Source organism: Blautia sp. An46, assembly GCF_002161645.1.
Classification (GTDB): domain Bacteria; phylum Bacillota; class Clostridia; order Lachnospirales; family Lachnospiraceae; genus Blautia; species Blautia ornithocaccae.
Genome location: NZ_NFIF01000007.1, coordinates 115,344 through 170,206, shown reverse-complemented (window position 1 = coordinate 170,206; position 54,863 = coordinate 115,344). Strand labels below are relative to the sequence as shown.

Annotated in this window: 47 protein-coding genes, 1 rRNA gene and 2 pseudogenes (1 of these 50 only partly in view); 10 read left to right on the top strand and 40 right to left on the bottom strand. The window is 45.7% G+C overall.

The window, feature by feature from the left end; translation table 11 throughout:
* From B5G00_RS07760 to B5G00_RS07750, 3 genes are all read right to left on the bottom strand, one after another.
* Nucleotides 1–335 (bottom strand): 16S ribosomal RNA (locus B5G00_RS07760); the annotation flags it as partial.
* Nucleotides 336–809: 474 nt separating this feature from the next.
* Nucleotides 810–2,525: an adenine deaminase C-terminal domain-containing protein gene (locus tag B5G00_RS07755; protein WP_087271017.1), complete on the bottom strand. Its 1,716-nt coding sequence runs from the start codon at nt 2,523–2,525 to the stop codon at nt 810–812.
* Nucleotides 2,526–2,543: 18 nt separating this feature from the next.
* On the bottom strand, nt 2,544–3,518 hold the full coding sequence (locus B5G00_RS07750; protein WP_087270990.1) for an NCS2 family permease: 975 nt from the start codon (nt 3,516–3,518) through the stop codon (nt 2,544–2,546).
* A 157-nt stretch (nt 3,519–3,675) separates the two neighbouring features.
* On the opposite strand from B5G00_RS07750, the gene B5G00_RS07745 reads away from it, so the two are divergent.
* Nucleotides 3,676–4,584 carry a LysR family transcriptional regulator gene (locus B5G00_RS07745; protein ID WP_087270986.1) on the top strand — a complete coding sequence of 303 codons (909 nt, stop codon included), beginning with the start codon at nt 3,676–3,678 and terminating at the stop codon, nt 4,582–4,584.
* Between the two features lie 18 nt (nt 4,585–4,602).
* Here B5G00_RS07745 and B5G00_RS07740 read toward each other — a convergent pair whose 3' ends face one another.
* Together B5G00_RS07740 and B5G00_RS07735 are read right to left on the bottom strand one after the other, a co-directional pair.
* Nucleotides 4,603–6,732 carry a CocE/NonD family hydrolase gene (locus B5G00_RS07740; protein ID WP_087270983.1) on the bottom strand — a complete coding sequence of 710 codons (2,130 nt, stop codon included), beginning with the start codon at nt 6,730–6,732 and terminating at the stop codon, nt 4,603–4,605.
* 3 nt (nt 6,733–6,735) lie between these two features.
* Nucleotides 6,736–7,293: a DUF819 family protein gene (locus tag B5G00_RS07735; protein ID WP_087270980.1), complete on the bottom strand. Its 558-nt coding sequence runs from the start codon at nt 7,291–7,293 to the stop codon at nt 6,736–6,738.
* A 152-nt stretch (nt 7,294–7,445) separates the two neighbouring features.
* Here B5G00_RS07735 and B5G00_RS07730 point away from each other — a divergent pair, with 152 nt between their 5' ends.
* On the top strand, nt 7,446–8,012 hold the full coding sequence (locus B5G00_RS07730) for a helix-turn-helix domain-containing protein (protein ID WP_087270977.1): 567 nt from the start codon (nt 7,446–7,448) through the stop codon (nt 8,010–8,012).
* Between the two features lie 108 nt (nt 8,013–8,120).
* On the opposite strand, the gene rplA is transcribed toward B5G00_RS07730, so the two are convergent.
* The 10 genes from rplA to arfA all read right to left on the bottom strand — a co-directional run bounded on the left by rplA (nt 8,121) and on the right by arfA (nt 15,936).
* Nucleotides 8,121–8,816 (bottom strand): 50S ribosomal protein L1, encoded by a 696-nt coding sequence (gene rplA / locus B5G00_RS07725; RefSeq protein WP_087270974.1) that lies wholly within the window; start codon nt 8,814–8,816, stop codon nt 8,121–8,123.
* Between the two features lie 57 nt (nt 8,817–8,873).
* Nucleotides 8,874–9,299 (bottom strand): 50S ribosomal protein L11, encoded by a 426-nt coding sequence (rplK, locus tag B5G00_RS07720; RefSeq protein WP_087270972.1) that lies wholly within the window; start codon nt 9,297–9,299, stop codon nt 8,874–8,876.
* Between the two features lie 92 nt (nt 9,300–9,391).
* Nucleotides 9,392–9,913 (bottom strand): transcription termination/antitermination protein NusG, encoded by a 522-nt coding sequence (nusG, locus tag B5G00_RS07715; protein WP_087270969.1) that lies wholly within the window; start codon nt 9,911–9,913, stop codon nt 9,392–9,394.
* Between the two features lie 16 nt (nt 9,914–9,929).
* Entirely contained in the window at nt 9,930–10,136 is a 207-nt protein-coding gene (gene secE, locus B5G00_RS07710) for a preprotein translocase subunit SecE (RefSeq protein ID WP_087270966.1), read from the bottom strand.
* A 23-nt stretch (nt 10,137–10,159) separates the two neighbouring features.
* The gene (gene rpmG / locus B5G00_RS07705; RefSeq protein WP_044925727.1) at nt 10,160–10,309 is read right to left on the bottom strand and encodes a 50S ribosomal protein L33; all 150 of its coding nucleotides are present in this window, start codon (nt 10,307–10,309) and stop codon (nt 10,160–10,162) included.
* A gap of 265 nt (nt 10,310–10,574) precedes the next feature.
* Complete coding sequence (locus B5G00_RS07700) at nt 10,575–11,006, bottom strand: hypothetical protein (RefSeq protein ID WP_140403127.1); 432 nt, start codon at nt 11,004–11,006, stop codon at nt 10,575–10,577.
* 9 nt (nt 11,007–11,015) lie between these two features.
* The gene (locus B5G00_RS07695; RefSeq protein ID WP_087270961.1) at nt 11,016–11,276 is read right to left on the bottom strand and encodes a DUF6171 family protein; all 261 of its coding nucleotides are present in this window, start codon (nt 11,274–11,276) and stop codon (nt 11,016–11,018) included.
* Nucleotides 11,277–11,279: 3 nt separating this feature from the next.
* The gene (locus tag B5G00_RS07690; RefSeq protein WP_087270958.1) at nt 11,280–12,821 is read right to left on the bottom strand and encodes a glycoside hydrolase family 43 protein; all 1,542 of its coding nucleotides are present in this window, start codon (nt 12,819–12,821) and stop codon (nt 11,280–11,282) included.
* 24 nt (nt 12,822–12,845) lie between these two features.
* Nucleotides 12,846–14,348: an alpha-N-arabinofuranosidase gene (locus B5G00_RS07685; RefSeq protein ID WP_087270955.1), complete on the bottom strand. Its 1,503-nt coding sequence runs from the start codon at nt 14,346–14,348 to the stop codon at nt 12,846–12,848.
* A 73-nt stretch (nt 14,349–14,421) separates the two neighbouring features.
* Nucleotides 14,422–15,936: an arabinosylfuranosidase ArfA gene (gene arfA / locus B5G00_RS07680; protein ID WP_087270952.1), complete on the bottom strand. Its 1,515-nt coding sequence runs from the start codon at nt 15,934–15,936 to the stop codon at nt 14,422–14,424.
* A gap of 225 nt (nt 15,937–16,161) precedes the next feature.
* Here arfA and B5G00_RS07675 point away from each other — a divergent pair, with 225 nt between their 5' ends.
* Nucleotides 16,162–17,082, top strand: a complete 921-nt coding sequence (locus B5G00_RS07675; protein WP_087270949.1) for an ArsR/SmtB family transcription factor — start codon at nt 16,162–16,164, stop codon at nt 17,080–17,082.
* 112 nt (nt 17,083–17,194) lie between these two features.
* On the opposite strand, the gene B5G00_RS07670 is transcribed toward B5G00_RS07675, so the two are convergent.
* The gene (locus tag B5G00_RS07670) at nt 17,195–18,217 is read right to left on the bottom strand and encodes an ABC transporter permease (RefSeq protein ID WP_275532367.1); all 1,023 of its coding nucleotides are present in this window, start codon (nt 18,215–18,217) and stop codon (nt 17,195–17,197) included.
* Between the two features lie 61 nt (nt 18,218–18,278).
* On the opposite strand from B5G00_RS07670, the gene B5G00_RS07665 reads away from it, so the two are divergent.
* Complete coding sequence (locus B5G00_RS07665; protein ID WP_087270944.1) at nt 18,279–19,739, top strand: family 43 glycosylhydrolase; 1,461 nt, start codon at nt 18,279–18,281, stop codon at nt 19,737–19,739.
* Between the two features lie 76 nt (nt 19,740–19,815).
* On the opposite strand, the gene B5G00_RS07660 is transcribed toward B5G00_RS07665, so the two are convergent.
* The 7 genes from B5G00_RS07660 to B5G00_RS07630 form a co-directional block, all read right to left on the bottom strand.
* Nucleotides 19,816–20,802, bottom strand: a complete 987-nt coding sequence (locus B5G00_RS07660; RefSeq protein WP_087270941.1) for an alpha/beta hydrolase — start codon at nt 20,800–20,802, stop codon at nt 19,816–19,818.
* 21 nt (nt 20,803–20,823) lie between these two features.
* On the bottom strand, nt 20,824–22,191 hold the full coding sequence (locus B5G00_RS07655; protein WP_087270938.1) for an ATP-binding protein: 1,368 nt from the start codon (nt 22,189–22,191) through the stop codon (nt 20,824–20,826).
* A gap of 301 nt (nt 22,192–22,492) precedes the next feature.
* Nucleotides 22,493–24,757, bottom strand: coding sequence for a glycogen/starch/alpha-glucan phosphorylase (locus B5G00_RS07650; RefSeq protein WP_087270935.1), 2,265 nt, complete (start codon nt 24,755–24,757; stop codon nt 22,493–22,495).
* Nucleotides 24,758–24,934: 177 nt separating this feature from the next.
* Nucleotides 24,935–25,972, bottom strand: a complete 1,038-nt coding sequence (locus B5G00_RS07645) for a LacI family DNA-binding transcriptional regulator (protein WP_087270932.1) — start codon at nt 25,970–25,972, stop codon at nt 24,935–24,937.
* A gap of 29 nt (nt 25,973–26,001) precedes the next feature.
* On the bottom strand, nt 26,002–27,477 hold the full coding sequence (gene malQ / locus B5G00_RS07640; RefSeq protein ID WP_087270929.1) for a 4-alpha-glucanotransferase: 1,476 nt from the start codon (nt 27,475–27,477) through the stop codon (nt 26,002–26,004).
* A gap of 206 nt (nt 27,478–27,683) precedes the next feature.
* Complete coding sequence (locus B5G00_RS07635) at nt 27,684–28,442, bottom strand: zinc metallopeptidase (RefSeq protein ID WP_242971314.1); 759 nt, start codon at nt 28,440–28,442, stop codon at nt 27,684–27,686.
* A 359-nt stretch (nt 28,443–28,801) separates the two neighbouring features.
* Entirely contained in the window at nt 28,802–30,265 is a 1,464-nt protein-coding gene (locus B5G00_RS07630) for an alpha-glucosidase/alpha-galactosidase (protein ID WP_087270926.1), read from the bottom strand.
* Between the two features lie 196 nt (nt 30,266–30,461).
* Here B5G00_RS07630 and B5G00_RS07625 point away from each other — a divergent pair, with 196 nt between their 5' ends.
* On the top strand, nt 30,462–31,367 hold the full coding sequence (locus B5G00_RS07625; RefSeq protein WP_087270923.1) for an AraC family transcriptional regulator: 906 nt from the start codon (nt 30,462–30,464) through the stop codon (nt 31,365–31,367).
* Nucleotides 31,368–31,527: 160 nt separating this feature from the next.
* On the top strand, nt 31,528–32,118 hold the full coding sequence (locus tag B5G00_RS07620) for a 50S ribosomal protein L25 (protein WP_087270920.1): 591 nt from the start codon (nt 31,528–31,530) through the stop codon (nt 32,116–32,118).
* A gap of 15 nt (nt 32,119–32,133) precedes the next feature.
* On the opposite strand, the gene B5G00_RS07615 is transcribed toward B5G00_RS07620, so the two are convergent.
* Nucleotides 32,134–32,742 (bottom strand): AAA family ATPase, encoded by a 609-nt coding sequence (locus B5G00_RS07615; protein WP_087271011.1) that lies wholly within the window; start codon nt 32,740–32,742, stop codon nt 32,134–32,136.
* Between the two features lie 238 nt (nt 32,743–32,980).
* Here B5G00_RS07615 and B5G00_RS07610 point away from each other — a divergent pair, with 238 nt between their 5' ends.
* The gene (locus tag B5G00_RS07610; RefSeq protein WP_087270917.1) at nt 32,981–33,724 is read left to right on the top strand and encodes a YoaK family protein; all 744 of its coding nucleotides are present in this window, start codon (nt 32,981–32,983) and stop codon (nt 33,722–33,724) included.
* On the opposite strand, the gene B5G00_RS07605 is transcribed toward B5G00_RS07610, so the two are convergent.
* The 6 genes and pseudogenes from B5G00_RS07605 to B5G00_RS07580 form a co-directional block, all read right to left on the bottom strand.
* Nucleotides 33,725–35,095, bottom strand: coding sequence for an MATE family efflux transporter (locus tag B5G00_RS07605; RefSeq protein WP_087270914.1), 1,371 nt, complete (start codon nt 35,093–35,095; stop codon nt 33,725–33,727). It abuts the gene before it with no gap.
* A gap of 24 nt (nt 35,096–35,119) precedes the next feature.
* The gene (locus B5G00_RS07600; protein ID WP_087270911.1) at nt 35,120–37,594 is read right to left on the bottom strand and encodes a transglycosylase domain-containing protein; all 2,475 of its coding nucleotides are present in this window, start codon (nt 37,592–37,594) and stop codon (nt 35,120–35,122) included.
* Between the two features lie 82 nt (nt 37,595–37,676).
* Complete coding sequence (locus B5G00_RS07595; RefSeq protein ID WP_087271008.1) at nt 37,677–39,017, bottom strand: MATE family efflux transporter; 1,341 nt, start codon at nt 39,015–39,017, stop codon at nt 37,677–37,679.
* Nucleotides 39,018–39,351: 334 nt separating this feature from the next.
* Nucleotides 39,352–39,468 (bottom strand): annotated as a pseudogene (locus B5G00_RS19790) (P-II family nitrogen regulator); the annotation flags it as partial.
* On the bottom strand, nt 39,469–40,449 hold the full coding sequence (locus tag B5G00_RS07585; protein ID WP_087270907.1) for a biotin--[acetyl-CoA-carboxylase] ligase: 981 nt from the start codon (nt 40,447–40,449) through the stop codon (nt 39,469–39,471).
* Nucleotides 40,450–40,494: 45 nt separating this feature from the next.
* Nucleotides 40,495–41,562, bottom strand: coding sequence for a DnaJ C-terminal domain-containing protein (locus B5G00_RS07580; RefSeq protein WP_087270904.1), 1,068 nt, complete (start codon nt 41,560–41,562; stop codon nt 40,495–40,497).
* Between the two features lie 245 nt (nt 41,563–41,807).
* On the opposite strand from B5G00_RS07580, the gene B5G00_RS07575 reads away from it, so the two are divergent.
* The 3 genes and pseudogenes from B5G00_RS07575 to B5G00_RS19940 all read left to right on the top strand — a co-directional run.
* Nucleotides 41,808–42,242: an AlbA family DNA-binding domain-containing protein gene (locus tag B5G00_RS07575; protein ID WP_087270901.1), complete on the top strand. Its 435-nt coding sequence runs from the start codon at nt 41,808–41,810 to the stop codon at nt 42,240–42,242.
* Nucleotides 42,243–42,277: 35 nt separating this feature from the next.
* Complete coding sequence (locus tag B5G00_RS19310; protein ID WP_242971313.1) at nt 42,278–42,760, top strand: ATP-binding protein; 483 nt, start codon at nt 42,278–42,280, stop codon at nt 42,758–42,760.
* Nucleotides 42,761–42,787: 27 nt separating this feature from the next.
* Nucleotides 42,788–42,958 (top strand): annotated as a pseudogene (locus B5G00_RS19940) (ATP-binding protein); the annotation flags it as partial.
* Between the two features lie 121 nt (nt 42,959–43,079).
* Here the strand turns inward: B5G00_RS19940 and B5G00_RS07565 are convergent.
* The 10 genes from B5G00_RS07565 to B5G00_RS07520 all read right to left on the bottom strand — a co-directional run.
* The gene (locus tag B5G00_RS07565; RefSeq protein ID WP_087270898.1) at nt 43,080–43,511 is read right to left on the bottom strand and encodes a MarR family winged helix-turn-helix transcriptional regulator; all 432 of its coding nucleotides are present in this window, start codon (nt 43,509–43,511) and stop codon (nt 43,080–43,082) included.
* 5 nt (nt 43,512–43,516) lie between these two features.
* Nucleotides 43,517–45,364, bottom strand: coding sequence for an ABC transporter ATP-binding protein (locus tag B5G00_RS07560; protein ID WP_087270895.1), 1,848 nt, complete (start codon nt 45,362–45,364; stop codon nt 43,517–43,519).
* Nucleotides 45,364–47,091 carry an ABC transporter ATP-binding protein gene (locus B5G00_RS07555; protein ID WP_087270892.1) on the bottom strand — a complete coding sequence of 576 codons (1,728 nt, stop codon included), beginning with the start codon at nt 47,089–47,091 and terminating at the stop codon, nt 45,364–45,366. Before B5G00_RS07555 ends, B5G00_RS07560 begins: the two co-directional genes overlap by 1 nt.
* Before the next feature lie 260 nt (nt 47,092–47,351).
* A complete protein-coding gene (locus tag B5G00_RS07550; protein WP_087271005.1) occupies nt 47,352–48,605 on the bottom strand; it encodes an AGE family epimerase/isomerase in 1,254 nt (417 codons plus the stop codon).
* A gap of 191 nt (nt 48,606–48,796) precedes the next feature.
* Nucleotides 48,797–49,606 (bottom strand): HAD-IIA family hydrolase, encoded by an 810-nt coding sequence (locus B5G00_RS07545; protein ID WP_087270889.1) that lies wholly within the window; start codon nt 49,604–49,606, stop codon nt 48,797–48,799.
* Complete coding sequence (locus tag B5G00_RS07540; protein WP_087271003.1) at nt 49,593–50,333, bottom strand: glycerophosphodiester phosphodiesterase; 741 nt, start codon at nt 50,331–50,333, stop codon at nt 49,593–49,595. Before B5G00_RS07540 ends, B5G00_RS07545 begins: the two co-directional genes overlap by 14 nt.
* A 192-nt stretch (nt 50,334–50,525) precedes the next feature.
* A complete protein-coding gene (locus B5G00_RS07535; protein WP_087270886.1) occupies nt 50,526–51,932 on the bottom strand; it encodes an ABC transporter substrate-binding protein in 1,407 nt (468 codons plus the stop codon).
* A gap of 20 nt (nt 51,933–51,952) precedes the next feature.
* On the bottom strand, nt 51,953–52,792 hold the full coding sequence (locus B5G00_RS07530) for a carbohydrate ABC transporter permease (RefSeq protein WP_442856321.1): 840 nt from the start codon (nt 52,790–52,792) through the stop codon (nt 51,953–51,955).
* Between the two features lie 80 nt (nt 52,793–52,872).
* Entirely contained in the window at nt 52,873–53,742 is an 870-nt protein-coding gene (locus tag B5G00_RS07525; RefSeq protein ID WP_087270881.1) for a carbohydrate ABC transporter permease, read from the bottom strand.
* Nucleotides 53,742–54,863 carry the 3' portion of an ABC transporter ATP-binding protein gene (locus B5G00_RS07520; protein WP_087270878.1) on the bottom strand. 24 nt of this gene lie beyond the right edge of the window, so 1,122 of the gene's 1,146 nt are visible here — the last part of the coding sequence; the start codon falls outside the window, past its right edge — the gene reads right to left on this strand; it ends in the stop codon at nt 53,742–53,744. Before B5G00_RS07520 ends, B5G00_RS07525 begins: the two co-directional genes overlap by 1 nt.

Below are 54,863 nucleotides of genomic sequence, written 5' to 3'. Positions count from 1 at the left end.
TCCCAATGTGGCCGTCCACCCTCTCAGGCCGGCTACTGATCGTCGCTTTGGTGGGCCGTTACCCCGCCAACTGGCTAATCAGACGCAGGTCCATCTCACACCGCCGGAGCTTTTCACACTGGGCCATGCAGCCCTGTGCGCTTATGCGGTATTAGCAGTCATTTCTAACTGTTATCCCCCTGTGTGAGGCAGGTTACCTACGTGTTACTCACCCGTCCGCCGCTCAGTCACAAAACTCTTCATCCGAAGAATCTAAGTTAAGTGCTTCGCTCGACTTGCATGTGTTAGGCACGCCGCCAGCGTTCATCCTGAGCCAGGATCAAACTCTCTGATAAAGTGTTTGTTCCAGGTCATGATAAACTCTCGCTTATCCAAACCTTTTACTGTTTTGGTTCGTTGAACCGTTTTTAAAAATGAATGTAAAAGAATTTTCAGTTCATGTGTTTCACTGTTCAGTTATCAAGGTCCCTGTCTTGCGACAGCCATATCAGATTATCACATCTTTTCTGGCTTGTCAAGAACTTTTTTCATTTTCTTGAAAATTTCTTTTTTCAAGATTTTCAGAAGTTCCTGAGAGCACCGCTCTCGCCGACAGCTATGTTAGAATACCACAGTGTTTTCCCTTTGTCAATAAGTTTTTTGAATTTGTTAAAAATTATATGTTTTATATTTAATTTAGAATATTCTGATAATTATAATTGCTTAACTGCAGACTTTTTATCAACTTAAAAGCTGTTTCTCTGGCTGCTTTAATGAGAAGGCTGTCCTTCTCATGGCATATAAGCCTCCTGAGTTCGGACAGCCTGTCTTTATAATAGGATAAGAGGAACTATTTTCCCTCTTTTTACATCTATCAAGCCCTTATCTGTCAGCTTTAAAGCCGGACTTACCGGAAGTCCCAGGGTTGCGAAAGACATGATTGGATTATAATGGGCATACCCCAGATTCTCCATACTCTGCCGTACAGCCTTCAAGCTCTGTGCAGTCTCTTTTAATGGTTTTTCTGAAAGCAGACCTGCCACAGGGAGGGCCAGCTCTGCAAGGATTTTCCCCTTATCTGCTGTAAGGAAACCACCCTGGAGTTCCTGAAGCCTGCAGACCGCCAGAAGCATATCCTCCGGAGAATCCCCTGCAACAAGAAGATTGTGGTGATCATGACAGTAGGTAGTTGCCACTGTCCCATGTTTCATACAGTTCCCGGTCACAAAGCCATAGCCGATATTTCCGTTTTTTCCATGACGTTCTATCGCCATAGCCAGCAGACAGCCGCTGCCCTGCCAGTCAAGTTTCCCGTTTTTTACCGCCATAGGTATCAGCTTCTCCCTGGTCTGGGTCCGGTCTCCTGATACTTCCATGGCACGGACCATAACAGAAGTGGCCCCAGCCGGCGCCGGAATCTCAAAATTTCTCTCTGACAAAGGCGGCAGAATCACACTATTATAAAAATCCTCAGGGAATCTATGGGCTGTCCGTGAGACAGATCCTTTCCTTCCGGAAAAAATCAATGCTCCGTTCTTAAAAACGTACTCCGGCTGAAAATGGGCCGGATCCCGAAGCAGTTGAAAATCTGCTACAAGCCCCGGAGCAATAGCGCCCCGGTCATATAAATGCATACGGCGGCTGGGCGTATAGGTAGCACAATAAATTGCCTGCTCCAGAGGAAAGCCTTTTTTCACTGCATTCTCCGCTACCGCATTAAGGTGGCCGGTCTCATAAAGCGTATCTGCCATTGTATCGTCTGTAACAAAACTTACATATTCAAAGAGATTATTCTCTCGAATATAGGCAATGATTTCCTCACGGAGCATTTTCTCCTGAAGTTCAAAGAACATACCGTTTTCAATCCGCTGACGTACCTCTTCCAAGGTGTGCTCTGTATGATCCCCATTAATCCCCAGATAAAGAAACTTCGCCAGATCCAGCCCTGTTAGAGAGGGACAGTGTCCCTCGATCACATAGCCTGGCTTTTCTGTGCGCAGGTAGTCCAGAAAACGGGTAATTTCCAGCTCATTTTCTTTTATAATCTGCCGGTAATTCATAATCTCGCCTACACATACCACATCCTTTTCCTCCAGCAGATGCTTCATGGCCTGGAAGTCGATCACTCCGCCGGTAGTCTCCAGCTCCCGGCTGGTAGATGGAACACTGCTGGGTATCCCGTAATAAATATCAATGGGAGTATCTTCGGCAGCTGCAATCATCTCCAGTATTCCCCGCATGCCCTTTACATTAGCAATCTCATGGGGTTCTGAAACTATCGTAGTCACGCCGCATCCTGCCAGGAAGTTACCAAATGGTCCCGGAGTCATCATCGAGCTTTCAATATGCATATGTATGTCAATAAATCCAGGTATCATATACATGCCCCGGGCGTCCAGGACTTCCTCTGCCTGAAAGTCCTGGGATTTTTCCCGGTCGATGTAATAAAATTTTCCCTGCAGGACAGATACATCTGCCGGGACAAATTTTTTCAGGTATGTATTAAACACCTGAGCATTCTTAATGAGAAGAGAAACCTTTTCCATTTTCATAAGGATCCTTTCCTAAATAAGTGTGTAAAAATACAGAAGACAGACTGCTACCATGATATACATCACTGGAGACAGTTCTTTGACCTTTCCGGCAGCGATCTTCATAATAAAGTAGGCCGGAATTGCGGCACAGATACCATTTGCAATATTATTGGCAAAAATTGTAAATGCAATGCAGATAAAGGCCGGAACTGCTTCTGTCAGATCTTCATAATGGATCTTGCTCATGCTGCTCAGCATGTTAATCCCGATAAAGATAAGGATGGGGCCTGTAGCTGCAGAGGGAATGATCAGCGCAAGAGGAGAAAGAAAAAGAGACAGTGCAAAAAAGATACTGGTAAAGATAACTGTAAGTCCCGTTTTTCCTCCCGCTTCCACACCTGCAGAGGATTCCAGATAGGTAGTCATACTGGGCATGCCAAAAAGCGCCCCGAAACTGGTAGCAATGGCATCTACTTTAAAGCACTTATCAATCCCCGGAAGATTGCCGTCTTCATCCAGATATCCGGCTTTGGCTCCTACGCCAAGCACTGTACCGAAAGTAGAAAAAAAGTCTGGTATAAATAAGGCAATAAGGAACGGAATATAGGCAAAATCCAATGCCCCGATAAAATCAATATTCATAAATTGGCTGCCAATGCCTGCCGGAAGGGAAAATGGCGAAGAAGGCAGTTCTGTAACTCCGAAAGGAATTCCGATCACTGTGGTAATTAAAATAGCAAAGATCATGCCTCCAGGAACAAGTCCCGGAGCAAGGGCGAAAGGACGGTTGGTATAAAAAGCCATAGCACAGGTAGTAAGAATGATCAGAAGGATCATAGCCGTGAACATTACGTTCCGATCCAATCCTGCATTTCCCAGGAGACTGGGAACCGTTGCCAGTACATAAGCCATAGTTACAAAAGTAGTAAGTCCTGCCAGCAGCTCTGTTTTTACATTTGTGCCGTAGGAAGACAGCTGAAATTGTTTTTCAAGCCATTTTTTCATTAGTAGTACACTCCTTCTTCTTTATATTGTCAGGACAAAGCAGGAAAACCCCTTTGACCCTAAACTTCTTCTATTGTAAAATAGGAGAAAGAAATGTGTCCAATTCATATTTTTCAGAAAAATTATGCCGAAATGGAATAAAAGAGGGGAAGGCTAAATGAATTTTCAGGAATTGAATTATGCGTTGAGTATTGCCAGATACCAGAATCTTACAAAAGCCGCAGAAGAGTTGTATATCTCTCAGCCCACTCTGAGCAAATGTCTGCAGAAGCTGGAACGGGAAATGGGCGGCAAGCTTTTTAGCCGCAGCGGAAATACCTACGTCCCGACTTATCTGGGACGCAGATATCTGGAATACGCCAGAAAGGTGCTGGCGCTGAATCAGGATTGGGAGCGGGAGCTCAAAGATATGAATGCCTGTATGGATGGAGAATTGAATATCGCTTTTCCTCTGATGCGCAGTTCCTGTATGGTACCTTCTATTATGAAGGTGTTTCATAAAAAATATCCCGGTGTCCGGGTAAATTTTATGGAGGAGGCCCATGCCATTCAGGAGAAGCTTCTTTTAAATGATGAACTGGATTTTGGAATCTTCAACGAGACAAGGCCTCACCCCAAACTTTCTTATGAAACACTGCTTAGGGAAGAGATACTCCTGGTAATGCCTCCGGATCACCCTATGGCGGGCCGGGGTATGAAAAGATCTGAAATGAAGCATCTCTGGATGGACCTGAGACTTCTGGAAAAAGAAGAATTTATCCTTCATTTTCCTGATCAGACCACTGGTCAGCTTGCTCTGGAGCTTTTTGAAACCTGGGGTATAAAACCTCAAGTCTCTGTCCGCACCAGAAATACAGAGACCAGCGTCCGGCTTTGCATGGAAGGTATGGGATTATGTTTTGTGCCGGAAACTTATATTAAAAATATGCACTTTGACACCCCTCCCGCCTGTTTTTCCGTGGGAGAGAAGGGCGTTTTCAGCACCCTCACCATTGCCAGCAGAAAAGGCGCCTATCTTCCCTCCTACGCCCAGGATTTTATCAAAATTGCCCAGGAACAGCTATAAAACCTGATTTCCGCACTGTCACTCCCTGAAAAATTCTATTCTGGAAAGAGTATCCCCTCCCCAGTGAATTTTGATTTTGGCTTTCTGAACTTTATCACTGTCAAACCCTTCTTCGGTATTGCTGTTAGGGAAGATAAAATTCTCTCCGCTGGATGTTATGGTAAGTCGAATCCTATGGCCTTCCTGGAAGGTGTTGGAAATCTTAGTCGTACGGATTCTTATAGGATAAACTTTCCCCTCTTCCATATACTGAGGATGTTCAAATCCATTTCTGTATTTGGCTCCCAGGACTCCATCCGCCAGTTTCACAGATTTTCCCTGCTCGTCCACATCGGTGATCCTCACGAAGAAATCTGTGTCCGGACAGTCGCAGGATGCATAAAGCAGCACGGACAGTTCTCCGGTTATGGTCACAGGGCTGGACAGTTTCTCTGTAGTAAAGGAAAGGATATCCTCCCGCTTTTCCTCCTTGGTATAATCCTCCGGTACTTCCAGTTCATTTTCCGACATATCCACCAGATGTACTGCAGGATTTTCCGGATCGTAGGTGTATTCCTCTGCGCCCTTTTTCTCACCAAAGGCAGCCGTCAGCCTTCCCTTGCCGCAGCTCTCTCTGTCTCCTTTTGCAGGAGCTTGTCCCCCTGCCAGATACAGCTTCTCTGATACCGTATTTTCGGGTGGCCAGTTCTCAGCACTTTTCCAGCAGTCTTCTCCCAGAGTGTAATATTCCACAGCCGGAGTCTTCTCAATACCATTTTCCGCACCTTTTAAGAAGTGTTCCAGCCACATCATGCAAAGCATATCCACATCATATCGAAGGGCGTCTTCACCCATATAGATATTGTGAATATCGTAATCTGCATTGCCGCTGTGCTTCCACGGCCCCAGAACTGCCTTCCAGGTTCCCTTTGGCCAGGTTTTCACAAGCTCCAGAGCCTCTGTGGTTCCCATGCCGTTGTCATCAAACCAGCCGGAAAGGATCAGGGCCGGCACCGGATTGCCCTGATACCGGGCCTTCCAGTTATTCTTCTTCCAGAATTGGTCCATATCCCTGTGCTCCAGCCATTTTGTGAGGAAGTCCACCTCATGGCCTAAAGCGATTTTGGGAATGTCCTTCAGAGGACGGGTTTTCAGGATCTCGTCCCAGTTCTCCTGAGCCATAAGCTCTGGCCGCATCTGACGCTCTGACATGGCAAATCCCCAGGCCAGCATGCCCGAATTAAAGCAGCCGCCTCTCCTGGGAATGTCCACAAAAGCACTGCCGGCGCAGACACTGCTCAGCATAGCCTTCAGATGAGGATTTCCGCTGGCTGCTGCCGCCCACTGCACATAGCCCAGGTAGGAGCCTCCTGTCATGCTCACCTGTCCGTCGCTCCAGAGCTGAGCAGCAATCCAGTTCAAAGTGTCATCTCCATCCTCCACTTCAAAATGCTGGGGCAGCCATTCTCCTGTACTGTCCTCCCGTCCTCTGGTGTCCTGGATCACCAAAGCATAGCCTCTTTGGACAAAGCGCCAGTAGACCTCTGTGCCCTTGGACTTTCCATAGGGAGTCCTTACCAGGACAGCAGGGCATTTTTCCTGGATTCCCAGGGGCAGGTACACATCTGTAGCCAGCCTTTCCCCGTCTCTGGTAGTCACATAAAAGGTTTTGGGCTGTGACACCGGCCATACCGGGCCAGGCTGGAATTCATCACATTCCGGATTCTGCCGGGGATATACCTTTTTCCACTCCCTCAGCACCGTCTTTTCCTCCCAGCCTTTTTTCACCAGCACTCCTACTGTATCTCTGGCGCTCATAAGCACTGCATAGATTCCTTCCCTGTCAAAGAAAAGGTCCTTGGGGAACTTCCGGTGCCGCTGGAAATAGCTCTCCCCCCTGCGGAAGGTAAACGCTTCCCCTTTACCCGTCACAAAACCCGCCGGAGCTTTTCTTATATTTTCTTCATACTCACTTTTTTCCTCAAAGAACTCCCGCAGATCCCTGCTGCACAGCTTCTGGAAAAAGAGACTTTCTTCCTGAGTAAAGGGCTTCTCCTGCCCCCATTTTCCTGTATATACGTCTAAAAGAGAAACGGTCTTTGTTTCTTGTTCTTCATAAATCTTTCCATATAAAATACCGGAAAGATAAAAATTCCACTGTGTTTTCATATTTTATGCCCCCGTGATCATACGGATCAGATACGCAACTGCGATTCCCACATAGTTTCCACAGACGCCGCCGATAACGCCCATGAGCATCCCCACGCTTACCAGGCTTTTCCACCTTGCTCCTGACGCTACCAGGGAGGAAGTGGTGCCGTCAGCGATAGCTCCCACGATTCCCAGAAGCACATACTCATATCGGATCTTTAAAAGTCTGGTAATGAGTACATGCAGGAGCAGACTTCCTGCAATAACGCAGAGGCAGAACAGGGTAATCGTAGCTGCTGAGGTCAGGAATCCCTTAATATTTACAGAGAATCCCACAATAACAAGATACATCATTCCAAAGAACAATCCAAGGTTCATCGCTCCCCGGAGCTGCCGTACAGCCGGCACCTGGGCCACAATAATGGAAATAGTAGAGATCAAAAGGATCCTTCCTGCACTGGCAAAATCTGCACTCATAAAGCTGGAAAGCTTTGTGGAAACTACTTCTGCGAAAGCCACCTTAAAAGGCTCTGTCAGCTCAATGGAAAACTTCTCCATCTTCACATCTGTAATTTTCATGTTTCCTCCTTATAATTTTATAAATACTGTATTTTATCGCATATATTGCATAAGATTTTACTATTTATAAAACTCTTTGTCAATCTAAAGCAATGAAATTTCATTGTTTTTTCTTTTTTGATGATTTATAATACCTGTACGGAGGTTTTATTATGTTAAAGATAAGAGAATACCGAAAACAACAGAATCTGACTATGAAGGAACTGGCCCAGGAGGCAGGTATGTCCATCAGTTATATTTCTCAGGTAGAACGAGGGGAAATCGACCCTTCTCTGTCAAGTCTGAGAAAAATTGCTTCCGTGCTTCAGGTTCCTTTATATCTGCTTTTAGATGATATGGAAATCCGGGGAAACCTCACCCTGCGAAAGGAGCAGCAGCTTATCCGCTGCTCAGAGGACGGCAAGGTACTATACCGTTTCCTAAGTCCTCTTCCCTCTCCGGAATTTTCTCCCCAAACTCTTCTCATACACTTTGAGGTAGCTCCCCATGCCCAGGACGTGGCTGTGCCTATCCGGCACCACTCGGAAGAATCCATCTATGTCACGGAAGGAACCCTCACTGTGCAGATAGGGGAGACAGAAGTAGTTTTGAATCCCGGAGACAGCACAGTGATTGAAAAGGATTTTCCCCATATCTGCAAAAATACCGGAGACGTCCCCGTAAAAGGGATTTCTGCTATTTCGCCGCCGGTGTGGGGACGGATGGATTTAGTAAGGTAATTGTCAAAAAAGGCCCTTATGCAAAGCAAGATTAAATGCTCCGTATAAGGGTCTCCATTCATGACAACAGGCGGCCCGCAAAGCGAGCCGCCTGTTATTTTTCATCTATTACTGAGCTAACTTAACCGGGTTGACCTTTACGCTTGGTCCCATAGTGGAAGCCAGGGATACGCTCTTTAAGAACACACCCTTTAATGCGCTTGGTCTAGCCTTGATGATAGCTCCCATAAGCGTCTGGAAGTTGTCCGCTAACTGCTCCTCTGTGAAAGAAGCTTTTCCGATTGGCACGTGAATGATGTTTGTTTTGTCAAGACGATACTCAATCTTACCAGCTTTGATATCCTGAACGGCTTTTGCCACGTCCATGGTTACTGTACCGGCTTTTGGGTTTGGCATTAAGCCTTTAGGTCCGAGAACACGTCCCAGACGACCAACAACACCCATCATATCCGGAGTTGCAACTACTACGTCAAAATCCAGCCATCCTTCGTTCTGGATCTTCGGGATCAGTTCTTCTGCTCCTACGTAGTCAGCGCCTGCTGCCTGTGCCTCATCTGCCTTAGCATTCTTAGCGAATACCAGTACACGTACAGTCTTACCTGTTCCGTGAGGAAGTACAACGGCACCACGGATCTGCTGCTCTGCGTGACGTCCGTCACAGCCTGTTCTGATATGAGCTTCGATGGTCTCGTCGAATTTTGCTACAGCTGTTTTCTTTACTAAAGAAATGGCCTCTTCCGGGTCATATAAATTTCCACGATTTACTGCTTTCGCAGCTTCTGTGTATTTCTTTCCGCGTTTCATATAAAATAACCTCCTAGTGGTAATTGCGGGAATGTCCCTCCCACGTTTGTTGATAAATTACTCTTCTACAGTAATACCCATACTTCTTGCAGTACCAGCGATCATGCTCATAGCTGCCTCTAAGGATGCTGCATTTAAGTCTGGCATCTTCATCTCTGCGATTTCCTGGATCTTAGCTTTGGAAATTGTAGCGACTTTGTTTTTATTTGGAACGCCTGAACCTGATTTAATGTTGCAAGCTTTCTTTAATAAAACTGCAGCCGGCGGAGTTTTTGTGATGAAGCTGAAGCTTCTGTCCGCATATACTGTAATAACAACCGGGATGATCAGGTCACCCTTGTCTGCTGTTCTTGCGTTGAATTCCTTTGTAAACTGTACGATGTTTACACCGTGCTGTCCTAATGCAGGACCAACTGGTGGAGCTGGTGTAGCCTTTCCAGCAGGAATCTGTAATTTAATATAACCTGTAACTTTCTTTGCCATTTTCGGCACCTCCTATAATGTGGTAATTGCGGGGATGTCCCTCCCACGAGCCATGTGACATTATGGCCCTTTCTCACTGTTGCTTTTTTGTCTTATGAAAGACTCTTAACTTCTGCGAAACTTATCTCTACCGGCGTTTCGCGGCCGAACAGCTCAACATTGATCGTCACGATCTGCTTTGCTTCATTGATACTCTGAACAACGCCCACAGTATCCTTCCACACGCCTCCTGTGACAACAACACTGTCGCCCACTCCAAAGTCTACTTCCACATCTCTTACAGTAGCGATGCCCAATGCATCGATCTCCTGCTCGGTAAGGGGAACCGCCTTGGAACCCGGACCAACAAAGCCTGTAACACCTCTGGTATTTCTTACAACATACCAGGTGTCGTCATTCATCACCATATGGATCAGAACGTATCCCGGGAACATCTTTCTCTGAACCTGCTTTTTCTCGCCGTTCTTCAGTTCCACTACGTCTTCCATGGGTACACGAACTTCTAAGATCTGGTCCTCCAGGTGTCTGTTTTCAATTGTCTTGTCAATGTTGGCTTTTACCTTGTTCTCATACCCGGAATAGGTGTGAACAACATACCAATTTGCTTCTGACATTTTACTCACCTTGTCCTTACTTAATGATCAGGTTCAGCAGCTGCAGTACTCCGCTGTCGATAACAGCAATGATGACACCTAAAACTGCAGTGATACATACAACTGCAATGGTCTGCTTAACCAGTGTCGGCTTATCAGGCCAGACGATCTTCTTAAATTCAGCCTGAAGTCCCTGTATCCATTGGCTGGCTTTTGAAGATTTCTGCTTCTTTTCTGCCTTCATATATTTCACCCTCTTAAACCTGATTACTTGGTTTCTTTGTGCAATGTATGAGTTCTGCAGAATTTACAGTACTTCTTTGTCTCCAAACGTTCTGGATGATTCTTTTTTTCCTTTGTCATGTTGTAGTTACGCTGTTTGCATTCCGTACATGCCAATGTGATCTTTACGCGCACGACTTCTCCACCTCCATGTGTCTTTTATCGCCGGCAGCTCACGTTACTGCCGTCTACGCAACATCTTGCTACTGCGACAAAGATCTTTTCCTTATTATAAACTTCAGTTTTCACTGTAAATTTAGGCACAAAAAAAAGACCTACTTCCAGTGTCGCTACACAAGCGTATCATAGAAGCAGGTCTTTGTCAAGTTTTTTCTACAACGAGGTTATTCTTTGCTCATTCTTTTCATCTTCGCGCAGTTCTTTTCCAGATGAAATAAATTTATTCGTTATAGTATAAAGCCCATCCTATCCCGAATTTATCAACTACAAGTCCCAGTATTGCTGCCCAAGGATATGGACCTTCCGTATGATAACTTTGGGCTTCTTTGCCTATTTCATTATAAGCTTCCCAAAAATCTTCTTTTTTATCATAACGGACCTCACAGCATAGAACTCCCTGAAATCCAGTACCCATACTTTTTCCTGGGCCGATCAAAATCTCTTGTCCATAAATTTCCATCATAATATGAATATCATCGTTATCCGGCGGTGTACTTTCCAATATTTTTTTTGCTTTAAAAGCTCTTTGATACAATTCAAAAGCCTCAATCCGCTCTTTATTCGATGAGCCAATACTAAAGGACATGGTAAATTTAGGATATGCTTCCATATCTGTTTCTCCTGTATACAATAAATTTTCTGGTTTATACATATTTATACTTCACCACTTTTTTTCTGTTCCCGGACAGTGATTTTTCTCCACCGCCGCCCGGTACTCCACAAAACAGCCACATATACGGCACATCCCATTTATAAGATTATCGCATTCTTTGCAGAAAGCCAGGCGTCTTTGATACTCCTGGCTTTCTGTTTTTATCTCCTCATCCAAGCCCTGGATATACTGTCTCATGTTCCTCAGAAAATCTTCTTCTGCGATGTCTTCCAGAAGACATTTTTTACAAAATCTTTTGGGCTGATCCATGGTCTATTTCACACCTGAAGCGCTGTCGGAAAGCGCCCCCTTCCCGGATATCTTATTTTGAAAAATAAAATTTCTGAAATCTGCGTATCCTCCCGTCTTATTCCCATAGCAAAAGATACCGATTCTGTAGCCGATAAATAAATCCAGAGTATATTTCATCTGAAGCTGTGTTCCGATCGTCTCCCAGTTTTCTCCATCATACGACCAGTAGAAAGCTGCCCTATCCTTAAGTTCGCAATAATCGAAATCAATTCTAAGAAAACACTGACCGGACTTTATAGGAACAGAAATTTCTACCGTTTCTCCCTGCCCCAGTTTTCCCTTGACTACTTCTACCGCAAAAGCGCCTTTCTCCTGTGCTCTTATTCCCACAGACCCATAAGTTCCCTGAAACGCCGTAAGGCCGGCAAATTCCTGAGGCTTCATACCTGAAGCGTCTATTTCTATCGTAAAAGAAGAATATGGACTCTCTGTTTTTTGAGTCAGTGTTCCACGAGCTTCCATAAGATTTGCTGCCGGAACTTTGGAAAACAGTCTCAGGTATCCGGTTCTTTTCGTGAGGGACCAGCCGCCGGGTACAGGATTATGGTTCCATTCCCACTGAGGCTTTAAACAATCTTTCTCATAGGAAAAGCTATCGCTGATAATAAGGGGTTCTGCCTTATACTCTTCAAAAGACGTTTCAAAACTTCGGGGGATCTTTCCTCCCGGCGCCAGCACCGGCCAGTTCTCCTCCCATGTAACAGGCATCAGATATGGAATCCTTCCTACTGCTCCATGATCCTGGAACAGCATGGCATACCACTCTCCCTCTTTTGTATCAATAAGAGTTCCCTGAGCGATTCCATTGTTGAAGAATCCCATATCATCATCAACCAGCACTTTACACTCATAATCCCCTAAAAGCTGGGCAGAACGATAACAGATCACCCGTCTCCTCTTCCTGCCGACAGTCGGCCAGTCAATAAAGAAAAAATAATGGAAATTATCCTTTGCAATCCAGCGGCAGCCTTCACATCTCAATCCTATCCCCTCTTTTGGGGTAGAAAACAAAAGACGCTGTACTCCTCCGCGCTTTATTCCCGACAGATCACTCTCCAGTTCCACAATTCTTATTTCCCCATTGCCGTAAACCAGATAAATATGTCCGTCCTCAAAGACAAAGGACATATCATGATAAATACCATCTAGGGTTATACGTTCCCAGCCTGTTTTTTCTATATCATCTGTGCTGTATATATATGTTTTCTGCAGATCATTACATGCAAAGCAGGCGTAGAATTTACCTTCATAGTATTTCAGACTGGTGGCCCACTGTCCCTGCCCATAGGCATTTTTTCCCTCTTCCAGCCTATAACCGGGATTATCTTCGATGACGTTAAAGATATAAGAAGTAATTTCCCAGTGTACCAAATCCCCGGATCTTAAAACAGGCGCTCCTGGCGTCACAAACATAGTTGTAGACACCATATAGTACATATCATTTACACGTATAATATCAATATCCGGCATATCGATCTCCATGATCGGATTTGTTACTCTCATCTTATACTTCCTTTCTTATCTTTTTTACTTTACAGACAAATGCAGGACACTGCAGGCCGGAATGGTAAAGGCCAGGCCTTTATCTGTGATCTTCACGTCTGTAAATTCTTTTGTGCAGACAGTTTCCGGTTCCTCAAAAGTATTCATGGCATGCATTTCTTCTGTAAGGATCTCACCCTTTACTTCAGAAATATTCTTTTCCAGAATCGTAGTATCAATCTCATAGTCCTCTGTAAGAGAAAGGTTGGTAACTGTAATATGCAGAACGCCATTTTCGTCTACAGAAACAGACTCGGTAAGATTCGGTACCTGATATTCTTCTTCCACGCCTATGGTTTCTGTATCTATATAGCTGTCCACCAGCATAGCGTCCTGATGGTATTTGTACATATTAAATACATGATAGGTAGGAGTCTTAATCATCTTTTCTCCTTCTGTAAGGATTACAGACTGAAGTACATTGACGATCTGAGCGATATTGGCCATCCGTACACGGTCGCTGTGTTTGTTAAAGATGTTCAGGTTAATACCAGCCACCAGAGCGTCTCTCATAGTGTTCTGCTGATAAAGGAATCCTGGATTGGTTCCCGGCTCTACGGTGAACCATGTTCCCCACTCGTCAACGATCAGGCCGATTTCTTTTTTAGGATCATACTTGTCCATGATAGCTCCATGACGGCGGATCAGCTCATCCATATAGAGAGTCTTGCTCAGGGTCTTATACCATACCTTATCATCAAAGTCAGTGGCGCTTCCCTTGATCTCCCAGCCTTCTGGATGGGTGTAATAATGAAGAGAAAGGCCATCCATAAATCCGTGCTGGAAAGGCTGGCTGTGGCGGAAGCAGGTCGACATAACTCCTTCTGTCCACTCATAGTCATCTACGTTTGGACCGCAGGCGATCTTGTAAATTTTCTTATCTGCTTTATAGTCTCTCACATAGGTCTGATATCTCCGGTACTCGTTGGCATAAAATTCCGGCGTCATATTTCCGCCGCATCCCCAGTTCTCATTGCCTACACCAAAGAAAGCCACATCCCAGGAATTTTCCTGACCGTTTTCTTTTCTCCAGTCTGCCATGGGGGATACTCCGTCAAAGGTCATATATTCTACCCACTCTGACATTTCCTGTACAGTTCCGCTGCCTACGTTTCCATTTACATATGCCTCGCAGCCTAACTGACGGCACAGTTCAAAGAACTCATGGGTACCAAAGCTGTTGTCTTCTACAACGCCGCCCCAGTGGGTATTGATGATCTTCTTTCTGTTTTCTTTTGGGCCTACTCCGTCTTTCCAGTGGTACTCATCAGCGAAGCAGCCGCCCGGCCAGCGAAGTACAGGGATCTTCATTTCCTTTAAAGCTTCCACTACGTCGATACGCATACCGTTTACATTAGGGATCGGAGAGTCTTCCCCTACATACATTCCCTCATAGATACATCTTCCCAGGTGTTCGGAAAAATGTCCGTAGATTTCCTTGTGGATCTTGCTTTTCTTTACATTTGGATTGATCACAAATTTTGTCATATATTTTCTCCTCTTTCATAAGACAATCCAAAAATGACTGCCCATATAATATTCCGTATTTCTGTCTATCTTTTTATTTCCCCAGACGGATCACGTTCCAGGAAGCTTTCTTCAGAACGCTTGTGGCAATACCGCCGTCCAGTTTTGTTCTGTCGTCTGCATTAACCGGATAAACTTTTTCCTCTGTCAGGCTGTTTACTGCCTTCAGATCTTCATTCTCCATAACAATGTGCTCTAATACTCTGTATCCTTCAAAGCTTCTCACATCTGTTGTCAGTTCTACGTCTTCCTCCAGATTACGGTTTACAGCAAAGATGGTCACTTCATCTTTTTCTTCGTTGTATACAGCGATAGACTCTACGTCTGTGATCTCATCATGTTTTGCTGTAGCATGCTTTGTTCCGGAAACTACCGGCTGAAGAGCAATACCTCTTCCATATTTGGAAGCATGCATAAACGGATAGAAGATGGTCTGCTTCCATGCGCCGCCTGCAGCGTCTGTCATAATAGGAGCAATAACATTTACCAGCTGTGCCAGGCAGGCCATCTTTACACGGTCTGCATGTTTCAGCAGAGTGATCAGCATAAGTCCTACCAGAAGCGCATCCTCAAAGTTATAGATATCTTCCAGCATGGGCGGAGCCACCTGCCATGGATGATTCTCTGTAATGTCATCATCTGCCGCGTTGGAATGGAACCATACATTCCACTCGTCAAAGCTTAAGTTCATGGTCTTTTTGCTGCGTTTTTTCGCTTTTACATAATCGCAGGTAGCGATAATGGTGCGGATAAAGTCGTCCATATCATCAGACTGAGCCAGATAATCGTTGCTGTCGTTATCTCTGTTTCCATAGTACTGATGCATGGAAATGTAATCTACATAATCATAGGTATGGGACAATGTAACTGCTTCCCAATCCGGGAAAGTAGGCATATCTCTGTTGGAGCTTCCGCAGGAAACCAGTTCGATCGTAGGATCGATGAGACGCATAGCCTTTGCAGTTTCTTCTGCCAGACGTCCATACTCTTCCATGGTCTTATGACCGATCTGCCATGGACCGTCCATCTCATTTCCCAGGCACCATACTTTGATGTTATGAGGGTCTTTTACACCGTGTTTAATACGCAGGTCACTGTATTTAGTTCCTGATGGATGATTGCAGTATTCCAGCAGGTTGCAGGCATCTGAGATTCCTCTGGTTCCCAGGTTTACCGCCATCATCACCTGAGAATTTACCTGTTTTGCCCATTTAGAAAATTCATTTAAACCGATCTCATTTTTCTCCAGGCTTCTCCAGGCCAGTTCCAGTCTGTGAGGTCTCTCTTCCACTGGTCCAACAGAATCTTCCCAGTAGAAATTAGATACAAAGTTTCCTCCCGGATAACGGATGATAGGCACATTCAGCTCTTTTACCAGCTGCACTACATCCTGACGGAATCCGTCAGCATCTGCCGCAGGATGTCCCGGCTGATAGATGCCCTCATATACAGCCCTTCCCAGATGTTCAATAAAGGAGCCGTAGATTCTCTCGTCAATTTTGGAGATCTGGAATTCTTTATCCAGTACCATTTTTGCTCTTCTGCTCATTTGTGTTTCCTCCTTATATATTTAAATTTTTCTTAATTATTTTACTTTTATCTATATTATATTGTTATAATGCCCATGTGTCAACGGAGGTTTTGTAAAATTTTTTATGTATATTTAGTTCTAAGTAAAATACTTTTGTTGCCTAAGTCCAGATTTTCACTTATAATAGTACCAAAGTTTAAATCTTATTCTATCTATAACACACCGTAACAAAGGAGTCCGCCTATGCTGCACATTAAGAAAATTGAAGATGGTATAGACCTTTATAAAGCCCTGGGGTCTGATCTTCGTATCCAGATCATTAAGCTGCTGCTGGAAAAGGGCGAAATGAATATGAACGAGATCGCCGGAAGTCTGGGGATCACCAACGGAGCTCTTACCAGCCACATAAAGAAGCTGGAAGAATGTGGACTGGTCAGCGTTCTCTCCGAGCATGAAGGCCACGGCAACCAGAAACTCTGCCGGGTCCACACAGACAGGATCCTCATTGATGTTATGCCCCAGGTTCCGGAAGAGAACAAAAATCTTTACTCCGTAGACATTCCAGTAGGCCAGTATACCGATTATCAGGTGTCTCCCACCTGCGGCATTGCCTCCCGGAAAAGCCTCATCGGAGAAGTGGACGATCCCAGATATTTTGCCCATCCCCAACGGACCCATGCTGGAATCCTCTGGTTCTCCAAGGGATATGTAGAATATCTTATCCCAAACTTTCTCCCGCCCCACTGTCAGGTAGAGCAGCTCATCCTCTATGTGGAAATAGCCTCAGAAGCTCCCGGAACCAACAATGACTGGCCCTCAGACATTGCTTTTTTCCTCAATGAAATTCCCATCGGCACCTGGACCAGTCCTGGAGATTTCGGAGATGTTCACGGACTTTTTACCCCCAGCTGGTGGCTTCCTGCCTGGAACCAGTACGGCCTTCTAAAGACCCTGATCGTTAATAAAAACGGCACCTTTATAGATGGTCTGAAGATTTCCGATGTCACCATTGAGCAGTTCGCCCTAGATCACAAAAGCCCTCTGAAATTTAAGTTTATGGTGTCTGACAATGCAGTTCACACAGGAGGCCTTACCTTATTCGGCAAAGGCTTTGGAAACTACAACCAGGACATCCATGTGGTAGTTTCCTATTCACCGGACTGAAATACCCTGCTGCAAGCATCGGGATATTTGACCCTTGCGGCAGGAATAAAAAGGACCATCCTGTGAGACCCGGCAGTTTCTGCTGCTCACAGGATGGTCTTTTGTCTATGTATTATCCCTTAACAGCTCCTGCTGTCATACCTTCGATAAAGTATCTCTGGAAGCAGATAAACAAGATAAAGATCGGGATGATAGAGAATACCGATCCTACAACCAGAAGGCTGTAGTTATCTCCATATGGATTGATCAGTGTATTCAGACCAATCGTCAGTGTGTACTTCTCTGAAGAACGGATTACCAGCAGCGGCCACATGTAGTTATTCCATGCGTTCATACCGTTTAAGATCGCCATAGCTGAAAATGCAGGCTTCATAATTGGGGCAATCAGTTTAAAGAAAATACCATATTCTGTACATCCGTCAATACGTCCTGCTTCAATCAGGGATTTAGGCAATCCCAGCAGATACTGGCGGAAGAAGAATATTGTAGATGCATGAGCCAGGAAAGGCAGTATGATTGATACATAGCTGTCCATCATTCCCCACTTAGAGATCTGGCTGTACAGAGGCAGCATGATAACTTCGAAAGGAATAGACAGAATAATCAGCACGATCACAAAGAAGAAATTCTTTCCTTTAAAATCATAGGCTGCAAATCCATAAGCTACAAATGAGCTGACCAAAAGAGTAAGCACAACTGTGATCACTGTCAGTAATAAACTGTTTCCAAACCAGATCCAGTAATCATGATCTCCAGTAAACAGCAGTACCAGGCCTGCGGCGCAGGCGTAGCCCATAGCTCTCTTTTCAATACCCTGTCTGTACAGATATCCTACGATAGTCAGACCGATGTTCTGAGGTGAGTTGTTTCCTTTCCACAACATGAAGGACTCCAGGAACATGGATAGACCAGCGTAAATACTGATAGTCAGAACATATACGGTTGTCGGTTTCAGCAGCGGAACAGAAATCTTAACAAACTGCTGCCATTTGTTGGCCTCGTCAATAGAGGCTGCTTCATAAAGTTCCGTATCGATGCTCTGAAGTCCTGCCAGGAAGTACAGAATATTAACTCCGGTCCATCTCCAGCAGGCTACGATCAACAAAACTGCATATCCAGTCCACTCTCCCTTCAGCCATTTAATTGGTAGGCGTTTGCGAAACGCCTATTTCCATATATCGCTGAAAGGAGAAAAAATGAAAAAGATGTATACTCTTCCCCAGGAAGACATCCTGTGCAGAGACGGGCAGACCAGGGCATTTCTGCGCCCCTATACGAAAAACTGGAACAATCCAGAATCAGACAGCCTCCATCTGGAGTACAGTTATAACGGCAGAAACTGGTATAGCCTCAATGGAAACAACGGAATCTGGTTTCCTGATTATGGTTCTAAGCAGCTGTCTGAGCCTTCTATTTACAGTCTGAAAAATGGCAGCTATCTTATTACTGCCAGAGACGCCAAAGATTCCTCTCATATGTATTTCGCAGAGACAAAAGATTTCCTTTCCTTTACTGGAGCCGGTTATACCGGTATAGACTGGGACTTCAAAAATGAGAAAGAAATTTCCCTCTATCCTGACCTGGAAAACCGTCTGGAGATTCCTGTCTCTCTCCTGGAAACTTTGTTTCCTGTATATGGAAAACCGGAGCCTGTACTTCTGACAAAGACAGAATCTCTTTCTCTTAAAGCAGAGCCTGGAAAGATTCCTTCTCTCCCCGAGAAGATTTCTGTGGAATATTCCAACGGCGGAACTGAAGAACTTCCTGTAGAGTGGGAAGCAATCCCGGAAGGACTGCTCCAGACTCCGGGCAGATATACTGTAGAGGGGAAACTCCATCAGACCTTATTTGAAAAACCTCTGATCTACCATCGCGCTGATCCTTATATCTACAAACATACAGACGGAAAATATTATTTTACCGCCTCCTATACGGATATGGAACATAACCTGGATGGAAAATATCAGTACCTCTATATTATTCTCCGAAGGGCAGACACTTTAGAAGGCCTTGCAGACGGCTCCGATGCCTATGAAGAAAAAGTCATATATGAGAGAAAGCCCATCAACAATGGAACTATGAGTCCTCATATCTGGGCCCAGAAAACCAACAATATTTCCGATATTTTCATCGCCCAGCTTTCCAACCCCTGGACTCTGTGCACACCAGCTGTCCGGCTGACTCATCCGGAATATAACTGGGAGCTCCACGGTTTTCCTGTAGATGAAGGCCCGGGAGTGATCAAGCATAATGGACGTATCTTTATTACTTTTTCTGCCAGCGGCACAGATGCCATGTACTGTGTAGGACTTTTATACGCAGATGAGGACTCAGATCTGCTCAGCGCTTCCTCCTGGACAAAGCTGCCTTATCCTGTATTCCAGAGCAGCAGAGAAACAGGACAGTACGGCCTGGGCCACAACAGCTTTACAAAGTCTGACGACGATTCCCAGGATCTTATCATCTACCATGGACGTCAGGAAGAGCAGTATCTTGTGGAAGAGGATTATCAGCCTCTTTATGATGCCGGAAGAAATGCTTCCGTGGGAAAAATCTATTGGGATAAAAACGGCATGCCGGATTTCTCTGTTCCGGCAATGGGAATTGTATGCAGTGAAGACAGGCTGAAAGTGAAAGCGGAAATTATTGTAGAATAGCTTAGGATTCTTATACAAAATAAAACAGGACTCTTCATGAAACATTCTATTCTTTGTTTCGTGAAGAGTCCTGTTTTTATGAAACATAAGTATCTAAAAGTTTTTCCACAGCTCCATAATACCCTTCCGGATCCTTATCCTGGCATTGGGCGTGTCCCGCCCCTTCTACAATGAGCAGCTCTTTCGGACAGGCCGCCTCTTGGTAAAGTTCCCGGGACATTTCCACAGAAATCATCTGATCCTGATCTCCATGTATAAATAGTGTAGGGATGCTGCTTTTCTTCACCGCCTCCAGGGCAGAAGCATCCTTCAAGTCATAGCCTCCTCTGAGCTGGAGCATGAGATTGGCAGTGTCCAGAATAGGAAAAGCCGGAAGGTGAAACCACTGGACGATTTTTTCCTGAAACATAGTATATGCATCTGTATAGGCGCAGTCTGAGACAACTGCCTTTACATTTTCCGGCAGGTCTTCTTCTCCTGTCATCATCAAAGCACAGGCCGCTCCCATAGACTGTCCGTGGATAACGATTTCTGCCTCAGGGTCCTGTTCCAGTATGTAGTCCAGCCAGAGCATATTATCTCTCCTGTCTGTCCAGCCCATTCCGATGAAGTCTCCTTCACTTTCTCCCTGACACCGCATGTCAGGAGCGAGCACATGATAGCCTCGCTGGTTATACCACATGGCAAAGGGATACATAGCCTCTTTCCATCCCGTATACCCGTGAAGGAGGAGTACCCACTTATGGCTCTCTTCTTCTGTATACACTTCCTGGGCCACCAGCTTATACCCTTCTTCTGTTTCTTTCGTCAATTTCTGTCCATGAGCATTCTTCGCCCATTCCCTGGTTTCTTCCCAGGACTTTTGGTACTGCTGCTGTATGTCGCTGGTATGTACCAGGGCATTTACACTATCCTCGGTAATCCTGGAAAAAGCCTCCAGCCGTTCCATAAAAGAAGGAACCAGGGCCGCACTTACAAGGATATTAGCCAGACCTATATACAGAAGAAACAGCACCGCTAAAACCACAGGCAAAATTCTTTTAAGTCTCTTTTTTTTCTTCATTCTCTTTCAGTCCTGTTATTTTTAATGCAATATTTTCCAATATCCTTTTCTGTCTGATCCTACACGCTCAATAATGCCCTTTTCTTTCAGGCTTTTTAAGCGGGCAGCTACCGTTTTCCTGCTGATTTCCATTTTCTCAGCCAACTGCAGCATTGTATATCCTGGGTCTTCCAGCAACAGTCCCAAAAGTTCCCGTTCTTTTTCAGTCACCTTTTCAGTCACCCTTTCAGTCACCTTTTCAGTCACCTTTTCAGTCACCTTTTTGACCGCAGATCCAACAACCCTATCCTCAGGAGCAGTAAATTTAATCATAATGTCCCCAGGATTAATCGTATATTCCGGTTGAGGTACTCCATCATTCTCACAGGCGGAACAAATCTTTTCAATCCCCCGTCCCCAGCTCTCAATAAACCCAGCCAAGTAAAACACATGAGCAATATTAGGATTATATGGACTGGATGCATGCTTTTTCATTAAATTTTCCAATGTCCAATTTTCAGGAAGACAGCCGCAATTCGCAATATATAATTTATCTTCATACACGCTGATCTGAATGGGGATTCCAGATTGATACTGTTTATGGCATATAGCATTCAGCAGTGCTTCTCTTAAGGCCTCTTCCGGTACAAAATACCGTTCAATTCTCTGCATGCCTTCATATGTGATTTTCGCTTTCATGTACTTTAAATACAGCACTTCTACAGTCTTATCAATCTGCTCCAGTATGGAGCCATGAATCTCATCCTGATAAAGCAGGTCGGCATCTGTCTCAAAATATCCTATTTTAATATACGAGCCCAACTGCCATCTCTCCGGATTTTTCCCAAAGAGCAGCATAGCTGCATTTGTCAGATAAGAACCGTTTATAAGATGTAATTTTTCTAAAAGCATCTCTTTTGGCTCTTCTAACACACTTTTGTCTATACGCCCTTTTCTTGTCGCCCATTGTTTAAAATGCTTAACAGTCTCCTCGTCTATATCCTTCATGGTAAATGCCGGAAGCGGCTGATTGTCCCATGTCACTCCACGCTTTCGCATTAAAAATGCTTCTAGTGCAGGCCCAGATAATATCTGGCGCGTACTCCCACTGCGATAATAATATACTCCTTTGCAGGAAATACCTATAGGATATGTCGGGACATCAATCTCAATGTATTCTTTGTCATCACTTTCATACAGATTGACACCTACGATAATACCCATAGTATCTCTGATTTTATTCGGGATATCTTCCAAAAGTTTATGGGCATTTGGCAGCCCGACGACATTCCCATAGTCATCACATCCGATGTAAATCTTTCCACCCTGTGCATTAGCAAATCCGCAGATCCATTCCAGATACTCATCTTTCCATTTAGCTTTCCATTCAATATTCTGGCTTTCGGGCATTGCAAATTTTCAACTCCTTTTATTTCGGCAGAATCTTTAACTTGGATTTGATTATAGCATTTCCATTTTTTACAGTAAATCGTTAATTCCCAAAAATTATTTTGTTTCCATTTTTGCATAACAGCGAAGGCTGCCCCATCCCCAACGTCCTCCAGGCAGATGCTCTGTTCTGCATCTAGCATCTCCCAAAGAGTCCGTCAGCATGTGACAGCCTTTCTCTGAAATTTTCTATTTTCTCAGATATTATCGAAGGCCTAAGTCATCTTCCTTCTCAAAAGCACGATTCCGTTTTCCGGCTTTTTTACTGTAAATGCCAGATATCCTCATTGTACTGTTTAATTGTTCTGTCTGAGGAGAAGAATCCTGCCTTTGCAATGTTGATCAAAGCTTTTTTCTGCCATGCTTTCTGATCTTCATAGTCTGCATAGATTTTTTCCTTGGTCTCAATATACTCTCTGGTATCCAGAAGAGTCATGAACCAGTCTTTGCCTACCAGTTCTTTGTGAAGTCTTGTAAGGCTTTCCTTATCGCCGATAGCCAGCAGTTCTTTTCCTACGATAAAGTCTACCAGCTTATGGATCAGCTTATCTTTCTTGTAAATATCCTCTGAACAGTAAGCTTCTTCTGCATACAGATCGATGACTTCCTGTGGGCGTTTTCCGAAGATATAGATATTCTCATCTCCTACCAGGTCCCGGATTTCTACATTGGCTCCGTCTTCAGTTCCCAGAGTCAGGGCGCCGTTGAGCATGAACTTCATATTTCCTGTTCCGGAAGCTTCTTTAGATGCCAGAGAAATCTGCTCAGAAATGTCTGCTGCAGGAATTACCTTGGCAGCTTTAGAAACATTGTAATTCTCGATCATCAGCACACGGAAATATGGTTTCACCTCCGGATCATTTTCAATCAGGTCGTGGAGGCAGAGGATCAGGTGGATGATATCCTTTGCGATCACGTAAGCAGGAGCAGCCTTAGCTCCAAAAATCATGGTAATCGGAGTTTTCGGCTTATTTCCAGCTTTGATATCCAGATATTTATAAATGGCATACAGAGCGTTCATCTGCTGACGTTTGTACTCATGGAGACGTTTTACCTGAACGTCAAAGATAGAGTTTTCGTCCAGATCCATATCCTGGGTCTCTTTCATAAATTTCTTAAACTCCAGCTTTTTACCTACCTTGATCTGGGCCAGTTTCTCTAATACTTTCTCGTCATCTTTGTAAGCCAGCAATTTTTCCAGCTCATCTGCATTCTTCTTGAATCCAGGTCCGATAAGAGACTCAATATAGGCGCTCAGCTCTCTGTTGCAGTGGAGGAGCCAACGGCGGAAAGTAATGCCGTTTGTCTTGTTGTTAAACTTCTCCGGATAGATTTTGTAGAAGTTGTTCAGCTCTGTATTTTTCAGAATCTCTGTGTGAAGAGCTGCCACACCGTTTACAGAAAATCCATAGTGGATATCCATGTGGGCCATATGGACTCTCTCGTCTTCATCAATAATGTACACAGACTCGTCTGCATATTTCTCTCTTACTCTCTCATCCAGCTCTTTGATGATAGGAAGAAGGTGAGGAACCACTTCCTCCAGATAATCCATGGGCCATTTTTCCAGAGCTTCTGCCAGGATGGTGTGGTTTGTATAAGCGCAGGTCTTGCTCACAACTTCCACTGCTTCATCCATGGTAAATCCTTTTCCAGTAAGCAGACGGATCAGTTCAGGAATAACCATAGAAGGATGGGTGTCGTTAATCTGGATCACTACATGCTCGTTCAGTTTATGCAGGTCATAGCCTTTGTCCTCACACTCTTTCAGGATCAGCTGAGCCCCGCAGCTTACCATGAAATACTGCTGGTAGATACGCAGTTTGCGGCCTGCATCGTCAGAATCATCTGGATAGAGAAACAGGGTAAGGTTCTTCTGGATCTTTTCTTTATCGAAGTCAATGCTGTCTTCGGGTACCAGGCTTTCGTCAATGGTGTCCACATCAAAAAGATGGAGACGGTTGCATCCGGACTCATAACCTGGAACATCGATATCATATAAAACAGAGTTCAGGGTGAAATCCTTAAAAGGCACCTGGAAGGTCTCAGGCTGACGCACCAGCCAGCTCTCCTGGGTAAGCCATGGATTTTTCACTTCTTTCTGTTTGTGGTCTTTAAACATCTGCTGGAACAGGCCAAAGTGGTAGTTCAGGCCGATGCCGTCTCCCGGAAGTCCCAGGGTAGCAATGGAATCCAGGAAGCAGGCTGCCAGACGGCCCAGTCCGCCGTTTCCTAAAGAAGGCTCCAGCTCCAGTTCTTCGATCTCGCACAGTTTCTGTCCGTGTTTTTCCAGAACTTTTTCCACTTCCTCATAGAGGCCCAGATTGATCAGATTGTTGGACAGCAGTTTTCCGATAAGAAATTCTGCGGAAATGTAATAGAGTTTTTTATTTCCCTGATTTTTTGGAAGCTTCTGTGTCTCCTCTTTTGTAAGGCTCATTAAAGCCTGGAAAAGCTCTGCCTGACTGCAGTTATCCAGATTTTTTCCGAATTTTTCATTTAACAGTGTCTGTAATCTTTTTTCCATGATATTTTCCTCCTGAAAATCTTTCCAAAGCTGTCGCATTAATCAAAATCGAGAACGTTTATACATTTTATTGCTCAGTCTGTGCCGCTTTGAGCCTACGGTCTCAAAGCTATGCTCGACAAATTCGCATAAAATGTATAAATATTCCTGACATATGACTAATGTGACAGCCCCTTTTTATATGGGGTTACAGTTTTTTTTTGCTGTAGACTCTCTTATGAGCAGCTCCCCTTCAAAAATCTGCTTTTTGGGCTTTTCTTTGCCTTTGATCATGTTAAAAAGCAGATCCGCAGAAGCGGAGGCAATCTTTTCCACCGGCTGGCGGATAGTGGTAAGGCTGGGAATATAATAAGCTCCCATGTCCATACCGTCGAATCCCGCTACAGAGCAGTCTCCGGGAATATCCAGTCCGGCTTCTTTCAGGGCCCTGCAGGCTCCTATTGCCAGAGTATCCGAAGTTGCATATAAAGCCGTAAAGTCTCTTTTCTCCAGAAGCTTCTTGGCCATGCGGTAGCCTGTAGCAAAAGAATACCGGTCTTCTGTGGCATCCATATATGCCACCAGCTCCTCCCGAAATGGGATTCCATGTTCTTCAAGAGCCTTCTGATAGCCCATAAGTCTCAGTTTTCCGATACTCTCATCTTCTCTTGGTGCAGTAAGAAGGGCAATCTTCTCATGCCCCAGGCCCAGAAGGTACTCTGTCATCTTCCGGCTTTCCAGAAAGTCATCTACAGATACAGTTCCAAAGCTCTGCTCCTGGTCGCCATATGTACAGATGGTGCTGAGAACGCAGGGAATTCCCAGCTGTTGGATTTTTTCTCTGGGATGTGAAAAATTACCTCCCAGAAAGATCATGCCTCTGGGCTTTTTCTCCTTTGCCACATACAGGGCCACATCCAGCTCATTATCCTGTTCCTCCACATGCTGGAGGATACAGCTGTATCCTTTTTTCTCACATTCCCGTTCCAGGCCGCTTACCAGTTCTCCAAAAAAAGTATTTTCCAGACCCTTTACCAGTACCGCAATGGCTCTGGCATCCGAGCGCTTCAGATTTCTGGCGCTGTTATTTGGAATATAATTGGACTCTGCGATCACCCGCAGGATCATGTCCTTTGTTTCCTGGTTGATATCCGGGTGGTTATTCATGGCTCTGGATACGGTGCTTACGCCTACCCCGCATTTTTTTGCAATATCTTTGATGGTCATTCCTGCCATTTAAAATCCCGCCTTTATAAAAACTCAGCTTACAGCCTGCCGTAAAGCTTTGTCATATCATACATTCTTCCTGTGATCTCATGGGTGATCTGGCCTTTTAAAAGTCTCCACTTCCAGTTAATGCCCAGAGTGGAAGGCCGATTGATCCTTGCTTCTCCTCCCAGGCAGAGGAATTCCTGTATAGGAGTGATCGCCAGGTCAGCCACAGAAGCCATAGACAGCCGGATGAAATCCCAGGGCATATCTTCTTTTCTGGTATACCGGTTGTTCAGATATCTCTCCGCCAGGAGCCTGTCCTCGGGAGCCATCTCGTCCAGCCATCCCAGGATCGTGTTATTATCATGAGTACCTGTGTATACCACACAGTTATGATCATAATTATGGGGCAGATAATCGCTTTCCTCTCTGGAGTCAAAAGCAAACTGCAGCACCTTCATTCCCGGATAACCTGTATCCTTTACTAACTGTCTTACACTGTCGGTAAGGTATCCCAGATCCTCTGCAATAATCGCCGTATCACCCATGGCTTCCTTCACTGCCTTAAACAGTTTCAGTCCAGGGCCTTTTTTCCATTCTCCAAACTCTGCTGTCTTATCACCGTAAGGGATGGCGTAATACTCGTCAAATCCCCGGAAGTGGTCTACCCGGACCACATCGTAAAGTTTATAGCAGTATTCCAGTCTCTGTATCCACCAGGCGAATCCTGTTTTCTCATGGTATTCCCAGTCATAGAGAGGATTTCCCCAGAGCTGCCCTGTAGCTGCAAAAGCGTCGGGGGGACAGCCGGCCACAGCTGTAGGCGTGCATTCCTCGTCAAACTGGAAAAGTTCCGGATTTGCCCATGCATCGGCACTGTCAAAAGCTACATAAATGGGAATATCTCCAATGATGCGGATTCCCTGGTCATTGGCATATTTTTTCAGTTTTGTCCACTGTTTTGCGAACTCATACTGCTGAAAACGGATAAACTGGATCTCATCTTTCAGCTCTTCTCTCTTCTCTTCCAGGATCTCAGGAACTCTTCTCTTCAGCCCGTCAGGCCATTCACTCCAGCTGATGCCGCCCAGGCTGTTTTTAATCCCCATGTAGAGGGCGTAATCTTCCAGCCACTCCTTGTTTTCTTCTGTAAATCTTTCAAAATCCTCTCCAGGCGCAAAGCGTTCAAAAGCTTTCCGAAGAATCTTAAATCTGGAAAAATATATCTTCTCGTAATCGATAAATTCTGCATTATCTCCAAAGTCACAGGCATCACATTCCTGCTTTGCGAGCAGCCCCTCTTCAATAAGAGTTTCTAAATCAATAAAATACGGATTTCCTGCAAAGGTAGAAAAAGACTGATAAGGAGAATCCCCGTATCCTGTAGGTCCTAATGGAAGAATCTGCCAGTTCTTCTGTCCCCCTGCTTTTAACTGATCCACAAATTCATAGGCTTCCCTGGAAAAACAGCCAATCCCGTAATTAGATGGAAGACTGGCCACTGGAAGCAGCACACCGCTTTCTCTCATGATCCCTCTCCTTTTCGTATCTGGCGAACCCACAGATTTGCAGATAAACCGCAATGAGATATGAGTGGGTCCGGTTTCTGGTAACGGTATCGGTAACGTTTCCGATACTTTCTATGGTTAATCTAACACAGGTTGCGAAAAGATGCAAGTAGGTAATGTTTAACAAATTTTATGCCGGGAATTTGGTCGATATGACTGAATAGATTCTATTCCCGTCCGTTTCTCCGATTAACAATAGCCAGGAGACGGAAAAGCTGTGTAAGAGACACCGCCAGAGCCGCCACATAGGTAAGGGCCGCAGCAGTAAGTACTTTTCTGGCTCCTGAAAGCTCTTCTTCTGTTAAAATATGGGCATTCTCAATAGCCCTGAGTGCTCTCCTGCTGGCGTCAAACTCTACCGGAAGAGTGATCACCTGGAACAAAGTTGAAAGTCCAAAGCAGAACACTCCAAGATAAGCCATTTTTCCCATTTCTGAACCCTGTCCCGCAAAGAGCAGGCCTATGAGGATCAGAGGAAGGGCCAGGCGGGAGCCGATATTGGTCACTGGTATAATGGCATTTCGGATCTTAATAGGCAGATATCCCCGGGCATACTGAATGGCGTGGCCCGCCTCATGGGCTGCCACGCCGATAGCTGCCGTGGACGTCTGGTCACAGACACTATCCGAAAGCCGTATAACATTGATCCTGGGGTCATAGTGGTCGGTAAGACTTCCTCCTGTCCTTTCTATCTGTACCTGATACACCTCCTCAGCTTCCAGAACTCTCCTGGCCGCCTGACTTCCGGAAAGCCCTGACCTGGAAATCTGAGAAGAATATTTCTGAAATGTACTGCTGACTCTTGCACTGGCCCATATGGCAAAAATCACTGCAGGCAGTACCCAGAGAATGTAATAATAGTCGAAGAACATAGCGTGATTCCTTTCCGATGTATAATCGGTAATAGTATGTTCTCCTGAGGTCATTATCATTCCCGGATTCAAAAAAAGTTTTCTGGAAGGAATTTCACAGAAATCAGAGGAGTCGATTATATCTGGCAAATCATGCTCACTGGCTTGCCCAGCATCATAAACTTACAAGAATTCTATTGCTAAGATGTCAACTGTACAATAGACTCCAGAGTACCGCTCATTTTGCGTTTTTTGAATTTTTGGCCGCAGGATTTGCCTCTAGACTACCTCTCATCTTGCAATTCTTAGATTCCCGGTGGTAGTTACCGGATACAAAAGTAAACCTGCCTATTTATCTTCGGATAAGTTAAGGATAAACTGCCGCCAGGAATACAAAAACCCCCTCGGACTGCCATCCGGGGGGCTTCATTTGATTATACCGTTATTTTCCTAGCCTCATGTTCTGCTGCAACTTCTTCCGGAGTCTTCTCTCTCAGTCTTGCAGCTCCATGGTAATCTTTTGTAGGGATCAGGTCTCCCTTTGCCAGATTTTCTTTTGCCTCTTTAATGGCCTCTGTATACTGGGGCAGCCATTTTTCCTGAGCTACCAGCATCTCGTCGATCATCTGCCAGATTTCCGGCGGATTGCACACTGCTCCTGTGAGAGGATCCATCATAGCAGCCTGTTTCAGAAGCTTTACATCACCATGGACAGCAGCCTCTACTGCCAGTTTCTGTACCCAGATGGACTGAGAGCACACTGCTGCACAGCCTAGTGGAAGGTCGCCTACCTTTGGCACGCTGATTCCGTTTCCATCTACATAACAGGGAACTTCTACTACTGATTCATAAGGCAGGTTGGTAATGCAGCCTTCATTCATCATGTTAAAATGTCCACGGTACATTCTTCCTGTTTCCAGAGATTCTATAATGTAAGAGCAGTGCTCCTTGCCCCTCTCGGAACCGTCCAGTTTCTTAGGTTCTTCCTTCAAAATCTTTGGATAGTCTGTCTCAAACCAGTTTCTTTCCTCTCGGGTAACCCGCAGGTATCCTCCTGTTTCTCCGTTAATCCAGTTATCCAGATTGATCCAGTCTTTAATTTCATCCGGACGTTTCCGATACCAGGCTACATACTCAGAAAGGTGTCCGTTAGATTCTGTGGAATAATAGCCAAAACGCTTCAGCATATCAATCCTTACCTTTTCCTCTTCCCGGAATTTCTCATGGTTTTCAAATCCTTCCAGAAGTTTTGGAATCATATCTTCTCCATGATGTTTCACAGAAATATACCAGGTCTGATGGTTGATGCCTGCACAGATAATATCCAGCTCTTCTCTGGGAATTCCAAGGACCTCGGCAATCTGCATTTCTCCATGGATTTCTCCATGGCACAGACCAATAGTCTTTACTCCGCCATATTTATTGCAGGCCCAGGTAGCCATAGCGTTAGGATTGGAATAGTTCAGCATAATCGCTCCCGGTTCTGCCACTTCCCGGATATCTTTGCAGAAGTTCAGCATTTCTGCGATAACTCTCTGTCCATACATGATGCCTCCTGTGCACAGAGTATCTCCCACGCACTGGTCTACACCGTATTTCAGAGGAATCTCAATATCCGTCTCAAAGGCCTCCAGTCCTCCGATACGGACGCAGTTTACGATATACCTGGCGTCTCGGAATGCCTCTCTTCTGTCAGTAGTGGCGAAAATTTTCACTGGAATTCCATTGGCATCCAGGTCCCTCTGGCACAGGGCTCTGGTCTTTTCCAGATTGTCTTCGTTAATGTCAGTAAATGCCACCTCAATATTGTGGAATTCCGGAACCGACATAATATCCGTAAATAAAGTTCTGGCAAAAACCAGGCTTCCTGCTCCGATAAATGCAACTTTAAAGCTCATAATAAACCTCCCGTTTCTTTTGTTTTGTCCATTATAACTTCTGGTCTTTTTCTATGTGCAACCTATTGACCTGTTTCTTCTAAAATGCAATATATTGCCGCATTTAATTTTTTGTGCTACACTGATAGAAGCATCAGTCCCAGCCTGGCTGCTGAAGTTTCAAGCTGCCGGAGCTGTAAGCAGGAGGTTTTTCATTATGTCAGAAATTAAAGCTCTCTTTGGCGATATCACCGCTTTCTATGCCCTTTCCCTTCCCGAATTCCATATGTCTCCCCATTCTCACAGCAGTTTTGAGATTATGTATGTAACCGCAGGCAGCTGTACCATCCTATGCGGGGAAGAAGTATATCAGGTAACTCCCAACCATTTTGTCTTTATCGGCGCCAGGCTTCCGCACAGGCTGGAAATCCTGCCGGAACGCCCCTGCTCTATTCTAAATCTGGAATTCAGTTTTTCCTCTGAAAGGGGAAGTCTGCAGTTATCGGAACTCCTTGGTAAATCCAGGGATTTTCAGGAGTTTTGGAAGAAAATGCCGTCTTACTGCTGCGGCGGAGATATGCGGAACCTGGGATATTCCCTAAAGGATCTGATCTCTCATCTCCAGAAGGCTCCTGACAGTTCTGACGACTATCTCCTCTATCTCCTTTACTCCAGAACAATGACAGAATTGGCCTATTCCGTAATTCATGGGAAAGAAAACACCGGGCTCTATTATCTGAAAAAAGCCTGCGGCTATATTGACCAGAACATCCACGAAACCATACGGGTTCCGGAGCTGGCTGCCTATACAGGAATCAACAAGTCCTATCTCCAGTCTCTTTTCTCCAAAATTCTCGGATGCAGTATTATAGAATATGTAAACAAAAAGCGGATGGAAGAGGCTGCTTTTCTCCTGACCAACAGTTCTATGAGCATAACGGACATTGCCTTTTCCGTAGGCTATAACAGCCGGCAGCATTTTGCTCATACTTTCGAAAAGTTTTATGGGACCGGCCCTCTGTCCTACCGGCAGCTCCATGCCAGAAAGCTGACCGCAGATACAGGAAAAGAACAGTACATTCTGGAAAATACCGGAACTTCTTATCAAAAACTAATGGAATAGCTTCTCTAAACTGAAAGTTCACAGAATTTTCACTTGTTTTATTCGCTATAGGTGTTATAATATGCTTGTAACAAGAAAACAGTACTTGACAAACCTATTTGTATAACCCATTGCAAATTTGAAGGCTGTCGGGCAATCAGATTTTTGGAGGAAAAGTCAAATGAATACTTTAAAAGCTGAAAAAAGAGACATGTCCATCAAAGCAAAAAGATTAAGAAGAGAGGGATACGTTACCGGTAATGTATTTGGTAAAGAGATTAAAGGCTCTATCCCTATTAAACTTGAGAAATCCGCAGTAGACCGGCTGTTGAAGATCCACCGGAGAGGAAGCCAGGTAATGCTGGATGTAGACGGTGAGTCTATGGATGTACTGCTTAAAGAGATTAACTTTAACCCTCTGAAAGGGCAGGTTGATGAAATTGATTTCCAGGCCCTGGTAAAAGGCGAAAAAGTACAGTCCGTTGCTGAAGTTATTCTGGAAAATCATGACAAAGTTGCCAGCGGAGTCCTTCAGCTCCTTCTGGAAGAAGTTCCTTACAGAGCCCTGCCTGGAGACCTGATAGAAAAGGTTATGGTAGATGTGGGAAATCTGAAAGTCGGCGATTCTATTAAAGTCGGTGACTTGGATATGGCCAAGAATGAAAAAGTTGATCTGCTTATTGATCCTGAAACCATTATTGTTACCGTATCCGAATCCAGAAATGCAGTTGAAGAAGATACGGGCGAGGAGGCAGAAGGCGGAGAGGCGTAAGCCTCTTTCCGCCATTCACCTTTCCTCTTTCCAGGCCTTGATCTCCTCCAGACGCTCCTTTACTTTCTTCTCTTCTCCCTGGGTTGTAGGCCGGTAGTAAACTCTGTCTTTCAGGCTGTCCGGCATACACTGCATATGAGTCAGTTTTTCTTCTGTATTATGGGCGTATTCATATCCCTTTCCGTAATCCAGCTCTTTCATCAGTCTGGTAGGCGCATTTCTAAGAATCAGAGGCACCGGCTCCGCCTTCTTATTTTTCACATCTGTTTTACAGGATTCACAGGCTTTAAACAACGCGTTGGATTTCGGCGCCATCCTTCTGGCAAGCTCCGCCTGGTTCATAACCTCCCGGATTTCCTTGATACCGCTGGTCACTGCACTGAAATTAATAAACTGGGCCTTTGTCCTTCCCGCAATAATGCTGGCCAGAGTAGTTTTTCCCACCCCCGGAGGCCCCCAGAAGATCATGGAAGAAATCTGGTCCTTTTCAATCAGCTGCCGGAGGATCTTCCCTTTTCCCAGCAGGTGCTCCTGCCCTGCAAAATCTTCCAGGGAATCGGGACGCAGCCTGGTGGCAAGGGGCGCAGATTGCCCTCTGTCGTCAAATAATGACATCTGTTCCATTTCATACACCTCACTTTTCCCCTATCCAGATGAACGCTTTTCTTTCCTGGAAGCAGGGGAATCCTGTCTTTTATTATAGCACAATCTTTGCTTTTTCTGTGGCATATGACGGAATCTTTGGCCGCCGTCTCCTGTTTTTTATTGAAAAACCTTATTGAACCGCTAAAATGAAAGACTTATAATGGGGAATGGCAGCGTCGGTGTACACTGACGCTAAAAAGATAGGAGGAAGATATCCATGGAAGAACAAAAGACACAAAAGACTCCTGCTCCACAAAATACGTTCCTTGAATGTGAACGTGACATTGTTTTTATTTTGATGATGCTGACTGCCGGATATTTCGGAGCCTTTACCTATTCTATACGAGGGGGCGTATTCTGTAACGCACAGACAGGAAACTTCGTGCTCCTGGCAATGGCCCTGGGAAACGGTCAGTGGCTCCACGCCTTATATTTCTTTATTCCCATTACTGCATACTGTGTGGGAACCATGCTCTCTGAAGTTCTGCCTGGCTATGTAAAGAAAAGCCGGCTGATACGATGGGATACCCTGCTGGTAGTTATAGAAATCGCTGTAGTGATCTTCCTGGGTTTTCTGCCGGAAAGCGCTCCAGTACAGATTACCCAGATTCTGATCAACTTCATCTGCTCTATGCAGTACAATACCTTCCGCCAGGCGGAAGGTATCCCAATGGCCACCACCTTCTGCACCAATCACATAAGGCAGGTGGGTATCGCTATTACAAAATCTATACGTCATCCCCAGGAACGGCTTTCCCATCTGCGAAGGCTGCGGACTCACACCGTAATGCTGGTTTCCTTTGTCCTGGGAGGTGTAGCTTCTACTTTTCTCTGCCGTTTCTTTCTGGGAAAGGCCATCTGGTTTTCTCTTATACCTCTCGCTATTGCCCTGGCAGACCTGCTCTATGCAGATCTGGTAAAGGAAAAAGGACGGCTGGACCAGATCCCACGGGGACACTGACTAAAAAGTCTGTGTCCTCTTTTCTACTTTTTTGAACAATCTTTTCAGCACCACCACAGCTGCAATAGCCAGGATCACTTCTGCGGTAAACTGGGCATAGGCCAGACCGTACAAAGGCATCAGCCAGTTCAGAATAAACAGAGCCGGGATTTCCAGTGCGATCTTCCTGAGGATTGCAAAAAGAAGAGCTTCTTTTCCCATTCCCACAGCCTGAAAAACGCCCACTGCCATAAAGTCTACAGCCAGGAAAGGCAGTCCCATGCAAAATCCTCTGAGGAATCTGCTGCCATAGGCAATTACATTTTCATCTCCAATAAACATCCCCACTACTGTCTCGGAGCCTATAAAGAACAGGGCAGCCACCAGGACGAGGAATATAAGAGCTGTTTTCATAGAAAACTTAATAGTATCCTTCATTCGTTTGCTGTCTCCGCTGGCGTAGTTATAGCTTACCAGCGGCATGATCCCCTGGGAAAGCCCCATGGAAATATTCATAGGAACTGTATTGACTTTCTGGCTGATTCCCATAGCCGCTATGGCATCTGCTCCATAAGAGGCAGTAAAATTATTCAGGATCGTCATACCCGTAACATTCAGAAGATTCTGTATAGAAGCAGGAATCCCTACGATAAACACATTAGAGACCACTCTCCTTTCCAGGGTGAACTTTCTGGGAGAGATACTGATAAATGTTTCCTTCTTCTTAACAGCCAGAAAAACAAAAAAGTAAATGCAGGCCGCACAGTTAGAAAGAAAAGTTGCACATCCGGCCCCTTCCGCTCCCATATCCAGTCCCCATGGAAGTATGAAAATCGGATCCAGGATAATATTCAGAAAGCAGCCGCTCATGGTACCGATGCTGGCATGCATAGCCGCCCCTTCTGAGCGCACCAGATAAGCCATTACAACGTTCAGGATTGCCGGAGCCGCTCCCAGGCTTACCGTCCAGTTAATATATCCATTGGTAGCATTTATCGTTGTGCTGTCCGCTCCCAAAAGCTGCAGCAGCGGTCCTCTGAAAACTGTACAGAGGATAGAAAATACAAGTCCAAAAAATAAAGCCCCGTAAAACCCAAAAGCAGAGGCTTTCCCTACAGTTTCATAATCTTTTTTCCCCAGGGACCGGCTCATCAGGCTGGAGCTTCCTACCCCGAAAAGATTATTGACTGCATTGAAGGCAAGAAGCAGCGGCCCTGCCAGAGCCACTGCTGCGTTTTCAATTGGGTCATTGAGCATTCCCACAAAAAAAGTATCTGCCAAGTTGTACAATACCATGACCAAAGAACTTAATATGGTGGGCACTGCCAAAGTGGCTACTGCCTTTTTTATAGGATAATCCTCAAATATTTTTTCTTTCTGTGTCTTTTCCATTTTTCTTTATCCTTCTTTCTATATTTATCTCCACCATCTGGACCAATAGTCCCACCAGGAAGAACCACTGCTGCTGTTTCCACTGCTGTCTCCGCTGCTGTCTCCGCTGCTGTCGTCCTCCTCTTCCTGTCCGCTGTTCCAGCCTGGGAACAGGGAGCGTCTATGCTCTGTGCAGGTTTCCTGCGGCATATTGTCCTGGTCAAAGTATTCGTACACACGGGTACAGCCCCTGCCTGCCAAAAGGCCTGAGTCTGCACAGACTGCAGCTCTTTCAACTGTGGATGGCTGTTCAAAATCCTTATTCGGAAGGTCCTCATGTATACGGTTCATTACGTTTCGCCACAAAGTGCGATGGAATGTCCGGTGGGATTCCGCCAGTTCCTGGGGTTCGTCATATCCTGCCCAGATAGCTGCTGTATAATAAGGCGTATATCCGGCAAACGTCAGATCCCGGTAGTCATTGGCAGTCCCTGTTTTCCCTGCCACATGCATGTCTTCCAGCTGGAACCCTGTACCTGTACCTTCAGAGACCACATCTTCCATAGCGCTGGTAAGCAGAAAGGCTGTGCTTTCCTTAAACACGCGCTGTCCCTGAGGCTTATTACTCAGAAGTACATTTCCTTCCTGGTCCGTAACCTCAGTATAGAAAACCGGCTCCATATAGGTGCCTCCATTGGCAATGGCCCCATATGCTGCAGTCAGTTCCAGGTTGCTGACACCATTGGTGATGCCTCCCAGTGCCAGAGGCTGGATCACGTCCAATTCTTCGTCCAGATTAGAAAATCCAAGCTGCTGCAGATATTCAAATCCTTTCTCCGGGGTAATATCCGTAAGGACCTTTACCGCAGGTATATTGTAAGAACTGCGGATAGCCTGACGGACAGACACAGAGCCGTGATACCGATTGTCTGAATTCCGAATAGGCGTGCCGTCTTCATAGGAATATTCCTCATCCTCAATATGTGCAGCCAGGGTAATCTCCCCCAAATCCAGTGCCGGCCCATAAGCCGCCAGTATTTTAAAAGCAGAGCCGGGCTGACGGTAAGTATCAGATGCCCGGTTCAAAGTCAGACTGGCCTTCTTCTCTCCCCGGCCTCCTACAATTCCTCTTACATATCCGGTACTCTGGTCTATAACTGTCATAGCAGCCTGAGGCTGAGGAACAAACTCTGTTCTTTCTGCTGCGATCTTGTCTCCTTCTTCCAGTACGGCTTCCTTATACCGGTCAATGTATCTCTGTGCTTCCTCCTGTGTGTCGAAAAGATCCGGGACAACCTCTCCTCCGTTCTCAAAATAAGCTGTCAGCATTTCCCGGCTGTAATTTTCCTTGCTGCCGTCTGAATGTTCCACTGTCAAAGCCCAGTCCAATCCAAACCGTACATAGTCGGGATAATTATCTTCGTCCTCAAATTCTTCTTCCATGATATCCTGGATTTCCGTGTCCTGGGTGCTGTATATCCGGAGACCGCCGCTGTATATGGCATTGGCAGCCTGGGTCTCCGTATAACCTTTCTCTTCTACCAGATCTTCCTGTACCTGGCTGATCAGCTCGTCGATGAAATAGGAATAGGTGCTTCCCTGGGGCTGATTTTCACTGTTCTGGGCAATTCTGGCATAAACATCATCCCCCAAAGCTTCTTCCTGTTCCTCCTTGGTAATCCATCCCTGCTCCAGCATATAATTCAGCACTGTCTCCCTGCGCTGGGCATTTCCCTCCGGGTTCTGTCTGGGGTCCCATCTGGTAGGATTCTGGGGGGTTGCCGCCAGCACTGCACATTCTGACAGAGTCAGGTCATTGCTGTCCTTGCCAAAATAGGTCTGGGCTGCTGTCTGTATCCCATAAGCCCCTGAACCAAAGTTGACCGTATTCAGATATTCCTCCAGAATAACGCTTTTGGCGTCCAGCCCCTGGTCCGTAAGATATTCTTCCAGGTCCACAGCAAGCTGCTGTTCCTGGATCTTACGCCGTACTGACTGGAAAAAAGTCTCGTCTGTCCAGTCTGTAAACACATTGTTTTTAATAAGCTGCTGGGTAATGGTGCTGGCTCCTTCTGTCTCCTGAAATCCAGAAGTCAGAGTTACCACTGCTGCCCGGAGGATTCCCTGAGGGTCGATTCCATGGTGCTCATAGAATCTGGAATCCTCAATAGCTACAATGGCATGCTGCATATCCTCCGGTATATCCTCAATAGATACATGTATTCGATTGCTCTGGGCCTCGTTGAGCTGCTGTATCTGGTCTCCATCTGCATCATAAACAAAAGATGCATATTTTGTCGGCCCTATATTTATCTCTGAAACATCGGGGGTATCTGCCACAATCTTTCCGTAAACTCCCAGTCCCAGGCATATCCCAATAAAGCCCGCTGCCAGAAGGCTGAGAAAAACCGTTTTTACAGCAAAAACTATTTTTTTCCTTCTCTTAAGGCCAGGCTCCTTTGGAAGCTGGTCCAGTTTCTGAAGTACACTTTTTTCCCCATAGTGCTGGTTTAAGTTCATTAGAACCTCCCCTTATACTGCAAATGAGTTTTATGGTAACAACCGTAGTATAGCATAAGTTTTCCAGGATTCTGTGAAAAATTCAGGAATATTTTCTGATCAGCCAGAAATAACTCGCCGCCAGGAGTACCGCTGCGCCTGTCCACGCACTGATCTCCGCATAAAAGATCCCGTTCTGGCCGATAAAGAGAGGCAGGAGCAGCGCTGCGCCTACGCGCATAAAAAATTCTACGATCCCGCTGGCCATAGGAACAACCGTATTTCCCAATCCCTGGATGGCGGAACGGAAAACATAAAGCATATACAGGACCACCAGGAATACTGCCATAAGGAACAGATAATGGTAGGCAATATCCAGCACCTGTGCCGTCTCCTCCGGGCTTCCGGAGACAAACAGAGAAAGTATCTTCCTTCCTCCGGCGACCATCACCGCCCCCACAGCCAGGGCCGTAAATACCGCCATTATGCCTCCGCTTTTCACTCCAGACTTGATCCTGGCAATGTTTCCCGCTCCCAGGTTCTGCCCCACATAGGTAGTGATCGCATAACCGTAGGAGATAGCTGCCAGTTCCAGAACTCCATAAAGCTTATTAGCTGCGGTAAATCCTGCCACAAAAAGAAAACCATAGCCGTTTACCACATACTGTACCACCATACCTCCCACAGATATAATAGTATTCTGAAAAGCCAGGGGTGCGCCCAAACCGGCCAGCTGCCTGAAAATAGCCTGTTCCGGCCTAAAGTCTTCCCTGGAAACCTTTACTATATCAATCTTTCTGAGCACTATAAAACAATAGAGAGCCGAAAAACCCTGAGCGATCACCGTGGCTCCTGCCGCCCCCGCCACTCCCCAGCGGAAACCTCCTACAAAAAGAAGATCCAGCCCCACATTGATCGTTGCCGCAACGATCATGGCGATCAGGGGAGAACGTCCGTTTCCGAGAGCGCGTAAGATTGAGGCGAAAGTATTATAAGCTGCAATCACCGGAATTCCGCAGAAAATAATTCGTATATAAGTTACAGACATATCCATGACATCTGCAGGGGTATTGAGAAAACGCAGAAGAGGATAAGCGCCTGCCTGGCTGACTGCCAGAACAGCCACAGCGATCACCGCCATCATGGTATAGCTGGCAGCCACGGTTTCTTTCAGCCGTTTTCCATTCCCCGCCCCGTAATTCTGCGACACCAGTATAGAAAAGCCCTGGGCGCTTCCAGTAACGATCCCCTGGACCATCCAGATGATCCAGTCTGCCGCTCCCACTGCCGCCAGAGCTCTTACCCCTACGATCTGTCCCACTACCATGGCGTCTACCGTGGTGTAAAACTGTTGAAAAATATTCGCCGCCATCAAAGGCAGGGCAAAAAAAAGAATCAGCTTCCCCGGGGAGCCCGAGGTCATATTTTTTATATTTCCAGACATTGCGCACACCCTCACACATTTTTCTTTTGCTGTATATAGTGACATTATAGCGAAAGGATATCAAAAAAACAATGGCTGCCTCCTCTGTTATATATCTTGCAAAGAATTCTGCCCCATCTTCTCTCCGTAGTTTTGTGCCTATTATCTTTTGGGAATAGAAAATAAGCAGGAAATCGATCTGTCCGGTCTGTCTGCGGAAGAAATCGATGCCCTGCTGAATCTTATCAAAGCTATGAAACATCATTAAAAAAAGCCCCCCCTTTACGCAGCCGGGAGCAAAATTCCTCTCCCGGCTGCGCCAATCGGGGCAGCTTCTATAAACTATACAATCAAATCATTCTACATCTTTCAGTGCTTCCAGGTTTTCTTCTCCTGTCCGCACTTTTACTACCTGCTGCACATTATATACAAAGATCTTTCCATCTCCCACATGACCGGTGTAAAGAGTTTTTTATTTTTCCGGTCTAATGCGGATTTCTCCTGCTCTGAGCAATTCTCTGTTTCCGTCCTCATATTCTACCAGCAGCCGACAGTCTTTATCAATCTCCAGGGCTCTGGCCCCTTTCTCTCCCTCAGGAGTCAGGATCTGTATCCGCTTTCCCAAAACCATGCTCCGCTTCCTGTACTCCTCAGCATATTCCCCAATTTCTTCTTTTGTATATATATCCATCAGCCGGTTTAAGAAGCCTGCCGCCAACTGATTCTTCCCATCACTTTTTCTCTCCTGGAATACCGATCCCGCAGTCTCTCTAAGTTCCTGTGGAAATCCTTTTTCCGGCGGATAGACATTAATGCCGATTCCCAAGAGCACATATTCCAGGCTGCCATTTTCCAGACTGACTGAGGCCTCGGTAAGAATACCGCTGACTTTCTTTCCGTCTATATAAATATCATTGACCCATTTAATCTGAGGACTTCTGTGAGAAACTTTTTCTATAGCCTCACAGGCTGCCACTGCAGCCATTGTAGTAAACTTCACTGCCTGAGCGGGCCCGCAGTCTTTCGGTCTGAGAAGGAGACTCAGATAGATTCCCGTATCCGCCGGAGAATAAAAGCTGCGCCCTGTTCTTCCTTTTCCCCTGGTCTGGGCTCCTGCTACCACCGCATATCCTTCCCCTTTTCCCTGGGCTGCCTTTTCCCTCAGATAATCATTGGTTGAACCTATATCTGGCAGTATTTCCAGCTCTATATAGGAATGTTCGGGATTTAAATATTTTTCTACGCCCTGAATTGAAAGAATATCCGTAGATACAGAAAGACTGTAGCCTTTATTCTGGACTGCCTGGATTTCATAGCCTTCTTTTCTCAGACTGTTTACAGCTTTCCACACTGCAGTCCTGGAAACAGCAAGCCTGGCGGCAAGCTCCTCTCCGGAAAAAAACTTACCTTTGTCTGCCTCAAAAAGTGCCAGAAGCTTTTCTTTTGTTCCCATAACGTCCCCTCCAGATCAAGAATGTTAATAGAATTATATCATAATTTACGCTGCGCTCCCACTCCCGGAGTTCTTCCTCCCGCAGGCCCGTTCAAATTCTTTCAGTTTTTCTTTTGCCGTCCGGCTCACATGCTGAGGCACCTGGATTTCTATCCGGGCATATTGGTCTCCTTTTATGGACGGATTCTTCATAGAAACGATTCCTTTGCCCTTCAGGCGGATCTTGGTTCCTGACTGAGTACCCTCCTGAATCTTACACACTACATTTCCATAAATAGTAGGCACAACTGCCTCACCGCCCAGCACAGCAGTGCTGAAGGGGATTTTTACTGTGGTGTAGATATCCAGGCCTTTTCTCTCATATCCCGGTTTTTCTTCTACTGTTACCTTAAGGAGCAGATCCCCTGCTTCTCCCCCGTTGGAACCAGACATTCCCTTTCCTCTAAGCCGGATACTCTTGCCGGTTTCTATGCCTGCCGGAATCCGGACTTCCAGTGAATGGGTACGGCCTGTAGATGGTTCCTGCAGGCTGAGGACCTTTTTGCACCCGAAAGCGGCTTCCTCAAAGCTGATATTCACAGAAGCGGTCATATCCGCCCCCTTCTGAGAACGCTGTCCGCTGAAGCCGCCACCATAACTTCCTCTGAAGCCTCTGCTGCCAAAATCTCCGCCGAAATCATGACTGCTGAAGCCTCCGAAGCCGCCGCCATAACCATTTCCGGAAAAGCCACTGCTTCCGCCCTGGAACATATCGCCGAAAATATTTTTGAGAATGTCATCCATATCTTTGGGGTCTCCCTGAAAATGATATTCCCGGTAGTTTCCATCTGGTCCGCCATAACTGTAGGCCCCTGAGGCTCCCGGTCCATTTCCTGATGCCCCTCCGTCAAAAGCAGCATGGCCAAACTGGTCATATAGTTTTCTCTTTTTGTCATCGCTTAACACATTGTATGCCTCTGTAATCTCCTTAAACTTCTCTTCGGCTTTGGGATTTCCGGCATTTGTATCAGGATGATATTTTTTTGCCAGTTTCCGGTAAGCCTTTTTTATCTCATTAGCGTCTGCACTTCTGCTAATGCCTAAAACCTCATAATAATCTCTCTTTTTATCCATTATAACCACCCTCTGTTATAAGAAACGCCTCCCCTTTGAGCAGAAGTCCAAAAGGGAAGCGCAAAATTAAAATGTTGCTGTTTTGAAAAGCCTCTCTGACAGACTGTTTTTTTGTTCTATTTGTAATATAACACTCATATCTGGCTATGTCAAGGCAGTTTCATATTTTTATTTTATGTTTATAGCTTCTTATTTCTCTTCTATGCTATACTGATAATATCATGATAAAGGAGGGTATCTGTTCTATGACCCTGGACGAAATTCTTAGCGGAGAATCTAAAAATATTGAATACAAGGTTGAACTTCCAAAGAAAAGCGAAAAATACATGAAAACTGTTATTGCCTTCGCAAATACCAGCGGCGGTAATCTGATCATAGGTGTAGACGATAAAACAGGAGAAGTTACAGGTGTAGATGAAAAATCTGTTTTCCAGATTATGGACAGTATTGCCGATGCTGTCGCTGACAGCTGTGAGCCTCAGATTATACCTGATATTTCTTTTCAAAGTATCAATGATAAATGTATTGTGGTCGTCACTATCTATCCAGGAATGCACCGTCCTTATTATCTCAAGAATCAGGGAAAGCAGCATGGAACTTACATCCGCCTCGGCGCTACATCCCGCCCGGCGGACAGCACCAAAATCCGAGAATTGGAAATCGAGGGCAGCAGCTTTTAAGTTGGAAAGTTTTAAAGAAAAACGGCTCTGATCTTTTGGCTACCAATGCATTTGCATTACTGACCGGAAAATATTTTCCCTTTGCCAAAATTCAATGTGCTTTATTTAAAGGAACAGAAAGGGATTTCTTTATAGATAAGAAAGAATATGATGGCTGTCTGTATGAACAGATAGAAAATGCCTATCAATTTGTTCTCCGTCATATTAATTTAGGGGCTGAAATCAACGGTCTGGTCCGAAAAGACACCTATGAACTTCCCGTAACTGCTATCCGGGAAATGATCGTCAATGCCGTATGTCATCGTAACTATATGGATAATTCCTGCATACAGGTCGCTGTCTACGATGACCGGATAGAGGTTACCTCTCCCGGTATGCTTTATGGCGGACTTACACTGGAAGAGGCCGTCAGTGGCCGTTCTAAAATACGGAATCGGATTATTGCGGATATATTCAGCCGTATGGAGATCATAGAGGAATGGGGGACAGGAATCCGGAGGATTCTTCATCGTGCATAAGAATATGGCCTTCCTGAACCTGAGTTTATGGAAATCGGAGATACCTTCCGAGTAAATTTATTTAAAAAAGCCGATAAAAAAGCCGATAAAAAGCCAATAAAAACCGATAAAAAAGCCGATAAAATCCTTCTGCGGCAGCGGCTTATTTTAGATTATATTGAAGAAAACGGCTTCATTACAAACAAGGAGGCACGGGAAATTTTGGGATTAGCAGATTCCACAACTAAACGTTTTCTGAAATATATGGTGGAAACCAATTTATTACTGGAAAAAGGCCAACGGAAAAGCCGGAAGTATATCAGAAAATCTGTCTTCTTTCTCAAAGCATATTTTTCACATTTTTCTCTATTTTTTCCAAAGTCTTATACAAGTTCTCCATCTCTTCCTCTTCAAGCTCTCCCCAGAGGACCTGGTCCAGCCAGGCAAATTGTTTCTGCACCTGTGCTGCCTTTTCTTTTCCCTCCAAAGTCAGATGTATCAGGTGAGCTCTTCTGCTGGATGGATTTACCTTCCTCTCTATAAGTCCTGCCTTCTCCATTTTATCCAGGGTCCGGGACATAGTAGTCACATCAAACATACAGGCGTCTGCCAGCTCTCTCTGGCTCATCTCTCCCTGCTCCAGAAGGCAGTTCAGGATTCTGGGCTGCCCCTCTCCCACAGTCAGCCCCAGTTCCAGAAATCTGGGCCGCATCAGCTGTCTTCTTTCCAGATCTAATCTGTGAAGTATCTTTCTCACACTGTTTTTTTCCATATTCCTCACTCCAGTTCAAATTGTCCGGTATATAACTGATAATAACGTCCTTTCAGGTCCAGAAGCTCTTCATGGCTGCCTCTCTCAATGATCTCCCCCTTTTCCAGGACCATGATCGCTTTAGAATTACGTACTGTGGACAGCCTGTGGGCAATCACAAACACCGTTCTTCCCTCCATAATGGCATCCATTCCTTTCTCTATGAGCCTTTCTGTCCGGGTGTCAACAGAGCTGGTGGCTTCATCCAGGATCAGCACCGGCGGTTTTGCCACTGCTGCCCTGGCAATAGCCAGCAGCTGTCTCTGGCCCTGGGAAAGATTGCTCCCATCGCTGTACAGCATAGTATCATATCCCTTTGGAAGCCGCCGGATAAAAGAATCCGCATTAGCAATCCTGGCTGCTTCTTTTACTTCTTCCAGTGAAGCGTCCAGCCTTCCATAACGGATATTGTCTGCAATGGTCCCGGTGAACAGGTGGGTCTCCTGGATGACCATAGCCAGGGAGCGGCGAAGGTCATCTTTTTTTATATCCCGTATATCTATGCCGTCATAGGTAATAGTTCCTGACTGGATTTCATAAAAACGGTTAATGAGATTGATAATGGTGGTCTTTCCCGCTCCTGTAGAACCTACGAAGGCTATTTTCTGCCCTGGTTTTGCGTACAGAGAAATACCATTTAAAATCTTCCTTTCCGGCACATAACCAAAAACCACATCATGAAACCGCACATCTCCCTTTAACGGCACCAGTTGTTTTGTATCCGGCAGTTTCCATGCAAACCTGCCTGTATACTCCTCTGTCTCTTTCAGAGTTCCATCTTCCTCCCTGACTCTGCAGAGAGTTACCTTTCCCAGGTCTTCTTCCGGTTCTTCCTCCATCATCTCAAAAATCCGCTCTGCCCCGGAAAGAGCTGCCAGGAGGAAATTCACCTGCTGGGTAAACTGGTTCAGAGGCATGGCGCTCTGGCGCACGTAGACCAGATAAGAGGCCAGACTCCCGATGTCCAGCAGTCCCATAAGAGTAAAGAGCCCGCCCACACAGGCAGAAACCGCGTAGTTTACATAAGACAAGCTCACAATGGTAGGAACCATCATGCCAGAAAAGGTCAGGGCATTGGTAGACTCCTTTCTAAGGTTCTCGTTCATCTCGCAGAAGGCCTCAAAATCCTTTTTCTCATGGTTGAACACTTTCTCTACCTTCAGCCCTGCAGTCATTTCTTCCACAAATCCATTAATCTTCCCCAGTTCTGCCTGCTGCCTCTGGAAGTATTTCTTGCTTCTCTGGCCGTTAAACTTAATAAATACAAACATAATAAGGAGAAACGCCACTACGATCAGGGACAGCTGAAGGCTTAATACCATCATCATGACCACTGTACCGAACAGCATCATAAAGCTCTGTATGATCATGGCAAAACTATTGTTCATTGCCTCCTGTACCGTATCCACATCGTTGGTAAAGCGGCTCATAAGTTCCCCATGGGTATGGGCGTCAAAATACTTCAGCGGAAGTTTCTGTACATGGGCAAAAAGATCTGACCGTATTTCCTTTACTACCTTTTGAGCAGAGCGTATCATCAGCTGATTGTATCCCAGAGTGGCAAGGGCTCCGCAGATATACATCACTGCCATTCCGGCCACTGCCAGAAGAAGCCCCTCTCTGTTACCAGGGAGGATAAATTTGTTGATCACTGGCTTCAGAAAATAAGTTCCCATAATATTTGCTCCCGCGCTGACAAACACCAGAAGAGCCACCAGCATGAACATCCACTTATGCAGTCCCAGATATTTCATAAGGTGGAGAAGTGTTTTCTTTGTATTCTTCGGTCTTTTATATCCTACATATTTTGCCATTACAGCTCCACTCCTTCCTTCTGTGAATCATAGATCTGCCGGTAGATCTCATTTCTCTCCAGCAGGGCTTCATGGGTTCCTATATCATTTACCTTTCCATCATCCAGGATAAGAATCTGGTCTGCATGGCGCACAGAAGAAATCCTCTGAGCAATGATGATCTTTGTCATATCCGGCAGATATGTTTTCATTCTTTCGCGGATTTTCCCCTCTGTAGCCGTGTCAACAGCACTGGTGGAATCGTCCAGTATCAGCACTCTGGGGCTCTTCAGCAGAGCTCTGGCAATGCATAGTCTCTGCTTCTGCCCTCCGGAGACGTTTACTCCGCCCTGCCCCATTTCTGTCTCATAACCCTGGGGAAGCCTGGAAATAAATTCATCTGCACAGGCAAGCCTGCAGGCCAGTTCCACTTCCTCCTGGGACGCATTTTCATTTCCCCATTTCAGATTTGAGAGAAGGCTTCCGGAAAACAGAGTGTTCTTCTGAAGCACCATGGCAATGGCATCTCTTAAATGTTCCATAGGATACTCCTCTACTGGTATTCCATCTACCCGGACGGTTCCTTCCTCTGCCTCATAAAGCCTGGGGATCAGCTGGACCAGAGTTGTCTTGGCAGAGCCTGTCTGCCCGATGATCCCCAGGGTCTGTCCCGGCTCTATATGGAAGGAAATGTCGGAAAGTACATACTCTTCAGCATCCTTTTTATATTTAAACCATACATGGTCAAATTCAATTTCTCCCCGTTCTACCTGAATGTTCCTGGACTTTTCATCTGTAATATCTACTTTCTCATCAATCACTTCCATAATCCGGACTCCTGAAGCAATAGAGCGGGTCATCATCAGAAATACATTTGAAATCATCATCAGAGAATTCAAAATCTGGAGTACATAGCTGAGAAATCCCGTCAGCTCCCCTACTTCCATTTTTCCTGTGTTGATCAGTCCTCCGCCAAACCAGAGGATACTCAGGATCGTCCCGTACATGACGAACTGCATGGCAGGCATATTCAAAGCCGCCAGCCGGAAGGCCCTTTCCGACTGTTCCTTCAGGTTCTCATTTCCTTCCTCAAACTTGGCATTTTCGTAATCTCCTCTTACATAAGCCTTTACCACACGAACTGCCGCCAGGTTTTCCTGTATGATCCGGTTCACATTATCAATGGCCTCCTGCATGACACCATAAAGAGGGCGGACCTTCATAGTGATACAAAACAGCAGACAGGCCAGAACAGGAAGGGCTACCAGAAATACCACCGCCAGTTCCCGGTTGATGGAAAAGGCCACGGCTGTAGCCGCCACCAACATCACCGGCCCTCTGCAGAAAGGCCGCATTCCTGTGGAAACGGTATTCTGAATATTAGTCACATCGCTTGTCAGCCTGGTGACAAGGGAAGATACCCGAAAATGGTCAATATTGGAAAAGGAATATTTCTGAAGCTTCTCATATTCTGCCCGGCGGAGCTCCGCACCCAATCCCTGTCCTGCCAGGGCCGCAAACCTGGCGCTTCCCACACCCAGGATCAGGGCAATGATACCGCAGATAACCATCTCCAGACCTTTTCTGAAAATATACTCTTTGTCCCCTGCAGCCACTCCAATATCTACCAGGTCCGCCATAATAAGGGGAACGATCAGCTCAAAAACAGACTCTGCACTGATACAGATAAGAGCCAGCAGCGCATATTTTTTATACTGATGCATATAGGAAAAAAGCCTTCGAAGCATAGTTGCACCTCCAATTATTGTATATACAACTATTGTATGTCTCAATTAAATCCATGTCAATCTTTACCTCTTCTCAATCTCAAGGAGCTTGAGGACTTTGTGTGCAGCAGCTCCTATAGAATAAAACGGAGCTATTGCATTAATGAAAACCGGGAATATTAATGCAATAGCTCCGTAATCTGTAATTTATTTTTCCTGAGTCCTGGTACACTAGTGTACTGACACGATCATTTTCAAACTAATGACGCTGGATGGATCTTTCAGTCTCCAAGACGGCGGAAGGAAGCCACTGCTGCCGCAATGGACAATGCTGGAGAATAAAATGGAATCAGCGTAGACTGAAAAGCATGATACAAATCTGATTTTCCCGGCCATACAGTACCGATCACCTGGTTGTGTTCGTCCAGCTGATGGAACCAGGAACCATTGACATGATCCATGACCGTCTCGTCCAGATACTTCATAAACTCTGCGTAATACTGGCCATACTCCGCTTTTCCTGTAACGTGGTACAGCACAGAGGAGGTATTGATCGCCTCTGCCAGAGTCCAGTGCATACGGTCATGGACTACCGGTTTGCCTTCCCAATCTGTAGTATAAACAATACCGGGAGCTCCATCTGCGTTCCATGCGTCTTTCACTGCACGGTTAAAGAGATTTTCTGCTGCTTCTATGTACCTGGCAGCTCCCTGAGTGTCTTCCTTATATGTAGACAGAGCCCACTGTGTGATCAATCTTGCCCATTCAATACCGTGTCCCGGAGTAGCCCCGTATGGCTTAAACTGATCTGCCGGCTGATCCTTATTACATTCCAGATCCGGTGTCCAGTCTTTGGTGAAATGCTCCGGAATCCTCCACTGGTTATCTGAAGCCCATCCCAGTACATGGTCAATGATCCTGCCCGATCTCACTCTGTATTCTTCCTTTCCGGCAGCATCAGCTACCGCCAGAAAAGCCTCTACTGTATGCATATTGGCGTTCAGTCCCCGATAGTCATCCAATACCGTGAATTCTGTATTCCAAGTATCACAGGAAAGTCCTTCTTCCTCATTCCAGAACCGAAGATCATAGAGCTTCAGGGCATCCTCTAAAAGTTCCTCTGCTCCCGGTCTTCCTGCCAGAAGTGCCGATGTTGCTGCCAGGATCACAAAGGCATGGGCGTAACACTGTTTATTTGGAAGGATCTGGTCCTCTGCTGTAAGGCCTGCATACCAGCCTCCGTTTTCGGTATCGTGAAGTTCTTCACGAAGACCTTTCAGCCCTGCATCCGCCAGCTCCTCGCTGCCCGGGTGTCCCAGAAAAGTGCCGATACTATATACATGGGTCATCCTGGAAGTGATCCAGGTCTCACGGTTTCTTTCCTTCCAAGGGGTTCCGTCATCTCCCAGATAATAGGAACTGCCCTTGGGAGACGGAAATCTGTGTCCGAAGTTCAAAAGGTTTTCCCGGATCTCCTCCTGAAATTTTTTGTTTTCTTCTGTGTCAATCTGATATTTTTTCAATATCTCGCTCATTTTCATTACCTCGCTGCTTTCTTCATATTTTAACGGGTCCCAGAGCCGTATCTGCTTTTGCAGGTGATCCTGGGTCGGCTTTCCAGCTTTTTCGCCCTGATATCCTGATGTTTTTTTATTATACTATCCCAGCAGCAAGGCTTCAATTGAATTCTTTCTCGAAACAGTGAAAAAAAAACGGGGATGTCGCATTACAGCCACGCTTTATACAATTCTTCAATGGATCGGAATATATAATCCGGCCCGTATTCACAGGCTTCTCCTTCCTCTCTTGTGGCCTCTCCTGTAAGGACCAGAGCGGTTTCCACACCGGCGTTATGGCCGCAGAGGATATCTGTGTAAAGCCGGTCCCCCACTACCAGGGTTTCCTCTCTGGAGAAATGGTTCAGCTTCAGGGCATAATCTACCATGGCAGTGCCCGGTTTTCCAAGATAGATTGGTTTTCTCTTCACCGCATGTTCCAGCATCTGGCAGATGGCCCCGCAGTCCGGCACATAGCCGAATTCGATAGGGCACACATAGTCCAGATTAGTAGCCAGGTAATCTACCTTACAGGTGCTCAGGACCTGACAGGTGTCCTGTATCTTTTCATAGGTCAGCTGGTTGTCATAGGAAACCAGGACACAGGCAATATCCTCATCCATACAGTCTGTTGTTACATGGATCTTATTCTTTTTCAACTCCCGGATCAAAGATTTGGTTCCCATCACATAGATCAGCTTTCCGTCATAGTGCTTTTTCAGATACTGGACCGTGGCAAAAGAGGCGGTGACAAAATTGGTATAGTCTGTCATCACTCCCAGTTTCTGGAAAGACAGGATATAATCTTCTATACTTCTTGTAGAATTATTGGTAATAAAGACAAACTGTCCGCCGCTGTTCTTCACTGCCTTCAGAAATTCTCTGGTGCCGTCGATCAGCCGCTGTCCAATGCACACCGTGCCGTCAATATCCAGGAGGAAGAGGCGCTTATCTTTTATAAATCCATTATCCTGCAGCATTTTCCACCTGCCTTCTCACAGTAAGGGCAGTATCCGGATAATTGGTGATCACGGCTTCCAGATCTTCCTCTATGAATTTTTTCATATCCTTTTCACGGTTTACCGTCCATACCCGGACTTTCAGGCCGCTTGCCTTATATTTTTCCAGAAAGTCCGCCATATACAGATGAAAAACTGCCGGGTGCAATCCACATACCCCTGTATTCTGAGCATACTTTTCCACATCCAGCATCACATCGCTGTATAAATAAGCGGTTTCCGCTTTCTCGTCCAGGCTCCGTACCTTCTGCACGCTGTAGTGGTTAAAAGAAGAATAGATCACCCGGTCTTCCATGCCTGCTTCCTTTACGATCTTCATAGTCTTTTCTTCAATATCCGGATACCAGAAGATTCCGGTCTTCAGTTCAATATTCACTTCCATCTTTCCCGGCTTTACCAGTTCCAGCACTTCCCTTAAAGTAGGGATCTTTACCCCTTTATATTTTTCCATATGATTATGGAAAGAAAATTTTTTCAGTTCTGCCAGGGTATAGTCTCTTACATAGCCTTTGCCCGTGCTGGTCCGGTCAATGGTCTCATCGTGGATCACCACCACTTCCCCGTCTTTTGTAAGCTGGACATCCAGTTCGATCCCGTCTGCTCCCTGCTCCTGGGCCAGATGAAAAGCCTGAAGCGTATTTTCCGGCGCATATCCGCTGGCGCCTCTGTGTGCAAATACTTTTGTCATAATTCCTTTTCCTTCTTTCCGATATTTTGTCTGACTGCTTATCCTTCCAAGTCTGAGGTACAAAGAAGACCGCCCGTAAAGGGGCGGCCCTCATTTACCTGTCTACGGCTATTATAACATGATGTTTCCAATGTGCAAGGTTGGGAAATTCTTTATAAAGATCCCCCGTCACTGCTCAGCGGCTTCTCTTTCTCAGCCATTTACCAGATTGTATTCCTCAATGGACTTGTTAATGGTATCGGCCATATTGGATACAGCTTCATCTACATCCACCTCGCCGTTTAACATACTCTCAATCTCTGACTCCACAGTTGCCCTTGCCTCAGAGAAGACGCTTAACAGTGCTCCTACATACTCCGGTGAAGAATCATGGAGCTGGTCGATAGCTGTCTGGAACTGAGGATACTGAGCAATGTTATCTTTGAATACCTGCTCTTCCTGAGCTGCAACAGTTACAGGGAAATATCCGGTCTGTGCATTCCAGTAAGCCTGAGACTCCGGAGAGATCATAAATTTCACAAACTCCCAGGTAGCTCTTAATTTCTTAGGATCGTTGTTGTTCAGTGCCCACAGAGAAGCGCCGCCGATAGATACGCCGCCCTGGTCTTCATCTGTAATAGATGGGAAGTAAGCGGTACCTACTTCAAATTTTCCGTTTACATCCTGAAGGATCTGTTTCAGAGAAGCTGTAGATGCCAGAGTAATGGCAGATTTTCCTGCGGAGAAATCTGCAAGACCTGCATCTCCACCTTTACCAACGATAGGCGCATATCCTGCGTCAGAAAGATCTTTCCATGCGTTCAGGATATTTGCAGCCCCGCCGTTCTCATCAAAAGCAACTGCTGTAGCAGCCTCTTCTCTTCCGTTTCCATTGTTTGCATAATCAAGGCCCTGTTTTCCCAGGAACTGTTCAAAGAACCATCCATAGATAGACAGAGACATAACTTCTCCGGCACCGCCTTCATTCAGCAGCTGATCACCGATCTCCAGAATTCCTTCCAGGCTGGTAGGAATCTCTGTGATCCCTGCCTGTTCAAACATATCTACATTATAATACATAAGAGGAGTAGAGGAATTAAAAGGCATGGAATAAAGCTGATCGTCAATAGTATAGTAAGCTGCCAGGTTCGGCTCGATCTGGGAAATATCATATCCATCCTCATCGATCATCTCCTGCATAGGGATGATCCAGCCGGAATCGATCATGAATCTTGTACCGATCTCATATACCTGTACCAGGTCAGCTCCCATGTTTCCGATCTGGGCGCTTCTCAGTTTATTCAGGGCGTCATCATATTCACCCTGATACTCAGATACAACAGTGATGCCCAGTTCGTTCTCTTCATTGAACCGGTTTACCAGTTCATCAATAGCCTGGCCGTTTACACCGCCCATAGAATGCCAGAAGGTGATCTCTGTACCGTCTACCTCATCGGCTGCCGCCATTGTCACTGTTTCTTCAGCGGCTTCGCCCTCTGCAGAATCTGCAGTGGTATCACCTGCCGCCTGCTGATCAGCAATGCTCTGTCCGCCGCAGCCAGCCAGTGCGCCTGCTGCCATAACGCCTGTCAATAATAAAGATACGATTTTTTTCTTCATTCTTACTCTCCTTTTTTCAATTAACCTTTTACCGCACCGGAGAACATACCCCGGATCAGCTGTTTCTGTCCCACAATAAAGATAGAAATTGAGGGAATAATAACAATTACCACACCTGCCACCATCATAGTCAGTGACTGGGAATCCACACTGTTCAGCATACTGATACCGATCTGAACGGTTCTCATCTCATTAGAACCGGTTACCAGCAAAGGCCACATATACATATTCCATGCATTGATGAAGGTGTATACAGCCATTGCTCCGATAGCAGATTTTGTCAGCGGGATCAGGATCCGCACAATAAATTTCAGATTGCTGCATCCGTCCAGTTTCGCTGATTCATACAGAGAAATCGGGAAGGACATATAAAACTGACGGAACAGGAAAATTCCCATTGCTGATGTCAGGTAAGGCACGATCAATACAGGATAAGTATCCAGCATTCCCAGATTACCTACAGTCAGATAGTTTGATACTATTGTTGCTTCCCCGGGAACCATCATAGTCGCCAAAACGATCATAAACAGTACATTCCTTCCCTTAAACTCCAAAAAGGAGAAAGCAAAAGCTGCAAGAGAACAGGTAATGATCTGCCCGATAGTAATGGAACCTGCCATAACAAAGGAGTTAACAATAAATCTCAGCAAAGGTACATTTACAAATGCATCTTGAAAGTTCTGCAAAGTAGGATGCTTCGGAAGAAGATTCAGCTCAGTGGTAAACAGTTCTCCTGAAGGCATAAATGCAATGCTGACTGCATAAAGCAAAGGAAGCAGGATCAAAAGTGCAAATATAATGTTTCCTGCCAGAAGGCCCCCTGTACGGATTCTTCTCTTAGTCAGTGCCTTGGCATTCATTTCCTTTTTTAAAGCCAGAAGCTGCTCTCTGCTGATAGTTTTCTGGCCGCTGATGGTAGCTGCATTACTAGACTGACTCATTAGTAGCTTACTCCTTTCTTTTCAAGTCTGAACATAATCAGTGTAATGATCATGATAATAATAAACAGGATCACGGACTGAGCTGCGGCACTTCCGAAACGGTAGTTAAAGAAAGCGTCACGGTAAATGGAATACACGATAACATTTGTCGCCTCGTCCGGGCCTCCTTCGGTCAGGATCTTGATCTGTCCAAAGGACTGAAATGCCTGGATAATATTTACAACCAGTGTGTAGAACATGATCGGAGAAAGTCCCGGCAGAGTCAGGCTGAAGAACTGCTGTACGCTGCTTGCTCCGTCTACGGAAGCTCTCTCATAGATGGTCTCATCAATATTGCCCAGTCCTGCTGAGAAATACAGGAAATTAATACCGCTGTTCAGCCAGGCAGTCAGGATTGCCACACAGACCAGGGCAGTGTCGGGATCATTCAGCCAGTTAATATCCAGCCCTGTAAGTTTGTTCACAATACCAACAGTAGGGTGGAGCATGATCTGGAAGATCATTGCCGCAGAACTGGAAGCAATAGCCATAGGCAGGGCATATGCGGTACTGAAAGCCCGGATTCCCGGGAAAGCCTTGTTGCACAGAACCGCTGCGATCAGGCCCAGGAGCATGCCCCCGATAACTACGATCACAACAAAGATCAAAGTTACCTTCAGACTGTTTCTGAATGATTCAGAAGTAAGAAGGTCTATATAGTTCTGCATCCCTACAAAAATCTTAGCCTGTCCCATTCTGTCTGTCAGGAAAAGGCTGAGATAAATGGTCTTGAAAAAGGGATAGAACAGGAATATGGCGAACACCAGCATACATGGGATCAGATAGCAGTATGGGGTCCAGTTTAATTTTTTCTTCTTCCCTGTGTTCATTACCGAATCTCCTCTCTGTAATAAATGTTTTCTTCTGTATCTTTATCAAAGATGTGGATCCTGTCCGTGTCAAAGTAAAAGTCCGCTTTCTCTCCGGTCTGGGTCTGATTCTCCGGACTTAACCTTACCGCATGGGTTTTGCCCTGGGCGTCAAAGTAAAGAATAACCTCAGCTCCCAGCATTTCTCTGGCAGAGACAGTTTCTTCCAGCCCCTGGGTGTCCATGTGGATGCCTCTTTCCTTTGCCTCTTTGTAATCATAGACGTCTTCCGGACGGATTCCCAGGACTACCTTTTTGTTCATCTCTCTCTGTCTTGCGACTTCCGCTTTCTCGCCTCTTAAGAAGACTTTCTTTCCAAGCTCGCTGCCGCCCAGATAGACCACAACTTTTCCCTCTTCCTCTCCTACATAGGCGTCGAAGAAGTTCATGGAAGGAGAGCCGATAAAACCTGCCACAAAAAGGTTTGCCGGATTGTTGTAAAGCTGGATAGGTGCTTCTACCTGCTGCACTACACCGTCTTTCATAACCACGATCCTGGTTCCCAGGGTCATGGCCTCGGTCTGGTCATGAGTTACATATATAATCGTCGTTTCCAGTTCTTCATGAAGCTTTGCCAGTTCTACACGCATCTGGGCTCTCAGTTTTGCATCCAGGTTGGACAGGGGTTCATCCATAAGGAAGGCCTTTGGTTTCCGGATAATAGCGCTTCCGATAGCCACTCTCTGTTTCTGACCTCCGGAAAGGGCAGCCGGTTTTCTGTCCAGAAGATGTTCGATCTCCAGGGTCTTGGCCACTTTATGTACTCTCTCATCAATTTCCTTTTTGGGAACCTTCCGGATTTTCAGAGCATAGGCCAGGTTCCCATACACGGTCATGTTGGGATACAGCGCATAGTTCTGAAACACCATGGACAGCCCCCTGTCCTTTGGTTCATAATAGTTGCAAAGGTCTCCATCGATCCACAGTTCTCCGTCGCTGATATCCTCCAGTCCTGCGATCATGCGCAGCGTGGTGGACTTGCCGCAGCCGGAGGGACCAACAAAGATGATGAATTCCTTGTCCTGGATATCCAGGTTAAAGTCTTTCACTGCAAAGTGCCCTTTGTCATACTCTTTACATAC

Bases quoted from the DNA above. Each gene is read 5' to 3' on its own strand.
- B5G00_RS07755 (WP_087271017.1), bottom strand. From the start codon at position 2,525: ATGGAAAAGGTTTCTCTTCTCATTAAGAATGCTCAGGTGTTTAATACA.
- B5G00_RS07750 (WP_087270990.1), bottom strand. From the start codon at position 3,518: ATGAAAAAATGGCTTGAAAAACAATTTCAGCTGTCTTCCTACGGCACA.
- B5G00_RS07745 (WP_087270986.1), top strand. From the start codon at position 3,676: ATGAATTTTCAGGAATTGAATTATGCGTTGAGTATTGCCAGATACCAG.
- B5G00_RS07740 (WP_087270983.1), bottom strand. From the start codon at position 6,732: ATGAAAACACAGTGGAATTTTTATCTTTCCGGTATTTTATATGGAAAG.
- B5G00_RS07735 (WP_087270980.1), bottom strand. From the start codon at position 7,293: ATGAAAATTACAGATGTGAAGATGGAGAAGTTTTCCATTGAGCTGACA.
- B5G00_RS07730 (WP_087270977.1), top strand. From the start codon at position 7,446: ATGTTAAAGATAAGAGAATACCGAAAACAACAGAATCTGACTATGAAG.
- rplA (WP_087270974.1), bottom strand. From the start codon at position 8,816: ATGAAACGCGGAAAGAAATACACAGAAGCTGCGAAAGCAGTAAATCGT.
- rplK (WP_087270972.1), bottom strand. From the start codon at position 9,299: ATGGCAAAGAAAGTTACAGGTTATATTAAATTACAGATTCCTGCTGGA.
- nusG (WP_087270969.1), bottom strand. From the start codon at position 9,913: ATGTCAGAAGCAAATTGGTATGTTGTTCACACCTATTCCGGGTATGAG.
- secE (WP_087270966.1), bottom strand. From the start codon at position 10,136: ATGAAGGCAGAAAAGAAGCAGAAATCTTCAAAAGCCAGCCAATGGATA.
- B5G00_RS07700 (WP_140403127.1), bottom strand. From the start codon at position 11,006: ATGTATAAACCAGAAAATTTATTGTATACAGGAGAAACAGATATGGAA.
- B5G00_RS07695 (WP_087270961.1), bottom strand. From the start codon at position 11,276: ATGGATCAGCCCAAAAGATTTTGTAAAAAATGTCTTCTGGAAGACATC.
- B5G00_RS07690 (WP_087270958.1), bottom strand. From the start codon at position 12,821: ATGAGAGTAACAAATCCGATCATGGAGATCGATATGCCGGATATTGAT.
- B5G00_RS07685 (WP_087270955.1), bottom strand. From the start codon at position 14,348: ATGACAAAATTTGTGATCAATCCAAATGTAAAGAAAAGCAAGATCCAC.
- arfA (WP_087270952.1), bottom strand. From the start codon at position 15,936: ATGAGCAGAAGAGCAAAAATGGTACTGGATAAAGAATTCCAGATCTCC.
- B5G00_RS07675 (WP_087270949.1), top strand. From the start codon at position 16,162: ATGCTGCACATTAAGAAAATTGAAGATGGTATAGACCTTTATAAAGCC.
- B5G00_RS07665 (WP_087270944.1), top strand. From the start codon at position 18,279: ATGAAAAAGATGTATACTCTTCCCCAGGAAGACATCCTGTGCAGAGAC.
- B5G00_RS07660 (WP_087270941.1), bottom strand. From the start codon at position 20,802: ATGAAGAAAAAAAAGAGACTTAAAAGAATTTTGCCTGTGGTTTTAGCG.
- B5G00_RS07655 (WP_087270938.1), bottom strand. From the start codon at position 22,191: ATGCCCGAAAGCCAGAATATTGAATGGAAAGCTAAATGGAAAGATGAG.
- B5G00_RS07650 (WP_087270935.1), bottom strand. From the start codon at position 24,757: ATGGAAAAAAGATTACAGACACTGTTAAATGAAAAATTCGGAAAAAAT.
- B5G00_RS07645 (WP_087270932.1), bottom strand. From the start codon at position 25,972: ATGGCAGGAATGACCATCAAAGATATTGCAAAAAAATGCGGGGTAGGC.
- malQ (WP_087270929.1), bottom strand. From the start codon at position 27,477: ATGAGAGAAAGCGGTGTGCTGCTTCCAGTGGCCAGTCTTCCATCTAAT.
- B5G00_RS07635 (WP_242971314.1), bottom strand. From the start codon at position 28,442: ATGACCTCAGGAGAACATACTATTACCGATTATACATCGGAAAGGAAT.
- B5G00_RS07630 (WP_087270926.1), bottom strand. From the start codon at position 30,265: ATGAGCTTTAAAGTTGCATTTATCGGAGCAGGAAGCCTGGTTTTTGCC.
- B5G00_RS07625 (WP_087270923.1), top strand. From the start codon at position 30,462: ATGTCAGAAATTAAAGCTCTCTTTGGCGATATCACCGCTTTCTATGCC.
- B5G00_RS07620 (WP_087270920.1), top strand. From the start codon at position 31,528: ATGAATACTTTAAAAGCTGAAAAAAGAGACATGTCCATCAAAGCAAAA.
- B5G00_RS07615 (WP_087271011.1), bottom strand. From the start codon at position 32,742: ATGGAACAGATGTCATTATTTGACGACAGAGGGCAATCTGCGCCCCTT.
- B5G00_RS07610 (WP_087270917.1), top strand. From the start codon at position 32,981: ATGGAAGAACAAAAGACACAAAAGACTCCTGCTCCACAAAATACGTTC.
- B5G00_RS07605 (WP_087270914.1), bottom strand. From the start codon at position 35,095: ATGGAAAAGACACAGAAAGAAAAAATATTTGAGGATTATCCTATAAAA.
- B5G00_RS07600 (WP_087270911.1), bottom strand. From the start codon at position 37,594: ATGAACTTAAACCAGCACTATGGGGAAAAAAGTGTACTTCAGAAACTG.
- B5G00_RS07595 (WP_087271008.1), bottom strand. From the start codon at position 39,017: ATGTCTGGAAATATAAAAAATATGACCTCGGGCTCCCCGGGGAAGCTG.
- B5G00_RS07585 (WP_087270907.1), bottom strand. From the start codon at position 40,449: ATGGGAACAAAAGAAAAGCTTCTGGCACTTTTTGAGGCAGACAAAGGT.
- B5G00_RS07580 (WP_087270904.1), bottom strand. From the start codon at position 41,562: ATGGATAAAAAGAGAGATTATTATGAGGTTTTAGGCATTAGCAGAAGT.
- B5G00_RS07575 (WP_087270901.1), top strand. From the start codon at position 41,808: ATGACCCTGGACGAAATTCTTAGCGGAGAATCTAAAAATATTGAATAC.
- B5G00_RS07565 (WP_087270898.1), bottom strand. From the start codon at position 43,511: ATGGAAAAAAACAGTGTGAGAAAGATACTTCACAGATTAGATCTGGAA.
- B5G00_RS07560 (WP_087270895.1), bottom strand. From the start codon at position 45,364: ATGGCAAAATATGTAGGATATAAAAGACCGAAGAATACAAAGAAAACA.
- B5G00_RS07555 (WP_087270892.1), bottom strand. From the start codon at position 47,091: ATGCTTCGAAGGCTTTTTTCCTATATGCATCAGTATAAAAAATATGCG.
- B5G00_RS07550 (WP_087271005.1), bottom strand. From the start codon at position 48,605: ATGAGCGAGATATTGAAAAAATATCAGATTGACACAGAAGAAAACAAA.
- B5G00_RS07545 (WP_087270889.1), bottom strand. From the start codon at position 49,606: ATGCTGCAGGATAATGGATTTATAAAAGATAAGCGCCTCTTCCTCCTG.
- B5G00_RS07540 (WP_087271003.1), bottom strand. From the start codon at position 50,333: ATGACAAAAGTATTTGCACACAGAGGCGCCAGCGGATATGCGCCGGAA.
- B5G00_RS07535 (WP_087270886.1), bottom strand. From the start codon at position 51,932: ATGAAGAAAAAAATCGTATCTTTATTATTGACAGGCGTTATGGCAGCA.
- B5G00_RS07530 (WP_442856321.1), bottom strand. From the start codon at position 52,792: ATGAATGCCAAGGCACTGACTAAGAGAAGAATCCGTACAGGGGGCCTT.
- B5G00_RS07525 (WP_087270881.1), bottom strand. From the start codon at position 53,742: ATGAACACAGGGAAGAAGAAAAAATTAAACTGGACCCCATACTGCTAT.